The sequence below is a fragment of the Priestia sp. USM5 genome (assembly GCF_058323215.1).
On the sequence record NZ_JBSGKN010000001.1, the window covers coordinates 977,723 to 1,034,780 of the forward strand.

A 57,058-nucleotide genomic window follows, 5' to 3' on the forward strand; every position below is an offset into this window, starting at 1 on the left:
TTATAAGTGTAAACGAACTCGGATTTCCTGAAGGAAAAGGAAAGAATGAGTGAACAAGACGTGAGAGGCAAGCGTAAAAAATAGAAAAGAAAAAAGCAAGCACAGACATCAGAAGGAGAGTATCAAAATGAAAACACTGGTTATTTTAGCGCATCCAAATTTAGCATCTTCTCGTATTAATAAAGCGTGGGCAGAGCGAGTAAAAAAAGAGGAGGATGTGTACGTTCATGATTTATACGCAAACTATCCCGATTTCAAAATTGATGTAGAAAAAGAGCAGGAGTTAGCTGTTCAATTCGATCGTATTGTTTTTCAATTTCCATTTTACTGGTACAGCTCACCAGCACTTTTAAAAGAGTGGCAAGATGTTGTTTTAACATACGGATGGGCTTATGGAAGCAAAGGTACTAAACTTCAGGGAAAAGAGTTTGTCGTAGCTACTTCGACAGGAGGTCCTGCAGAAGCTTATCAAGAAGGGGGATACAACCGTTACCCAATGAATCATCTGCTTCTTCCTTTCCAAGCTATGGCAAATTTAACAGGTATGAAGTTCCAAACTCCATTTTTATTTCAAGGAGCAGGCGGTGACCTGAGTGACAAAGTTATTCAAGATAGCGCAGAAAGCTACGCTCAATTACTAAGATAATAAAAAAAGCCGCGTCAAAGCGGCTTTTTAATTTGCGTTTGTTCGTGAGAAAGAAGTAAGCAGCTTTTGAGGAGCAATATCTAATCCTTCAATCAGTAGTCCTGTCATAGCCGTTAGACTCCCGACTTCAAAAGATTCCCCAGCTCTCCAAAATGCTGATTCACCTTGTTTGATATAAATTTTCAGTCCGTTATCGCCAGCTACCCAGCCTTCCCCGTGAACGACTAAAAGAAGCTGTGGAATCGTAGCTTCTTGACGGGGGGTATAATCATTTTCTTGAAAAGATAAAAAGCTGATTTTGACATCTCCAGTATGAGAAAGCAATGGGTTTACTTTATAGGTAGAATGAAGAAAGGAACGCTCTTCTTCAGATTGAAAACCATATAATTTCATCATTTCATCTCCTTGACTAAAAAATATAAAAAAGAAGTCCTTCTCTTTTCATATACGCATACAGGAGAAAAAATAGAACTCCAAAGAAACAGCTGTTTTCTAGAAAACAACTCCATTTTATCTCCATTTTTTGTCGAAGCTGAAAATTTTTTGAAGGATAGGGAGGAAAAACAGAAGTTTTTTTGAATAGTATAAAAAAAGGTGTCCTCTAATGGACACCTTTTCCTAATTTAAAAATGACTGTAACGCTTGTTTGTTTTCTTCAAGGTCGATGCTTAAAACAGCACCAATACCGGATATTCGTTCATTTGAATAGGAACCTTCAACCGGTAAACGAAGAGATTTTAAATCTGGCTGATTTCCAACTAAAAAATCTTTTCCTATCACAATAAATGTTTTTGGCGGAATATTTGTATCCACATATGGATCAATGACACCCCATAGCTTAGGAGCTTTCGCCAGTGTCTTTACTTGAAGAGCTTCATCCATTAATTTACCAATCACTTCTTGTTGACGCTTCACGCGCCCGAAATCACTTTGGCTATCATGGCGGAATCGCACGTATCCTAGTAATTTATCTCCGTGAAGAGTTTGTTTTCCAGGTTTTAGCGTCATGCCAATTCCTGACGACATTTCGTGTGGCACGGTAACCGTAATTCCCTCAGGGGCAATCGTATCGGCAACTTTAGAAAAACCTTTAAAATCAACAACGGCATAATAGTTTACATCTACGCCGAAATTTTCTTTAATTGTCTTACGCATTAATTCGGGCCCGCCAAATGCATAGGCTGAATTTAATTTGTTTTTGCCATGTCCAGGAATATCCACATATGAATCACGCATCAAAGAAACAATTTTAGGCTGATTACTGTCTTTGTCATAATGAGCAATCATGATTGTATCGGCACGCGAATGTTCTTCACCGCGAGAGTCAATTCCGAGAAGCAGCACATTCATGCTATCTAAATTGGCACTTGCACCATTAAAATCAAACTGTCCATCTTTCCCAAAAGCTCCGTCTGCTTCTGCTAATCCTTGTTGGTATTGGTAATACACATATGCACCAGCGGCGATTACAAGAATGAGAAAGAAAAGAAGTAGCTTTCTAAAGCGTTTCTTTTTTCTTTGCTTTTTTCTTTTATGTTGTTTACGTTCTGTACGTTCTTCCAAATGTCTCACCATCGCATTCAAAAATATTAATACTTTTTTGTTTAAAACCAATTATGCAAAAAATTATAAAACGACATAATAAAATTAACACTAAGGAATTAGATTAGCAAGTACGTTCACTAGTAAATCTGCGAAGACAGCTAAAATAAGAGAAGTGTACAAATAGAAGAAAGAGGAAATAAAGGTTATTTTTTTCGAAGATATTTGTTATAATCTATCATAGTTAGGGAAAAAGTTCTGTCTTTTAAGAAGGGAATAAGAGAAAAGTCTCTATTTGTTGAGAATTAAATATAGGTCTAAGTGTAGAAAAAAGGAGTGAAGCGAATGAGTATATATGTGTCATCTTCGAACCTTGTGCTGATTCCAGAAGCGGCGTTAAGTCATTGGAAACCTTATGGCGCGGGGGAATTGACCGGAGCTATTATTTCAGGTAAGGATAGTGCTGAAATAATTAGAGAGCTTAATCAATCGTCTATTCTGCCTTTTACAAGTTTTTTCTATCGAAAGCATTTTGTTATTCTATTTGATAAAGAACAAGTGAAAAATCATTTTGAACAGCTGCTTTTATTATATAAATCTCAGGGCTATATTTTTTATTCTTCTACCTTATACGATGATCATTGGTCCCAGGTCCTTGAAGGAACCAAGCAGCTGCTAACGGTAAATGGACAGGTGGTACCGGTGCTTGAGCTTGAACAAAACGGTGAATTTGACGTTGTGCGTGATGAAGGTGGTCTTCACATTGTGATAGATGATGACGAAGACGAAGAGAAGCAGCTAGAAAAAAAAGTTCATGAGCTCCCGCTTGAAGAAGGTAACTATTTTATTGGCGATCCGGGATTTGTTGAAAACCGAGACATGCTGGTAAAAGAATATTTTCCTAAAGGTACGTACGAATTTATTTATAGATACGGAGAAAATGGCTGGCTGATGAAAGTAAGTATTCAGCGAAAAGCGATTAAAGAGCAGCTTACTACTCTTCACGCGGCTTTGTCTTAACCTCTATTCATTGTACAATATTGCTAAATAACTATGTTATAATAGTAATATTGCACAATGAAAGGGGTTTTTTTAATGGAAGCACGTTTGCAAAAAGTCGTATCATGGCTGAAGGAAAAGAATGTAGAAACGGCCTTTATTTCGTCAACTGAAAACGTATTTTATTTAACTGGATTTCACACGGATCCGCATGAGCGTCTGCTTGGTTTATTTTTATTTAATGAAGCGGAGCCGATGCTTGTTTGTCCATCAATGGAAGTGGGTCAAGCAAAAGAAGCCGGCTGGAAATTTGATGTGATCGGATATGAAGACCATCAAAATCCTTGGGAACTTATTAAAGAAGCTTTACATAAACGAAACGTAATGGATGTGAAAAAAGTTGCTGTAGAGAAAGAGCAGCTGCTGTATGCGAGAGCTGAAGAACTGCTTAATTTATATCCAAATGCTGAGCTAGTCGGAGCAGAAGAGAAATTAAATCAGCTGCGTTTAATTAAAGATGAGCGTGAAGTTGAGATTCTGCAAAAGGCAGCTGCATTAGCTGATTTTGGCGTGGAAGTAGGCGTAGCTGCCTTAAAAGAAGGCGTTACGGAAATGGATGTTCTGGCTAAAATTGAATACGAGCTAAAGCGAAAAGGAATTCGTGAGATGTCGTTTTCAACGATGGTGTTATTTGGTGAAAAAACGGGAGAAGCGCACGGGAACCCAGGTCTTCGCACGTTAAAGCCAGGAGATATGGTTCTCTTCGATTTAGGTGTAGTGCTAGATGGATACTGTTCAGATATTACGCGTACAGTCGCGTACAAGTCGATTAATGATAAGCAAAAAGAAATCTATGAAACGGTACAGCGCGCCGAGCAGGCAGCTCTTGAAGCTTCCAAGCCTGGCACTCGCATTGGCGACTTGGACATGGTAGCACGCAATATTATTACAGAAGCAGGGTATGGAGAGTATTTCTTGCATCGTCTTGGTCATGGCCTTGGTATCAGCGTGCATGAGTTTCCTTCAATGAGCCGCAACAATGATGATGTGCTTCAAGAAGGCATGGTGTATACGATTGAACCGGGTATCTATATTCCAGGACTCGGAGGCGTGCGTATTGAAGATGATGTAATCATCACAAAAGATGGATACGAAACGTTAACGAAGTACCCAAAAGAATTACAAATTATTTCATAATAATGTCATAAAAAATAGAGGCTGCCATGGTGCAGGCTCTATTTTTTTATGGGAAAAGAAAAAATTGGTTAAGGTTTCTTGTTTGCTTCTTGAGACAATTTCATAGTATGTTACGAAACGATAACATTTCTATCACATTTTCTAAAAACTATATCGTAAGCGAGTGCGGTAGTATATGCTGTACAGTAGGGGACTTTTTAAGGTCGCAAGCAAGGAGGTTTTTTATGAGTAATTTTACAAAAGATGAAGAATTAATTATACATAAAGCAATAGATGTATTTGGTCAAAAGGACCGAATTGAAGATTATTCAGATGAACGAAAAAAGCATGGTATTCACGTTGTGGCATGTGAAAATCATCCGCGTCAAGACGTAACCGCGTATGCAACGCTCGGTGGACATCAATGTCCGACAGGTTATACAGTTGGAGGGATCCCGCTTCGAATTGAAATTGTTGGGGCATGTCATGAGGAGTTCGGTATTTATTCTGCTATTTTAGCAAACTGTATTTTCCATATGATGAAATCTCATGTCTCCATTTTCCCAGGAGCTATTTATAAAGACGTTATTGCAGTCCTTGATGACAGCTTTCATATGCAGCACATTTTGCTGATTCCGCCGTTTTTATGGGATAATTTTTCAACGATTGAACTATCTGATAAAAAAGTAACGTTCCTGCAGGCCGTTCCGATTTCAGAAAATGAACGTGCTTTTGCACTTGAGTACGGAGTAGATTCGTTGCTAAGCCGCTTTGATGCTGAGCAGGTTAATGTCTTCAATTTAGAAAGAAGATCTGTTGTATAAACAAAAAGAGCGCCGACTGAGACGCTCTTTTTTGTTATTGATTAGTAGGTCAATTCTTTTTGAGGTATAGCTTTTTTATGACTCGTTTGGTAGCTGTGAAGCACCATGCCTGCTACGATAACTCCCATTCCAACCCAAGAAAGAATCGATGGCAAAGGACTTGATAGAAGGAAGACCTCTCCTAGCAGGGCAAATAAAACTTCCATCGATTGTGTAGCTTCAACTGCACCTAACTTGTGAGAATCTTTTTTCACAAGGTCAGTTGCCGCAAAAAATAAAATCGTTGCACACACTCCTGAAAGTAAAGCAACTAAACTGCTTTGATACATCTGAGTTGGTTTTGGTAGTCCATCGGTCAAGTAGGCATAGACAGAAAGAATAATCCAAAACGGCAGGCTTGAAAGCGTCATTCCAAGCACGCGCTGAAACGTATTAAGCGACGACAGCTCCATCATCTTACGGTTGCCAAGCGGATACGCAAAAGACGCAATTAAAATGGGAATCGTACAAAGCAAGGCAGTAGCCGCCGACAGTTCAGTCGCATGCTCAAGCTGCATGAGCACAACTCCTATTAAAATAATAAACGAAAAACCTAGCTGCTTGAAAGGAATGGCTCCTCGCTTTTTTCCTTCCTTGTAAAACAAAGGAGCTAGGAGAGACCCCGATAAAATCGTGATTTGCCAAGTTCCTGCAATAAGCCAGCCGGGACCGTAGGCGGAAGCAAAACAAAGAGGAGCGTAAAATAAGCCAAATCCGACCGTGCTCCATAGCAGCCATTTTTGCGGCTGGGCTTTTATTTCTGCCACCACAGGTTTGATGCCACCCCAAAAATAAACAAGCATAAGCAAAAGAGGTACCATAAAAAAATAGCGTAGAGATGCGCTCCACGCCCAGCTGCCTCCAGATAAATCCATCGCTCGATTTAAAACGAATGTAAAAGCAAAAAAGAATGATGCAGCAACGCCTAATAAAAGAGGCTTCACTTTGCTTCCTCCTCACTTGTCAGCGCTTCACCTAGTGTCAGCCAGTTTGTTTCGACAAGCTGTGATGTCAGTGCGGAATCTTTTTGACGGCAAGCATTTATGATTTCTTTGTGCTGATCAACGGAAGCAAGGCTAGCAAGAGAAGAAAAGCGAGCGATTTCCAGACGTTGAATTTTGGCGCTTGTTTGTTTTACAACACGTTCTAGCTCTAAATTATTCGCCCGGTTTAAAAAAACGGAATGAAATGCTTCATCCGCTTCGATCGCTTTCAGTACATTTCTTGTTTTGATTGCATGTTCTAGAGATTGATTATGTTTGATTAGTTCGCCCATATCTTCTTCTTGTAACGAAGTACAAGCCAGCTTAGCAGCAAGTGCATGAAGAGCTGCGACGACAATAAAGGATTGTTTTGCCTCCTCAAGGTTTAATGGAGCCACTTTTGTAGAAGAACCAGGTGTCGTTTGTACAAGGCCTTCATCTTCGAGCCTTTTTAATGCTTCTCGAACAGGAGTGCGGCTAACTCCAAATTGCTCAGCCAGTTCTTTATCCTGAAGCTTTTGTTCCGGCTGAAATTCAAGCATAACGATATTGTGTTTAAGTGTTTGATAGACTTCCTCCCGTAGGGAAAGTCGTTTGAGAGGTTGAATGTTATTTTTCATAAAACCAATATATCGCATATCACATTAAATAACAATGTGAAAATTAAAAAACTTCGTCTAAAAAGCAGACAGCTGCTTTTTAGATGAAGAGCTTAATTACTGCTGCGCAAAGATTTAGATAAGATGCGCGCAATTGCTTTGCTGTGCTCAACCTGCGTTTTTTTGGACTCTTTTCGTTCAAGAGCTACTTTTTGAAGGCTTTTTTCTTCTTCAGTTTGAGCAATAACTTGAGGAACGGGAGCAGGCTTCCCATTTTCTAATGCGACGAAGGTAAGAAAAGAAGTAGCAGCAATACGTTTAATGCCCGTTAACAAATTTTCGGCAATGACTTTAACAAAAATAATCATGGAACTTTTTCCTGTGACAACAACGAATGCCTCATATGAAATAAAATCTTCTTCTGTGACGGGCTCGATAAAGTCAACATGATCAATGGAAGCTGTAACACACGACTTTCTGGAATGTTTAGCTGCTGAAAGAGAAGCCGTCATGTCCATGTCAGCGACAATTTTGCCGCCAAAAAGGGTGTGGTGATTGTTTAGGTCATTTGGAAAAATATGCTGTGATTTGACTACTCGTGAGACGCTGCAAAGTACTGCTTTTTCACTCATTGAAAACACTCCTTCAAACTGTTTATATGGTTTAATGTATGTTGACTACTTGTTCTTATGTATACAAGTTATAGAAAGCCCTTTCGTAAAAAGCTCTTCAAAAGCTTCTATATGGTAAAATAGAACAAATATGAAAGAGAGGATGAGAGCATGAACTTAACGCAATTTTCTAGAAGAAAATATACGGATTCCCCTACACCTTTAGAAAAGCTATCGGTTTTATCGCAGCAGTTAAACGGACCTTCAATTTATATGAAGCGCGATGATATGCTTGGACTGACAGGGGGCGGAAATAAGACGCGTAAGCTTGAATATCTAGTAGCTGATGCAAAAGCACAAGGGGCAGACGTGCTTGTAACGTGCGGTGCGATACAATCCAATCACTGTCGTTTGACGCTTGCTGCTGCCGTAAAAGAGCAAATGAAATGCGTGCTCGTATTAGAAGAAGGGGAAAATAAAGCAAGTGATCAGCCGACGGGAAACTATTTTCTTTATCATTTATTAGGCGCTCATGACATGCGGTTTGTCGCTGAAGGTTCGGATTTGACAGCGGAAATGGAAAAAGTAGCGCGCGAGCTAAGTGAAAAAGGTCATAAGCCGTACCTAATCCCCGTAGGAGGTTCAAATGTTATCGGTGCAACAGGCTACGCTGCCTGCGCACAGGAGCTGCTTATGCAAAGCTATGAGCAACAAATAAAGCTTAGCCACGTAGTTTGCACAAGCGGAAGCGGAGGCATGCACGCAGGGCTAGTGGCAGGCTTTCAAGGCCTTCAAAGCGGGGTGTCTGTTATTGGAATGAATGTGAGTCGTGCTAAAGAAGAGCAAGAAATGAAAGTTGCCAAGCTGACGAGTGAACTTTATGATCATTTACATAGCAAAACGCCTTTTAAAAAAGAAGATATTGTTTGTATGGATGAATATGTCGGTCCAGGCTATGCTGTTCCAACAGAAGAGATGGTGGAAGCAGTCAAACTTGTGGCCGGTACGGAAGGAATTTTATTGGATCCTGTGTATACGGGAAAAGCGATGGCCGGCCTGATTGATTTAATTCGAAAAGGTTATTTTAAAAAAGATGAGAATGTGGTGTTCATTCACTCCGGGGGTTCACCAGCTCTTTATGCATATACATCGGTTTTTTCATAAAAAAGCAAGGGAGTCGACTCCCTTGCCTTTTTAGTTTATATAGGAATAGTAAGTGAAAACGTCACTCCGGCGTCTGTGTTTTCAGCCGTAATGGCTGCATCGTGCATCGTAACAATACGCTTTACGATACTTAGGCCAATACCGAATTCACCGTTTGCTCCTTTTTTAAACGGTTCAAACAAGTGTTGAAGCACGCTTTGATCAATCGGCGGACCATCGTTGCTGATGGTACATTGAACGTTCGTTTGGTGTTTAGCAAGTGAAAGTGAAACCTTCGTATCAGCATAGCGCAGCTGATTGTCGAGTACATTTTCAAGGACTTTTGTCCACAGCTCTTTGTCTCCTTTAATCGTTGCATTTACGTCGTCAAATTCCCACTGTATTTCAGGGCGCCTCCACCGCAAGCGATCCACTACTTCATGAAGAAGTGCAGTAAAATCAAAGTCGTCTTGTGCAAGCTGGTGAGTGGACATATAGTCAAGCTTGGTCAAGTAAAGCAAATCGCGGATTTTTTTCTCAAGATTTTTGGATTCATCTTCAATGACTTTTACCGTTTGGGATAAATCACCTTTTGGATAAATGCCGTCTTGAATCGACTGAGCGTAGCTTTGAATAACCATTACCGGTGTTTTTAAATCATGTGAAATATTTTGAAGCAGCGTTTGCTGTGCTTCATCTTTAGATACGAGCCTTTTGCGCATTTGCTCGATGGACGCGCCTAGCTTGCCGATTTCATCGGAACGGTTGACTGTAACAGGTTCATGCCAATTTTGTTCGGCGATTTTTTTTACATCTTTTTCAAGCGATACAAGCGGCTTGCTTAAGTATCTTGATAGCCAAATAGATGGAAGCCAGCTGAATAGAAATACAATTGAAATGACAAGAAGCAGCTGTTTAAAAAGAGTAGAAGTGAGCGCGTTGCGATACGTATCCCACGAAAATGAAAGTAAAAAAGCAGGCTGTCCGTTTACGCTTACTTTTCGAATCACATAAAAAAGCGTCCGGTTGCCGAGATCTTTTTCATAGCGAGCGACGATTTTCCGCTGACTGATTGCATCTTCCTGTGCTTTTCTCAAAAAGTCTTGAGGCAACACCCGTGATGAAAAATAAGAGATATCCGCATGTTCAGGCAATAAAATATGATCCACGGTTCGATTGCCAAGCGTTGGTTCACTGTCTTCATTGCTAAAGTAGTATTCACCTGAGCGGCTTGGCAGGCCGTATTCTTTTAAAATATGCTGTTCATTTTCAATAGTGGTATAAATTTCATTCGTGAAGAACTGCCTGAGCGTCGTTGGGAATAAAATAGCGAGCAAAATTGAAATGAGCAGTAAAATACCCGAGATGACGAGCCAAATTTGAAATGCAAGCGACTTGTTTTTCATGCTTTCATCATCCGGTATCCGTATCCGTAAATCGTTTCAATTCGTGCTTGCGGCATTTTTTTACGCACGCGCCTCACTAAATCATCCACCACTCGGTCTGTGCCGAAATAATCTTCTCCCCAAATGAGATTCAACAGCTGATCCCTTGAAAAAGCCTGTCCAAGGTCTTTTGAGATAGTGACAAGAAAATCAAATTCTTTAGACGTCAAATCAATCGGCTTTCCATTTTCACTGACTGTACGCGTATGTAAATCGATTTCATAAGGAGTCAGCGTAATGGTATCGGTTTTCTTTTGATTGGAGCCATATACGAGGTTTAGCAGTTTGTTTGCTCGAATAACTAGTTCACGAGGCAAAAAAGGCTTTGATAAATAGTCGTCGCTGCCCATTTCAAGTCCAAGAACCCGGTCAATATCGGCATCGCGTGCTGAAATGAAAATAACAGGCACATGTGGCGTTTGCTGCTTGATTTCGCGAATGAGCTGATACCCGTCAATATCAGGCAGCATAATATCTAAAATCCACAGGTGCGGAGGAGTTGCAATCATTTCTTTTGCGTCCGTGCCGTTAAAAAATGAGCGAACGTCCCAGCCTTCTTTTTGAAGGTAAAGGGTTAAAACTTCGTTTAAATTTTGTTCATCCTCTACTAAATATAGTGTAAAGCTCAAATTTGACACCTTCCTCTGAATATATGAAAATTAAGGTAAATAAAGCATATTGCGCCATCTATGCGCGTTTTTTTAAAGGTTTATGTACCCGCTATTATACTACGTGTTTGCTGTTATAAAGAAATTTTTCACAATTTCACACATTGTTTTGATACTTATCCCAAACTTTTATTTTATAGTATAGATAACATAAAATTTGCTACGTTAAAAGGAGTGTTTTTCATGGATCCACGTGATTATGAAAGAGAGCAAGAACGAAAAGAAGAATATGAAAACCGCCAGCAGCGCTACGATCAGTATCAGCCTGCGTCATCATCACAGCCTCCAAGAAGACGCTTATTTCCAGTGATCGCATCTTCCATCGCGGGAGCAGTGCTAGGGGGAGGAATTGTGCTATACGGCGCTCCGCAGCTAGGGTTAATGGATTCAGCGGATACGCAAACAGCGAATCAAACAACGCAGACTCAAACGGCAACAACAACGAGCACAACGCCTCGAACAGTAAGCACAACCGTGAATCAGTCAGATCTTGTTTCAGTTGTAAATAAAGTATCAGCTGCTGTTGTAGGCGTGAACAATATTCAACAGCAAACAAATCCATTTTCTGGAGATACCCAAACGCAAGAAGCAGGAACGGGTTCCGGTGTTATTTTCAAAAAAGAAAATGGAAAAGCCTACGTTGTGACTAATAACCACGTTATTGACGGCGCAAGCGAAGTAGAAGTGTCACTTTCAAACGGACAAAAAGAAAAAGCTAAAATTGTCGGAGCTGACGCGCTAACGGATTTAGCGGTGCTTGAAATGTCCGACAAAAATGTTGAACAAGTGGCGAAGTTTGGAAAATCATCAGATTTAGTGGCGGGTGAAACGGTTCTTGCAATCGGAAACCCTCTTGGTGAACAATTTTCTCGTACGGTCACACAAGGTATCGTGAGCGCAGCAAAACGCTCTGTCCCTATTTCAGAGAATTGGAACGTAGATGCAATTCAAACGGATGCGGCGATTAATCCAGGAAACAGCGGCGGTGCCTTGATCAATTCTTCCGGTGAAGTAGTTGGTATCAACAGTATGAAAATTTCAGAAGACAATGTAGAAGGAATCGGCTTTGCTCTTCCAAGTGATGAAGTGCAGCCAACAATTGAACAGCTGATGAAAAACGGAAAAATAACGCGTCCATATATGGGGGTAGGTCTTCAAGATGTAGGTCAGCTTTCAGCTGCAACAAAACAAGATCAGCTAGGCCTAACAAGCGATACGTCTGAAGGAGTTGTCGTAACGACGGTTGAACCATTCTCTTCTGCTTCTGATGCTGGTTTACAATCAAAAGACGTGATTGTTGCCATCGATGGAAATGAAGTCAAAACATCCAGTGATTTACGTCAATATCTATACACAAAACGCAAAGTAGGAGACACGGTAAAATTAGACGTGTACCGAAATGGAAAAAAACAAACTATTTCTCTGAAGCTTTCAGAGCAGCAGGATAACAATGGATGAGTTCAGCACCGTTAAAGCTGCTGCTAGCAGTATTAACAGCGTTAGGATTTTTAACAGGCTGCGGAGGGAAGCATTCAAACACGATGTTTCCTTCTGTAGAAATTAGTCAGCTATCTTCTGCCAAAGAAGTGGCAGCGTATGAAGGAGGAAAGGTGACAGGAGCAGAATTCAATCGTTTTTTAGCCGTTGAAGGGTTCTTAAATCCCGATGCTCCGCTAAATGATACAAGCTACCGCAAAGAGTTGTTGCGGCAGCTTGTCATGCAAAAAATCTTAATTTCGCATCTAAAGACAAGTGACAGGGTACAGAAAAAAGTCGAGGATATGTGGAAACAAATCAAACGTTCATATGACGAAGATACAAGAAAACAAGGCTATGAAGTCTTGCACATTCGTTCTAGCGATGTAACTAAACAGCTAATAAATCAGTTTAAATTAGAAGAATATTTCCGTAAACAAATTACGTCTGATGAACTAGACGCTTACTATACACGTATTGAGAATGATGTAACGCGCGTATCTTTTTCGCAGCTAACTTTTACAACTTTACATGATGCCGAGACCGTTGCGGCTGAGCTGCAAAAAGGAACATCGCTTCAAGACGTTCAAAAAAAATATGCTGATGTCCAGACCATCAGCAAAATAGAGAATGATGATAATCTAAAGCTTTCGAATCTATCTCCCTCTTTTATAGATGTTTTAAAAAAACAGCACATCGGAGAGTGTAGTAAGCCCATTAAAATGGGTAAAGTCTATTATATTCTTATTTTAAAACAAAAAGATAAAAAAACGGAATCAGAAGTCAAAGAAGAAATGATGAAAGAACTTGTTTTGAATCATATCAACCGGTATATCCAGGATCAACTGCCAAGGTTTCACGTGACTTTCAACCTTAGGTAGTTCCCTTTTATATAGATTGATTGTTTTCAAAAAACAAGCAGGTAAAAGAGCTTTCTATTAATAGAGAGCTCTTTTACATTTTTAAGTAGACAGAAATGTCGGTACCTGATAGAATGAAGTTGTAAAACTTTCATTATTCGGAAAATTTATACCCTCCAGCTTTGGAGGGTTATTTTTTATGCTTTTGGACGAATAAAAGAGGCTAGGACAGAAGTAGTTTAGTGGAAAGAAGATCCGAACGATGAATCGTTCGGATCTTTTTGTTAGTACGGTGAACGTATGTTTCAATCACTTTTCATCTTTTAAATGACTCAATAATGCAGAAGACATCTCCACGTGAGAAAGGGCGATGTGTGAAATCGTTTTGGCATAAGGTGTAATTTCGTTAATAAATTGCTCGAGTACGTGCAGGTGAGGAAGCTGAAGCTTTGTAATGAAGCAAGCCTGTCCGGCGATGCGTTCACAGAATAAAGCATAGGGATACTGAGAAATAAATCTTTTAAAACGCTCGTGCTCTCCGTTTTTCATGGTTACTTCAATAAAACACGAGACGGGCAACTGCAGCTTTTCATAATCAATATCGATTGTATATCTTTTTATAATACCAAAGCTCTCTAGCTGTCTTACTCGCTCTGCCACTGAAGGAGGAGACAGGTTAATTTGTTTTCCTAGCTCTCTTAAGGAAAGACGGCTGTTTTGCTGCAGTGCCTGCAAAATCGATAAATCAATTTCATCAATTTTCAATTGAAAACCTTCTTTCATATTAATGTTTCATTTGATTAGTAACAGCATATAATATGTTTTATTTGTTATCTGAAATCTCCATTTTTCTTACTATAATAATTAAAAAGGAGTGAGTAAAAAATGGCAAGAGTTTTGTTAACAAACGAAGAGGGAACAAATTTTGAAAAAGCACTGAATTTAATTCCAGATGTAAAAAGGTTGTATGATGAGCTATACGACAAGCTTTGGAACAGTGATATAGTAAAAAGAGAGACTAAGGAAAAAATCAGGCTTTATCTAGCAGGTGTTAACGGCTGTGAGACGTGTATGAGCATGTCATATGTAGGCGATAAGACGCTTAATCAAAAAGTGTTAAGAGAAAAAGAGCTGGAAGAAAAAGATCGACTGCTGTTTCGATTTATAGATGTATACCGAGTGCGTCCAAGGGATTTGACGGATGCTGATATGGATCAATTAAAGAAATTTTACAGTGATACGCAGCTATTAGAGCTTTTGGCCGTTATTAATTTGTTTGATCAATTTCACAAACTGATTGTCAGTTTAGATTTATATGATTTTTGCAGTTTGCAGCGCAAGTGATGTCTTCCCTAAAAATATCTTGACAGACAAAATCCACAGGAGTAAGATAGCTTTCGTGAAGTGAAACGTATCATGAATCGAATCGATTATTCTAAAAAATAGATCATAGACATTTGAATAAAAATCGCTTAATCCATTACGGAGCGGAGGACCCATTATTTACGCACATATTGTGCTCCGGGGTGAATCCTTAAAAAGGTAGGGTTACTCTTAAAACCCGAACCCGACAGCTAACTTCGCAAGCGTTTTGAGGGGGAAGAGTGTGAAAAAACACAGGAGCCTTCCTGTGTTTTTTTGCGCTTTTTTTAAGAAAAACATGTAATTTTTTAGAAAAAGTATAAGCTAAGAGAACACACAGCAGTTGAAGAAAGGAATAAATACATTATGAAAAAACAGTTTGCTGTATTGGGATTAGGTCGTTTTGGAGGCAGTTTGGTTGAAGAGTTTGCTAATTTGGATGTGGATGTGCTCGCTATTGACCGCAATCAGGAGGTAGTAAAGAAATATAGCAACTCAGCTACATATGTCGTGCAAGCGAACGCAATTGATGAAGCTAGCTTAAAAGGGCTAGGCATTCGTAACGTTGATCATGCTCTTATTTCGTTTGGAGACGATATTGAAGCAAGCGTGCTTGCAACGATGCTTTTAAAAGATATGGGCGTTAAGCAAGTATGGGTAAAAGCGGTGAATATGTATCATCAAAAAGTGCTGGAGAAAATAGGAGCGGACAAAGTCATTCATCCTGAGCGCGATATTGCGAAGCGGATTGCTCATCACGTGGTGTCAGAAAAGATCATTGATTACATTGAACTGTCAAAGGATTATAGTATTGTCGAAATTGTCGCTTCTAAAAAGCTTCATAATAAAACGCTGTTTGATTTGAACATTCGTGCCAAGTACGGCTGCAATATTATCGGCTTTCAGCGAAAAGACGGGGAAATGGTGATTTCGCCTACCGCGCATGAAATAATTGAACAAGGAGATATGCTGATTGTTATCGGACATAATCGCGATTTAAACCGTTTTGAAGAAGAAGGAGTTTAACTTATGAAAAAAAAAATTGTTAGGCTTACGCCGCCGCAGCTGCTTGTCTCCATTTTTGGCGGAGGAATTATTATTGGTGCTCTTTTATTAATGATGCCTTTTTCTACTACTGAGCCAATCCGGTGGGTAGACGCCCTTTTTACATCTACTTCCGCTATGACAGTGACCGGCTTAGCCGTCGTAGATACAGGTACGCGTTTTACCGTCATCGGTCAAACGATTATTATGCTGTTAATTCAAATAGGCGGTCTTGGCATTATGTCATTTGCCGTGCTAATTTTTATGATGCTAGGTAAAAAAATTGGATTTAAAGAGCGTATGCTCGTTCAGCAGGCATTAAATCAAACGAGCGTCGGCGGAGTTGTCCTGCTAGTTAAAAGGCTGTTTATCTTTTCATTTTTAATTGAGTTTGTTGCACTTATCTTTTTAGCGATACGCTGGGTTCCGGAATTCGGATGGTCTAAGGGGCTATTCTTTAGCTTGTTTCATTCAATTTCAGCTTTTAATAACGCAGGGTTCGGACTATTATCTGACAGCTTAGTTCAGTATGTAGGAGATCCCGTTATTAACATAACGATTTCCTTTTTGTTTATTATTGGTGGGTTAGGATTTACCGTTCTTGCTGATATGTGGGTAAAAAAATCGTATAAAAAACTAACGCTGCATTCAAAAATTATGATTATCAGCACGTTTGCCATTAACGTGATTGCCATGCTTTTTATTTTTTTCTTAGAGTACGGCAATTCACATACACTTGGAAGTTTGTCATTAGGAGACAAAGTGTGGGCGTCTTATTTTCAAGCGGTAACAACACGCACAGCAGGTTTTAATAGTATCGATATAGGAAGTCTACATGATTCCACCATATTTTTAATGGTTATGTTAATGTTCATAGGTGCAGGGAGTGCGTCAACAGGAGGAGGTATTAAACTAACAACGTTTGTGGTGATTGTCTTTTCTGTATGGGCATTTTTACGAAGCAGGGAAGATATTGTGCTGTTAAAGAGACGGCTTCTTCCTCTTCATGTGTTTAAGGCACTAGCCATTACGATGATTTCGATTATGTTTGTGTTTGGGGCCATTTTTCTATTAAATATCTCAGAAAACCTGCCGTTTATAAAAATTATGTTTGAAGTGGTTTCTGCGTTTGGAACAGTGGGGTTATCGATGGGAGCAACTCCTGAGCTTTCATACTTTGGACGCGTGATTATTATCTTTATCATGTTTTTAGGAAAAGTGGGGCCATTAACCCTTGCGTTTTCATTATCTAAGCAAAAGCGTGAAGCCGTTCGCTATCCAAACGAAGATATAATGCTAGGATAGAAAAATCGCCTTCGATGAGGCGATTTTTTTATATTATTTATACGTTCAAGACATATAAGAGGTTACGCACAAAACAGTTGCGATGAATAAAAAGAAGGCAAAAACAAGAACAATGGGCAATTTGGAATGTCGGCGCATTAAAGCCCCTCCTTTTTTATAGTAAAAAAATCTCTTACTATATATAACGAAAGAAACAAAAATATGATTCACTTTTTTTGGCGAAATTTGAAGGTTTTTCTCATTGGAAAAATCCGCACCCCTGTCCTAAACATTTTGCCAAGCTGTTGCATACACTAAAAGCAGATAACAGGAAGTGAGGGATGGTACGTGGGAAAACAAAATTTTGCGTTAATCGTTGTGTTATTTGTTTTACTTGTTATTGTAGGTGCGTCTGGCTTTCGCTTTTAAACGTTAACTTTATTTGCGCATAGTCCCCTTCAAAAAAGGCATACTAGGCGGAAGTAAAAACCAAAAATTTCTTCAATATTGCCGAACAATGAGTTCCTCTACTCATTCATCTAATCGGTATGTAGCCATGCGAAAGCATGGTTTTTTTGAAATAGGAGAGGATGAATGATGTTCATCCTCTCTAGAAATTAGTAGTAGCAAGAACACCCTACGATTACTAATAGGATAAATAAAACAACGATAAATGAAAAACCAAAACCGCCTTTTGCGCCCATATGTGTAACCTCCTTTAATAAAAGTCTCTATATCCTATGTACTAATTGGGTTAAGTGATTGAGAAATTTGCCTATTTTTTAATGGTAACGTTTTTTGTGAAGAATGAAGAACACTTACTTTTTTCATTTGCGCAGAAATCCTTTATGATAAAGAGGAAAAGGAGGGCAAACAGGTGGGAATACATGCACAATACGTCATGAATCAGCTAGAAGAGGGAAAGTGGAAAGAGATCAAGCGCGAAATTCAACAAGAAATGAAGAAAAAACCTCAAGCATCTGATTTGTACTGTTACTTAGCCGTTTGTTTAGCAAAGCAAATCGAAGAATCAATTATCTTTGAAAAAATGGTATTGAACTTAGAAATGGACCGGGCTCTTCATCAGGCATTAACATTAAATCCATCTTCAAGCTTGGCGCACTTCGTTCGAGGAATAAAATATCGGGAAACTCCGCTTATGTTTGGAGGGAATTACGAAAAATCGCTGTTTTATTTGCAGAAGGCGCAAGATCTTGGTTTTGAAGGGATTATGCTGCCGCTCGAACTCGCCAAAACCTATATTCAATTAAAAGAAATGGAAAAAGCGAAAGAACAAATCGCCTATGCTCGGGAAATCAATCCTACGCACGCGGACATTAAAAAAGTCGAAAACATGCTCCAAACAGGACGATGAATCTAAAGTCCTGTTTTATTTTTGATTTTCAGAAAACGTATGCTGATTTTCATAAAGGATTGCTGTTTATATAACAATAAGAATATTTATAAAAAATTTAAGAAGTGCATGTAAGTCGAACGACTTCTTAACTGCTAGATTTTCTACATTATTAGAGCGTTCAGTCTACATAGTTCCAAAAATAGTAAGAAACTATCAGCCTATGGATAAATTGTTAGAAAATATAGATAATTGTAAATGAATAGAGAGAAAAGTTAAACATGCGATTAACTAAAAAAGCAAAGGTATGATTTACTTTGCTTTTTATTTATACGCATATGTAAAAAATATCATAATAAACCAATTTATTCTTCGTGAAATCCATCGTCTCAGGCGATGTGAAATAATGTATTTGAAGGAGGAGACCCAGATGAAGGTTATGAAGATGTTGGCTATTGCGTTATTTAGTTTATGTTTAGTTGTCACACCAGCTGCTGCTGAAGTTCCGGGTGTCGACCATTCAATGAAACGGGGTGCTACACAAGGAATTGTAGCGGCATCTCACCCGCTGGCTGCTGAAGCGGGGAGGAAAGTGTTAGCTGAAGGCGGAAACGCTGTAGATGCGGCAGCGGCCATTCAACTATCTCTAAACGTTGTGGAACCGATGATGTCTGGTATCGGCGGCGGCGGTTTTATGATGATTTATGAAAAAAAGAAAGATAAAATTACGATGCTAGACAGCCGTGAAATGGCACCGGCTGATGTCACGCCTAAGCTGTTTTTAGATTCAAAAGGAAAAGTCATTCCTTTCAGTAAGCGTCACATAACAGGAAAAGCAGTTGGAGTTCCTGGTACGTTAAAAGGAGTAGAAACAGCCCTTGAAGATTATGGAACCATGGACTTATCAGATGTTATTAAACCTGCTATTACTCAAGCGGAACAAGGAATTAAAGTGAATTGGTCGATGGCTCAGTATATCGATGAAAATGCGGACAAGCTTGAAAGATACCAAACGGCCGGTAATGTATTTGTACCGAATGGCAAGCCGTTAAAAGAAGGAGATAAGCTTGTTCAGCCTGATCTTGCGAAAACATTAAAGCTTATTCAAAAAGAAGGGTCAGACGCTCTTTATAAAGGAGAAATTGGAAAAGCGCTTGTTAAAGAAGTTCAAAAACGCGATGGAAGCATGACCATGGATGATTTAAAAAATTACGTTGTAAAAGAACGCGAGCCGGTCAAAACAACTTACCGAGGCTACGATGTGGTTAGTGCGGCTCCTCCTAGCTCCGGCGGATTAACCGTGCAGCAAATTTTAAAGCTAATGGAAGGTTATGATGTAGAAAAAATGGGTTCCAATACGCCACAGTATTTGCAGCATTTAACGGAAGCGATGCACTTAGCTTTTGCGGACCGCGCGGCGTATATGGCAGATGAAGACTTTTACGAAGTGCCGAAAAAAGGCCTGTTAGATGAAGATTATATTAAAGAACGTCGTAAATTAATTAATCCAAATAAAGCAACGCCTAATGTTAAAGAAGGAGACCCTTGGAAATATGAAGGAAAAGAAAATCCAAATAAAGCAACGGTAACGGAAGAAAATCCAATCGGCCAAACGACTCATTTCTCTGTTGTAGACAAATGGGGAAACATGGTTTCTTACACGACTACGATTGAACAAGTTTTTGGTTCAGGAATTATGGTTCCTGACTACGGATTTATGCTCAACAATGAAATGACGGATTTTGATGCCACTCCGGGAGGCGTGAACCAGGTTGAGCCTAAAAAACGCCCTCGAAGCAGCATGTCTCCAACGATGCTGTTAAAAGACGGAAAGCCGTTCATGGCAATTGGTTCACCGGGAGGCCCAACCATTATTGCGTCTGTAGCAGAAACGATTATGAATGTTATTGACCATAAGATGCCGATTCAAAAAGCGATTTTAACGCCTCGTATTTATTCAAGCGGCTATCCAACCGTAAGATGGGAACCTGGCTTTAGCCAAGATACACTCCTTGAAATGATGGCTAAAGGACATGCGTTTGAAGAAAAGCCAGAGCATATTGGAAATGTCCAAGCGGTTATCTATGACTATGAAACGGGGAAAATGTACGGAGGTGCTGATAATACGCGCCAAGGCACGGTATTAGGAGTAGACGCAATTAAATATGTATCCAAACAGCCAAAACCAATTAAAGAAGAGAAAAAAGGAGAGTTTACGGTCGAAGTCAACCGTGCCGTGTATCCATTTACTGATAAGCAAGTAAAACTGATTGATGGAAAGCCTTACGTTCAGTCCGACCGCCTGCTGCTAGGATTAGGCGTCATTGATTCGAGTGATTTAAAGCTGTATAAGCCAAATCACCACTCCTATTTATCGGTTATCAAAGTAGCCAAATCACTTGGCTACAAAGTGAAATGGGATGAAGAAAAGAAAGTAGTCTCATTAGAAAAAGATCCTGGTGAAAACGATACCGGCGATGATGAAGACGGAGACGTTATTACAAATTAAATGGGATAAAAGTAGCTTAGTTGAAGGAAGATCCGAACGCGTTTGATTCTTGATAGAGAATCTAAAGCGTTCGGATTTTTTATTGCGATGGTAAACGTAGGTTTCATTTATATATTGGCTCACTCCTTTTTAAGAAAGCAAATAAAATTGGCGATTTTAAACCAAACGACAAAAAAATTTGCGTAGTTTGCCAAAAAGTTGTAGAAATCGACAGTTTTTTTGGCATGTGTAAGAAAAACTGTGATAAAAAGACTGATAGAATGCTACAAACAAAGTTGGCATCATTTTTGCATAAGAAATAGATGAGGGGCTGTATCAATGAAAAAATACATAGTTAAATAAACGCCTATGTTTACTTCACACAGACTAACATGCAACGGAGGTATAGAAAATGAAAAAAGACATTTCAATTATCGGTGTACCAATGGATTACGGGCAAACAAGAAGGGGCGTAGACATGGGGCCGAGCGCAATCCGCTATGCGGGCATGAATACACGCTTAGAAGCTCTTGGCTATACCGTACATGATGAAGGCGATATTAAAGTAGAGATTAAAGAACGGGCAGACGTGGATAAAAATACGAATTTGAAAAACTTAGCGGCTGTAGCCAGCGGAAATGAACAGCTTGCTGCAAGAGTTGAAGAAGTGAAAGAGCAAGACCGCTTTCCGTTAATATTAGGCGGAGATCACAGTATTGCAATTGGAACGCTTGCAGGAGTGGCAAAAGGTTCAGAAAATTTAGGCGTTATTTGGTATGATGCTCATGGTGATTTAAATACCGCTGAAACATCTCCATCGGGCAACATTCACGGCATGCCGTTAGCGGTGAGCCTGGGTATAGGACATCCTGTACTTTTAAATATTGGAGGGTATACACCAAAAATTAAACCTGAAAATCTAGTTATTATCGGTGCACGCTCACTAGATGATGGTGAAAAAGAGTTAATTAAAGAAAAAGGAATTAAAGTGTATACGATGCATGAAATTGATCGTTTAGGTATGACGCAAGTGATGAAAGAAACGATTGATTATTTAAGCGGTACAGACGGTGTGCACCTGTCGCTGGACTTAGACGGCTTAGATCCAGATGATGCACCAGGCGTAGGTACACCTGTAAAAGGCGGCATCAGCTACCGAGAAAGTCATTTAGCAATGGAAATGCTAGCGGAAGCAGACATGGTGACATCTGCTGAATTTGTAGAAGTGAACCCCATTTTAGATCAGCATAACAAAACTGCAGAAGTAGCGGTTGCGTTAATGAGTTCATTGTTTGGCGATAAGCTTTTATAGGAAAAAGCTACTTACAGGTATCGTGTGGAGAAAATCTGTTGTGATCCAAGAAACGGTCATGCAGGACTAAGCGGCTGCCATCTTCGTTACGGGGGTGGCGCCATTTGAAAATCATCCGGCACCAATTGACTTCAGTCAGGAAGAGCTGCCTAATAAGCGGCTATAAAAACAAAATAAACCTAAAAAAATGAAAGCGATTTCATTTTTGTGCAGCAAAGGGAGGAAATGGGATGAATATTCCACAGGGACAGCCAGGAGAATTAAAAAGAACGATGAAAACAAGGCATCTTTTTATGATATCACTAGGAGGATGTATTGGTACCGGTTTTTTTCTTGGTTCAGGTTATACCATCAATGAAGCAGGTCCGATGGGAGCAATGATTTCCTACTTAGTAGGAGGGATCATTATGTATCTAACGATGCTGTGTCTTGGAGAATTATCCGTTGCTATGCCAGTTGCAGGATCGTTTCAAACGTACTCCACTAAATTTATCGGCCCTGCAACAGGTTTTGCGATTGGATGGCTGTACTGGCTAGGATGGGCAGTAACGGTGGCACTTGAGTTTTTAGCTGCCGGACAATTAATGCAAAGATGGTTCCCAGGCTCGCCCGTTTGGTTATGGTGCGCCATTTTTGGAGCGTTAATTTTTTCACTAAATGCACTTTCAGCCAAAGCATTTGGTGAAACAGAATTTTGGTTTTCAAGCGTTAAAATTTTCGCCATCATTATGTTTATTGTGGTAGGCGGAGCGGCAATGTTTGGACTTATTGATATGAAAAGCGGACAGGAAGCACCGCTTCTATCAAACTTCTTTGCCGAAGGGCTGTTTCCAAACGGTGTAACGGCTTTACTGATTACAATGATTACGGTGAACTTTTCGTTTCAAGGAACAGAATTGATTGGAATTGCGGCGGGAGAAAGTGAAAATCCGGAAAAAACAATTCCAAAAGCGATCAAGCAAACGGTTTGGCGTACGCTTTTCTTTTTCGTCTTATCCGTGTTTGTCTTAGCAAGCATGATTCCTCGTGAAAAAGCAGGCGTTGTAGAAAGCCCGTTTGTTGTTGTGTTAGATAGTGTAGGTGTACCTTACGCGGCGGATATTATGAACTTTATCATTTTAACAGCTCTTCTTTCAGTCGCAAACTCTGGGTTTTACGCGGCTACACGTATGCTTTATTCTCTTTCAAGAGAAGGAATGGCAAGTCCTGCGCTTGGAAAAGTCAACAAAAGAGGTGTACCGTTTAATGCACTATTAATTACGCTTGTGATTTCATGCTTTTCGCTGCTTTCAAGCGTAGTGGCAGCTAAAACCGTTTTCGTATGGCTGATTTCACTCGCTGGACTTGGCGCTCAAATTGGCTGGATTGCGATTACAGCTTCACTGCTTGCATTCCGTCGTGCTTACGTGGCTAAAGGTGGAAAAGTAGAAGATCTGAAATTTAGAACACCTCTTTATCCGGTTCTGCCTATCGTAGCGCTTATTACGAACTGTATTGTTATGATCAGTCTTGCGTTTGATCCTGAGCAGCGAATGGCGTTATACTGCGGAGGTATCTTCTTTATAGGCTGTTATGTTTATTATTATTTGAAAATTCGAAAACAAAATCAGTCAAAACAGGAGCAAGAAGTTCAGCTTGCGGAAAATAAACGAATGATTATTTAACATAAAAACCCGAAAAATCATGATTTTTCGGGTTTTTTATGTACTTGTCTTTAGCTATCTAGTGTTGTATCTTCATTTTTACGGCGGCGAAGTCTCCATAGCGTGATAAGGGCAAGCAGTGTAAGAACGATACCGCTGCCGAGCAGGATATGACTCACTGTTTTATCCTGCTTTTTTTGGCCTTGTTCAAAATATTTCTTGTACATCGCCACCGCAGCTTTATTTTGCTTGTATTTTTTCGGAACGCTCATTTCTTTTCCTAGTTTCCAGCCGTCTTTATAAGCTTTTTGCTGTAAAGATTTCACATCTTTATTCGAATAAAAACCTGCTTTGTACCATTTTTCTAGTTGAGGCTTGTCCTGAAGACTTTTAGGCGCTCTATAGGTCTGATAAGTGAAAGCTGAGTCGTATCCATCTGCTTTTACGTCTTTTTGTTTTTGTTTCTGTCCTTTTTCATATCCTTGTTCAAAGGCTGTTTGCAATTCGCCCTCTGCTTCTGCAGGTACTTCGAGTGGAAGGTCGTGATAGCCTTGTACGTAGCCTTGCTTTTCAAACTGCTTTTTTTGCTGATTCAGTACTTCGGCTTGAGCGGTTTCAAAGCCTTCTGTAAAAGCCTGACGTGTGACATCCTCATCATCATACATGCTGGGAACACTCATCGAATCATTTTCAAGACCTTGTTCATAGCCTTCTTTTTTTGCTTTAACAGATAGGTCCATTAAAGAAATAGCTTTTTTGTAGCCTTGAACATAACCTTTATTCCAGTCGGATGACTTAGAAGGGAAAGGGTCGATTTCCGATTGAATAGTAGCATGTTTGTAATCAAGGACGCCTTGCTGATAGCCTTCCTCTTCGCCGGCAGCCATTTCATTTTCTTGTTCAGTCTTGAGTTCTTCCTCTTTTTGCTGCTGTCCTTTTTTATATCCTACCGTATACCCCATCATAAACCACGTGAATTCTTCAGAAGATTTGTCCAGTCCTGTTGTTTGATCGAACTGCTCGAATTTTTTCTGTGCGTATCCATCTTCTTCTCCGAGCGAATAGCCTTCTTGATAGAGAGAGTCAAAAATAGCTTTTACATCTTCAGTTGTACCCACGTCCGTTGACTGGTCCAAAACATCGGAAGAGGAATCCGGGGAATCAGGAGTAGCATAAGAAGAGATGGGGTCACTTGCAAGAATAAGTAAGCAAGCTGTACTAATAACGGCTAATTTTTTTTTCATCATTTCTTCACCTTTTAGTTCAAAGTTAATATTTATTTTGTAGTTTAAGCGTACAGCTTTCCATGAAGAAAGGCGTGTAAAAGTTTCTCCAATTATGAAAATTATAACATTTAAATGGAAAGGAGAATAGGTGGTAAAAAGGAGAAATATGTGTTTTTTACGGAGTTTTATTTTTGCTGCTGTTTTGCTTTTTTTACTTTAAATGAGCGGTAAAATACTTCAACTACAAAACAGAACAAAAGGAAAAAAAGGACAAATAATTCAGCAAACTCCATAACACGAAACGGACTGTAGGCATTTTGCAAGGCCATGGAAAAACTAAATCCTTGCATCATATCCACACCGATAGAAAATCCCATTAAGCATCCTAACAGCAAAGCTGATATCCAAACGATTTTCATATGTCTCACTCTCCGTTTTTATTTTTTTCTTAAAAACATTCTACTGATAGTTTTTGTTATTTTTTTGGTCTTACGCTTTGATTGTTCTATTAAAAATTGCATACAAAGCATTTATTTGGAAAAAGCTAAAAAAAAGAAAAGAAAGGTGTTTTTAATCGTGCCTTCTTTATTTAAAAATAAAAAAAGCAAAGACAATAAAAAGGAAACAGAAGGTTCGCTACCAGAGGAACAAGAACTGCTGATGCAGTCGCTTGAAGGTAATATAGCTAACATAAAAAAGCGAACGGAGAACAGCTCGGATATGGTGATCCGCTATATAAAAATTGGGGAAAGGGCAGCCATTCAAGCCGCTGTTATCTATATAGACGGAATTGTAGACAATCAGTCTATCCAAGAGCTTTTAGTAGACACCATGATGAAAGATGACGTGTTTTCTGAACCAATAACACCTCAAAATGCTTTTACGTTATTAAAAGAAGATGTAGTAGGAATTGGAGACATTGCGATTTTACATACGTGGAGTGAAGTGTTTCCCGCCTTGATGTCAGGAGACACGCTTATCTTGATAGATGGAAACAACCATGCGATGAGTGCAGGTACGAAAGGCGGGGAGTGGCGTTCCATTCAAGAACCGACTACACAGCTTGTCGTTCGGGGTTCTAAGGAAGGGTTCACGGAATCGATTGCTAAAAACATGCCCATGGTCAGGCGAATTATCAAATCGCCTGACTTATGGGTAGAAACGATGAAGATTGGGAAAGTAACGCAGACAGACGTTTCAATGATGTACATTAATGGGATTGCCAATGACAAAATCGTAAAAGAAGTAAAGAAGCGTCTTAACCAAATTAATATCGATAGCATTTTAGAATCAGGCTATGTAGAGCAGCTTATTGAAGACCAAACGTACACTACTTTTCCTACAATGTATCACACGGAGCGTCCCGATATCGTTGCAGGAAATCTCTTAGAAGGGCGTATTGCGATTTTTGTAGACGGAACGCCATTCGTGCTGATTGCACCTGCTGTCTTCATTCAGTTTTTTCAGTCTCCTGAAGATTATTATTCGCGCTTTGATATTGCCACGTCGATTCGTTTTTTACGCATTCTTATTTTTTTTATTTCACTGATTGCACCGGCTACGTATGTAGCGATCACAACTTTTCATCAAGAAATGGTTCCGACGAAGCTGCTCATCGCCATTGCTGCACAGCGGGAAGATGTTCCGTTTCCTTCCTTGGTTGAAGCGCTCATTATGGAAGTCACATTTGAAATTTTGCGAGAAGCTGGTATTCGACTTCCAAGGGCGATCGGTTCTGCAGTTTCAATTGTAGGAGCGCTCGTGATTGGGCAAGCATCGGTTCAAGCAGGGATTGTATCTCCAGCGATGGTTATTGTTGTAGCGATGACGGCGATTGCAAGCTTTGCGACGCCTTCATTTGCCATTGCGATTTCTGCTCGGCTCATTCGCTTTGTTTTTATGATTGCAGCAGCTACTTTCGGGTTTTATGGCATTATCCTGTGCTTTTTAATGATGATTGTTCATCTCTGCAGTCTTCGTTCATTCGGTGTTCCATACATGACGCCTCTTGCTCCATTTATTCCGAGCAATTCAGGTGATACCATTGTTCGCATGCCGTGGTGGACGCTTAGACAAAGACCAAGGCTCATCAGTAGTGGAAATATGGTGAGAGAAGGAGACAACCAGCGCCCAATGCCTCCTAAAAGCCGGGGAATGGCAAACACTACGGTGAAAGAAGGCGATCAAAGTGATGCGTAAAGGGCTTTTATGTACAGTTATGGCATTTTCGATTTGCATCCTTTCAAGCTGCTGGAGCAGTAAGGAATTAACCGATTTAGCGATTGTCGCAGCGATGGGAATTGATAAAACAAAAGATGGTCAGTATCAAATCACGCTACAAATTATTAATCCAGGTAACGTAGCCGGCGGTCTTCAAGGCGGCGGGGGTGGTACCCAAAGTCCGTCTGTTTCCGTATACGGAGCAAAAGGCGCAAACTTAGTAGAAGCAAGCAGAAGAGCATCGAGCACGGTATCAAGAAGACTGTACTACGCTCATACAAACTTAATTGTGATCGGAGAAAGCCTAGCGAGAACGGAGGGCATTGATGTTATTATTGATGGCATTGACCGAGATCCGGAATTTCGAATTACATCTGATATGGTCATTGCAAACGGCGTAAAAGCTTCCAGTTTTGTAAAATCTCTTACGCCAATTGATAAAATTCCAGCTAATAAAGTCCTTAAAACGCTGGAACTCACCGAACAAAAGTGGGGAGAACATATGAAAGTATCGGCTCAAGAAGTTATGAAAAACCTTGAATCCCCGGGAAGTCAAGCGCTGATGTCAGGGTTTGGAATAAGAGGTAGCGCTCAAAAAGCCCAAACGCTGCAAAATCTTCAGCAAACTGCTCCTGAATCGACTCTTCGTGCAGAAGGACTCGGCATGTTTAAAGATGGGAAGTTGATTACATTTTTATATGGAAAAAAAGCGCGAGGCGTGATGTGGCTGCGGGATAAAGTGCAGGGAACAGATGTGAATATTTCATGGAAAGATAAAAAGAAAGCCATTGCTTATCAAGTCGTCCGTCAGCGAACAAACGTGAGTGCAAATATGGTAAACGGCAAACCAAAGATGATTGTACGAACTAGAGTAGAAGGAGATATTGGTGAAATGGAAGTACCTATAGATATTAAAAATCCATTTGTGATTCTTGATATTGAAAAAAAAATAGAAGCAGCGATTGAAAACGAAATAAAAGAAGCGTTTGCTTTTGCTCAAAAAAAACAGACGGATGTTGTGGGATTTGGAGAAGTCGTGCACGAAAATTATCCGAGGCAGTGGAAAAGGCTTCAGCATGAGTGGAGCGATGTGTATTTTCCTGAAGTGGAGATGGATGTGAAAGTAGAAGCGTATGTAAGACGAGCAGGTTTGCGAAACAAGTCGTTTATGTCTGATGCGGTAAAACAACGCCAGTAAACAGGAGGGAGCAATGAGTGGAAAAAGTGAAAATTAGCTCTGTGCAGTTTTTTATTTTAATCGTCCTTTTTGAACATGGAAGCGCATTGCTCATTCCGCTTGCAATGGATGCAAAACAAGACGCCTGGCTTGCTATTTTACTCGGTATGTTTGGGAGCTTATTGCTTTACCTCATTTACTACCGGCTGTATAGGTACTATCCTAACATGCTGCCGACAGAATACATGCAAAAGCTGCTAGGGAAAGTCTTGGGATCTGCACTTGCTTTTTTATATTTGCTTCATTTTTCATATGCTGCCGCTCGCGTACTTCGTGATTTTGGAGAAATGCTGCTGACATTTGGCTACCCCGACAGTCCTTTGTTTGTCGTGAACGCGATGTTGATGCTGTTGATTATTTATACTGTGCACAAAGGACTTGAAGTAGTGGCTCGGGCAGGAGAGCTCATGTTTATTTTGATGTATATCTTGGCTGTAGCAGGATTTGTGCTTATTTTTGTTTCAGGATTAATTGATTTTACTTCTTTAAAACCAATACTTGGAGATGGGATTTGGCCGGTTTTAAAAACAGTCGCCACTCAGACTCTGTATATTCCGTATGGAGAAGCTGTTGTGTTTACGATGATTTTTCCATATGTAAAAGATCCTAAAAAAGTAAAGCTTGTAGGCCTTTGCGGTATTGTACTAAGCGGCATTAACTTAGCAATCACCATGGCGATTAACGTGAGTGTATTAGGGATAGGGTTGACTAACAGGTCGGTCTTTCCGCTTTTAAGTACGGTAGAGAGCATTAGAGTAGCTGATTTTTTAGAGCGGCTAGACGTGTTTTTTATGATTGCGTTAGTTATTGGAGGATTTGTTAAAATCAGCGTCTTTTTTTACGCGGTAATTGTGGGGCTTTCCACGCTGTTTAAGGTAAAACGACCTTCTGCGCTGACATATCCTGTTGGCACGGTGATTTTATTTTTTTCTTTGACGATTGCAAGTAATTTTCAAGAGCATTTAAAAGAAGGCTTAACGATTATGCCGGTGCTACTTTTTATCCCTTTTCACGTAGTGATTCCGCTTACGCTGCTCTGTATAGCCTTTATTAAACATCGCATAAAAAAAACAAAAGCGCTGCAGCCATCCTAATGGCTGCAGCGCATTCGTCTGCGATCCTCTACTGCAAGTGCAGCTGTTCCCGCTCTTTTTTTACTTGTTCTAGCTGTGAAATCGTAACAAGCTGATATCCTTGTGCGTGAAGCTGCTTCATAATTTCAACCGCTGCTTCGGCACTTGTTTGATAAATATCATGCATTAAAATAACTTTTCCGTCTCCGACTTGGCTCATAACTGCTTGAACGGAGTGAGGAACGTTTCGATATTTCCAGTCTTCAGGATCGATATCCCATAGAGTCACGCCAACATTTCCGACATAACGTCTTACATTTGCATTCACAGCTCCATAAGGAGGACGTACATGCAGTGGTTCATAGCCGCTCACTTGTTTAATAAGCGCTTGGGTATCGCCTATTTGGTGTTTGACCTGCGCTTCATTTAAACGTGTGAGCTGAGGGTGGTCCCAAGAGTGATTTCCGACTTCGTTGCCTTCCTTCACCATACGTTCGATTGTTTCAGGATAATATTGAACGCGGCTTCCTAACACAAAAAAGGTAGCGTGTCCGTTCACTTCTTTTAATCCATCTAAAATCACATTGGTAGATGCAGGGTTAGGTCCATCATCGAAGGTCATCGCAACGACTTTTTTAGTTGGATCAATAGGCGCTCCTTGCTGCGGTATTTCGTTAACGATATGTTTTGGAGGCGTTTCTTTGACTTTATTTTTATTTGCTGCTTCGTCTTTGTAAGCATCACTCAGCATGTCTTTAAATAAATCTTTTTGGATAGCGATCGTTTTGGTTTTCGTTTGTTCAGCACCTAGCTGATAAGGCTTAAAGTAGATCACAATACTGTTTTCAAGCAGCGCAAACTGACTGAAATTTTGATTGGCTGCCTGAGTTCCTTTTTGAAGGCCCGGGTCAAAATCAGCTTTTTTCATTTGTTTTTTTAATTCAGCATATGAAATAGCCGAAAGGCGATCTAAATAGTTTGCATTCTCGTTAAATAAATCTTTTAACGTCATTTGTTTTTGAGCAGGCAGGTCAAATGTAAAGGTTTTGAGAGAAGACGTTCCTTTCTCTCCATTTACAGATTCATATTCATCAAAGACAACGCTTAGCGTTTGCTTGCTGTAATGGACGATTTTATATGTAATCGTTAATTCAGATTTTTTCTTTTTTGACTGCTTCTTCAGCTTTTTTTCATAGTGTGCCACTTGATCTGTTACGTAAGCTTGAATGGATTGATCAATTTCTTTTTTACCAAAGGAAGGGTAGCTAATGGCATAGCCTCCGTCGGTAAGGTCCTTAACTAGCGTTTGAATTTCAACGTCTGGATAGGTTTGATCTGTTTGAATACTTGCCGTTTTTTTCTCTGTACTGTTTGCTTTGACGATATACCCTGCTGTACCAAGAAACAAAATACAGCATCCAAGCAGTGTCAAAATACGTTTGTAGCCCATGGTTTTCATGTAGTAATATTCCCCTTTTTGTATATATCTACCTAATAGACGCATGAGACCATCATTTAGTTTTACTTTTTTTAAAAAAAAACCAAACTATTTTTCTACTCATTCCGTCTACCTTATAGATGTACTTCAGCAAGAGAAAATAGAAGGGGTATGAAAGACAATGAAAAAACACGATGCACATCAGATGCTCGTAGCATGCATAACCGAGCATAAAGCAGATTTTTACCGGCTTGCTTTTAGCTATGTAAAAAATCAAGAAGATGCGCTTGATATTGTGCAAGAATCGATTAAAAAAGCACTCATTTCAATAGACAGTATCAAAGATATTCAATCGATTAACAGCTGGCTTTATAAAATTGTTGTACGAACAGCAATCGATTTCCTGCGTAAGCATAAACGTTTAACGCTTATGGGCGATGAAGAGCTTGAGTATCTGAGCAGCGGACGTGAAGATCAGTATGAAGATATTGATTTAAAGCAAGCAATGGATCAGCTGCCGATTAAATATAAGACCATTATTATTCTGCGGTTTTTCGAAGATTTAAAAATGGACGAAATTGCGGAAATCATTGAGGAAAATGTAAATACAGTAAAGACAAGGCTATACAGAGCGTTGAACCTGTTGCGGATTACGATGACGGAGGAGGACTTAGAACAATGAATGAAAAAATAGAAAAGTTAAAGAAGCAGTATCATGACATTCCTATTCCAGACGAATTAGATGGTGTTGTTGCACAGGCACTTTCTTCACACCCTCGTAAAAAGAAATTCTATATTTGGCCGAGCTCGATTGCGGCAGCAGCGATGATTTTTATCACAACGGTGAATGTAAGTCCAGATGCGGCAAATGCAATGGCAAAAATTCCTGTACTGGGAAAAGTAGTAGAAGTAATTACATTTGAGGAACTAAAACAAGAAGAAAAGCATTCTCGTATTGACGTGAAAACACCATCGATTTCAGGCTTGGAAAACAAAGGTCTTCAAACAAACTTAAATGAAAAGTATATAAAAGAAAATGAACAGCTGTATGAACAGTTTAAAAAAGAGATGAAAACATTACGAAAAGAAGAGAAAGGAAACGTGGCTGTCAGCAGCGGCTATGATATTATGACGGATACCGATGATTTGCTTGTGGTTCATCGATATGTGGAAGAATCGAGAGCTTCAACGTCGAGCGTTAATCAGTACGACACGATTGATAAAAAACACGAAGTGCTCGTTACGCTTCCAAGTTTGTTCAAAGATAAAAGCTATATAAAGGTCATTAGTGAAAATATTAAACAGCAAATGAAAGATCAAATGAAGCATGAAGAAGGCAAAATCTATTGGCTGACTGAAGAAGATATGGATCCTTTTAAAGAGATTGCTGAAAATCAAAGCTTCTACATTACAAAAGATCACAAGCTTAGAATTGTATTTGATAAATACAAAGTCGCTCCAGGATATATGGGAAACATTGAGTTTGAAATTCCAACGGACGTTATTTCAAACCTTCTAGTTGGTAAACGGTATATTCATTAAAAACCAGGCGTGAACACTGAACGTTCACGCCTGGTTTTTACATAAAGAAACGTTTAAATTTATTTTTATGCAAAATAAGTTGAAATATATAAGCAATCATGTATAATATTCTGTATATATTTTCATTCTTTTTATTTATAAAGTCTTAGGGACAAATGATGTGAACGGTTGCATTTCTAGAGAGGAAGTGAAGAGGTGAAACGCACGTTAAATCAAGATACGATTAAAGATGCCATGCTGTTTAATCAGCTTGTGATGCAAGTAAGCAAAGCTCTTTGGAAGTCTACTGAAAAGGATTGGGAACAGTGGGTTAAGCCGTACGATCTGAGCATTAATGAGCATCACATTTTAGGGATTGCTTATCAGCTGGAAATTGCGTCGATGACCGACATTTCAAAGCTAGGCGTCATGCATTTATCCACAGCTTTTAACTTTGCAAAAAAATTGCACCTGCGGGGCTATCTTACCCTTTCTAAAAATGAGAAAGATAAGCGGAATACATACGTGCAGCTCACAGAAGAAGGAAAAAAGATGTTTTTAAAAACGATCGAGGATTATAACCCTCTTGAAAATCCTTTGTTTCAAGGAGCGATGCCGCTGCGAGATGTTTATGGAGAGCTGCCTGACTTTGTTGAGCTGACGGCTCTGATTCGAAGCATATACGGAGATGATTTTGCCCAGTTCATCGAACGTTCTTCTCAAGAGCCCGCTAGCTTGAAAAAATAAAAAAGCCTTCTTGTGCAAGCTGAGAAGGCTTTTTTGCATATCAACTTTTTTCAGTTAACCGTTCAAGTTCTTCTGAGGAATGGGCCATCTTCTCAATCCGCAGAGATAGCTGCTTCATTGCGTCAGCGATTTTATCAAGCTCTTTTTTTGTTAGAACGGTTTGCTGTTTGTTCTCGGTTGTTATGCTAAGGACGTTCGTGAAAAAAGAAGTAATGTTGTTCATATTGTCAGCTGTATCTTTTGTTAATGTAGCGACTTCTCCACCTAACGCCGAAACGCTTTCGATTTGTTTTTGAATGTCTCCGATAAAAGTAGAAATATTAGAAATCGATTTCTTCGTTTCTTCTGCAAGCTTCCGTACTTCCTGTGCCACCACTGCAAATCCTTTTCCATGCTCACCTGCTCGAGCAGACTCAATCGAAGCGTTTAATGCCAATAAATTCGTTTGCTCCGCAATAGAAGTAACAATGGAAACAATTTGATGAATTTGCTGTGATGTATGTTCGAGCGTTTTCATTTTGTTTTGAATGAGCGACGTATTTTTTTGTATGCTTCCAAGCATGTTTTGTTCTTCTTTTAATTTTGCTTGACTCGTAACGGATTCCTTCTCAATGACTTCTGCTAGTTCAGAGCTTTTGTTTGCATAAGAAACGACGTCAGAAGACTGACTGTGCATTTGATTCATAAATTTCTTCGTTTCTTCAGATAACGAAGAAAGGATAAATGATGTACGAGAGATTTCTAGCTGAATTTTCTCTTTTTGAGTCTGAAGTCCAGTGCGCTGCTCGTCATATTCAAGCTCATAGGCTTTTAACACGATTTGCTGTTCTAGACTAATAAGTTTTGTCATACTTGCGATAAAAGCTAGACATTCTTCTTTTGATTCCATCGTACGTTCACATACTGAAAGAAGCGACGTAAATAAATTTTGGAATGCGCACAAATACCAGTTTGGCTCAAGTCCAATTTTAACGTGCATCTTGGAAATTTTTTGACGTTTTACCACAAAAGCGTCGTCTATTTGTCCATCAAACATTTCTAAGATGTGCTGTTTTAACGTTTGTTTTAATGCATGGACGCTGCTGTGCTTTTCGATAATCGCAACCAAATGAGCCTGTTCGCCAATAGCTTTATAAAAATCATTCACGATTTCTTCGATGGCGTTCAGCGCGTGAACTTGAAATCTGGCAATGCGTTCGAGATCCTCTGCCGTTAAGGAAATCATGTTAATCTGCTTTTTTATCATCGGGTCCGATACATGAAGCTTTACAGTGATGGATTCGACAGCCGCGGCTTCGGGGTGCACGTTGTTTCGTTTAAACCAATTCATGTTTATCACCTTTATTTGCTAGAATAGTTGTTTTTCTCTTCTTCTTATATTTCGGCGTTTTACGTCCAAGAGTTGAGGCTGTTTAAAAAGATTGTTATCAAATTGTTATCTTCTATTAATTGAATTGTTATCCGCAGATGGTATGGTTGTACGGTGCTTAAAACATGATTCGGGGAGGAAACGAAATGAAAAAAATGCTATCGGCGCTTCTTGTAGGAGGAGCTTTATTTGCAAGTCCGGCAATGGGACATGCTGCGTTTGGCGACACGGTTTTAAAACAAGGGATGACAAATGATGATGTTGAACAAGTTAAAACGGTGTTAAAAGATAAAGGATTTTTAAAAGGCGAAGTATCGCGTTATTTTAATTATGAAACAAAAAAAGCGGTTATGGCTTTTCAAGAGAAACATAACCTAGAAGCAGATGGAATTGTTGGAGAGAATACATACAATGCATTAGGTAAAGGCGGCGTTGTAGAAGGCGAATCAGAAGTGAATACGGATAAAGTAATCAGCAAAGCAAAATCCTTAATGGGCACCCCGTACAAATGGGGCGGCACTACACCTTCGGGATTTGACTGCAGCGGATATCTTCAGTATGTATATAAAGAAAGCGTAGGCGTTGATATTCCAAGAACGGTTGAAGATATCTATAAAGCAGGTGAAAATGTAAGTGAACCGCAGGTAGGAGATCTTGTTTTCTTTGAAACGTACAAAGAAGGTCCTTCTCATGCAGGCATTTATCTTGGAGACGGGCAGTTTATTAACGCATCGTCTTCTAAAGGCGTTACAATTAGCGATAAAAATTCAAGCTATTGGAAAGAGCGCTATATAGGAGCAAAGCGTATTGCAGTCAACTGATTCTTCATTTAATAGATAAGAAAAGACAAAGCTTAGGAGCTTTGTCTTTTTTTGTTTGGGTTTCAGTAGGTAGGAGGAAGTAGGAAATAATCCTATGCAAAACGGGCTGGTCATGTGCGTATTTGTATAAAAACGTGATAAAAGTTCTGTCACCTTTCTGATAAAGCTTGTATATATTGGTAAAGTAATCTCTTAAGTTACGTCAATGGTTATAGGTAATTTGAAGGGATAGCAGCATAAAAAGGAGGAACAAAATTTATGTTTTTTTGTTGTTACCGTCGCTATGTAGAAAAGATAAAACACCTGTTGTTTTCAAATCGATTTGCTGAATTTATTCAGGAAAACACAAAAAAAGCAGTAGAAGACGTTGTTTATTCCGACACGTTTAAAGAATATGTGATCAGTATTATTAAAGAAGCTCAAGAATCACCTTTTAAAGAAATTGCCAAGCAGTATATCGGACAAGAAGTTGTAATTGAAACAACGGCTGGTCCGCTTGAGGGCGTCGTGACGTTTGTTGGGGATAACTATTTAGAATTGATAGAGTCTTCCACATCAACGGTATTACTGCCATTTACAAGCATCGTCACCATTCAAAGTGCTTAAACGAAAGGAGAGAAAAGTATGTTTCAAGATGCATTAAGAGAAAATGTGGGTTCATTTGTGCAAATCATCACAGCTATTGACGTTATTAATGGAACACTGCTTGCTGTTACGGACGCAGCTGCTGTTGTACGTACATCAAGCTCATATGGTGAGCCAACGGATGTAACCATTCCACTAGTATCCATTACGTATGTTCGAATTTTTAGCGGAGTTGAGTGAGTTTGAAAGTATCAGTGATTATTCCAGCCTGTAACGAGGCCGATTCTTTGTTACCTGTCATTAAAGAAGTTCAAAAAATGAAGCCGTTTGAGATTATTGTCGTAGTAAATGGATCCAGTGATACAACAAAGGAAATAGCTGAGGATGCAGGATGCCGCGTTGTTTATTATGAAGAAGCTCTTGGTATTAATATTGGAAGAGCCATTGGGGCTAAGAAAGCAAAAGGAGATATTTTGCTTTTTTTGGACGGAGATATAGCGGTTCCTCATGAGGAGCTGATGAAATATACGCAAGCTATAGAAACCGGTCATGATATCGCTTTAAATAATCTTACATGGATTATGAAACGAAAGGTGCGTCCTCATCCTGTTTCTGTTGCCAAATATATGCTGAACTTGTGCTTACAGCGTGAAGATTTATCCGTTCAAGCCTTAACAGCTATTCCTCATGCCATCAAAAAAACATCAGCAGCTAAAATCGGATACGAGAATTTAGCTCATCCGCCCCTCGCTCATACGATTGCTCTTTTAAAAGGAATGTCAATTGTTGCACCGTGTTCTTCAGACGTTATTTATACAAACAAGATTCGAAACACTCATAAAACCATTCCTACCAATTCCCCTTTTCCTATTTCCACTAACTATATCATTGGAGATCACATTAAAGCGTTAGCTCATCTTATTGAAGAAAAAGGAATAAGAGGCGGACTAACAGACGGCGATCGAAACCGGGAAGTTGTTTCGGCTTATACACCGAATGTGAAACGGAAAACAGGCGTTAAGTACAGCGCCGTTATTCCAGTAGGTGAAGAAAAAGAAACGATTGCAAGCGTGATCCAAGAAGTGAAAAAAGCAGGAGTGGAAGAAATCATCGTGGTTGCCAACGGAGCCGATGAAGTGACGGTTAAACGAGCAATTGAAGCGGGTGCTACTGTTCTTCATTACAAACAGCGGCTTGGGCATAACGTCCCTCGAGCAATTGGTGCGATGTACAGCAGCGGTGAGATTTGCTTGTTCATAGATGGAGACATTGTGATTTCCGCGGAAGATTTACGACGGTATTTAGAAGCAGCTGACCAAGGCATTGATGTAGCGCTTAATAATTTAGAGTGTTTGCTGGATGAAGTGCATCCTATTCACTCTGTAAGTGCGGCGAAATATTTTCTTAATATCATTTGTAAACGTCCTGATTTGACAATCAATACAACGACGGCGATTCCGCATGCAATTAAACGGGATGTAATGGAGAAGGTTGGCTACGAATCTCTTATTATTCCGCCTTTATTTCAATTAAAAAGTATTATGTACGGCTTTATGGTTCAGCCCGTTCATTTTGTTGATGTGGCGCGAACGAACCGGATTCGAAAGGAGCACATGAAAGTCAAAGGTTTGGCGGCATCAACGCAGCGTATTCTAGGAGATTATGTTGAGGCCCTTGCATACTATATTAGTCAAACAAGTGAAAGAGGCGAGTTTCTTCCGGACATACGAAGACATGATATCTTGTTTGAGGTGTTGAAGAATGAATAAAAAAGTTGCTGTTATTGGTCTAGGGTATGTGGGATTGCCGCTTGCTCTTTTATTTGCAAAGAAAAACTATAGCGTCGTTGGTCTTGATATTGACGCACGAAAAATTGACGCGCTAAAACAAGGGAAAAGCTATATTCCAGATGTACGTAATGATGTGATTCAAACCCAGAAAAATTTTCAAGCATATGAATTAAAAAAAGGTATTTCCGCATTTCAAGCATGCGATTATGTAGTTGTGACCGTGCCAACTCCTATTACAGAAAATCATAACCCCGATCTAGGACCAGTCATTAGCGCATCTAAATTTTTGAAAGAACATATGGTAAAAGGGCAAACCGTTATTTATGAAAGCTCTACTTACCCAGGCACGCTTGAAGAAGTCGTTTTGCCTATTTTGAAAGATTCCAACTTACAGGCAGGTAAAGATTTTTATCTAGCTTATTCTCCAGAACGAGTTGATCCGGCAAACAAATCATACGATATTGAGCATATTCCAAAAGTGATTAGCGGCTACAGCAAAGACTGCCTTTATCACGTGCAGACGTTTTATGAAAGTATTTTTCAGCAGGTGGTGCCTGTTTCTTCTCCAAAAGTAGCGGAAATGTGCAAGCTGTTTGAAAACATTCAGCGCCTTGTTAATATTTCGTTGGTGAATGAAACAAATGAATTGTGCGAGGAATTAGGGATTGATTTTCATGAGGTATTACAGGCGGCATCTACTAAGCCGTTTGGGTTCACACCGTATTATCCAGGACCCGGAATTGGAGGGCACTGCATACCCGTTGATCCGCTTTATTTTTTATGGAAACTAAAGCAAAATGGGTTAACGAGCGAACTTATTGAAGCTGCTCATCATATTAATGAAGAAATGCCAAATAAAGTAATTAGACGTGTTGAAAAGCAGCTCGCAGCAAATGAGAAACGCGTGTTTGTTGTAGGCATCGCGTATAAAAAAGACGTAAATGATATGCGTGAATCGCCGGCGCTGACGGTATGTGAAGGTCTTTTAGCCAAAGGATATGAGCTGACGTATCATGACCCTTACATTGACTCCGCTATATTAAATAAGCAAACGTATTTCTCTGTCCCGCTGACAAAAGAAGAAGTTAAAAAAAGCGATGTTGTACTTGTGTTAACCGATCACAGTCAAATCGATTGGTCGATTGTAAAATACGCAAAAAAAGTTGTCGATACAAGAGGTATTTTAAACAAATGAAGCCGCTGAATTGTTCAGTGGTTCTTTTTTTAGGGGTGATATCAATGAAAACTCTTTCTGTCGTGCTGCCCGTTTACAATGAAGAAGAAACGCTAAAAAGCGTGCTTAAACAAATTAAAAAAGTGAACGTGCTTGAGATTATCATAGTTGCAAACGGCTGTACCGATGCTTCAGTTAAAATAGCGAAAGAAGAAGGGTGCACGGTAAAAGTAATAGAAAAGCGTATGTCTCCACATGAAGCGAGAATGGAAGGGGCAAAGGCTGCTAAAGGAGATGCCGTCTTATTTGTAGACGGAGACATTATCCTTTCGTCTTCTGAGATTGAGCGTTTTGTGCAGGCGCTGTTATTTGGGCATAGCGATGTGGTGCTAAACAAGTGGGAAAAAACAAAGATGAATACTTTTAACCGCAGCGAGCTTACGTGGAGTACGGTTTTGCATCATGCACTTGGAAAGCCTCATCGTGCCAACGCTTGTTTAAAAGCGCCTTACGGTGTGCTAGTAAGCGTATTAAAGAACCACTGGGAGTTGCCGCCTCTTTCTTTATTTGTGACGTTCTTAACACAGTATCGTGTAAGCTCGCATATTACGATTGAAACGCAGGGAAAGGGAAGCTTTCGTCCGTTTGATCGCCCGCTGCGTAGCAGAGAACGAATTCAATCCTACCAGCAGCTTCTTCAAACATACTATACGCTTGCATCAAATCGTAAAAGGCGAGTGGATATGCTCGCACAGCCTCTTCCAGTTGTGGAGCACGGCTGGGGGAAATTATCTTCTTTTTATGGAGGCAAACAGCTGTCTGTTATTGTTCCGGTTTGCAACGAAGAAGGAACAATCAAACAAGTGATTGCAGAAGCAAGAAAACTCGAGCCATTAGAAATTATTGTCGTAATTAACGGTTCTACTGATCAGTCCGAGGCGTATGCCAAAGAACAGGGTGTTAAAACCATTGTTTACGATGAGCGGTTAGGGCATGATTGCGGAAGAGCTGCGGGGGCCCTTGCAGCAACGGGAGATATTCTTCTCTTTATAGACGGGGATTTTGTTCTTTCAGCTCAAGAGTTGTATCCATTTGCTTCAGCGGTAGCGAGCGGTGTTGATGTAGCTTTAAACATATGTGAAGATGAAGCCAAGCTCACGCATGTTGTGCAGGGGTGGAAGTACGTGTTAAATGAGACAGTAGGAAGAAAGGATTTATTAATGAGCTCGATGACAGCTGTTCCTCATGCCATAAGCAGAGAGTGCCTGCAAAAAATTGGAGCTGAATCTCTTGTGATGCCGCCTTTTGCTCAAGTAAAAGCAATAATAGAAAATTTTCATGTGCAGGCCGTTCATCATGTTGACGTAAATAAATTTAATCGGTTTCGATATTCTGAACACCTATCATTGAAGAGCCATTCTCCTACGGCAGAACTCATTGTTCACGATCATATTTTTGCTTTTCTCTCTTATCTTCAGCGTGACTGATCAGAGAGTATGGCCTTATTTTCAAAAAAACGTTTTAAAATGAGATAAGAAAATTTGCTGATATCTTGTTTTTCTGTTCTAACCCCTTGAATTTGTTCACAGTTGTAACTAAAATTGTTACATGTGCAGACAAAAGTAAAAAAGGAGGAAAAGAAATGAAAAGCTATCAGCTTGGAACGTTTTTACTTCGTCTTATGTTAGGGCTAACGTTTTTTATTCATGGTCTTGGCAAATTCCAAAGCGGTATTGATAATACGGTCGGTTTTTTCCACAGCATGGGCATTCCTGCGTTTTTCGCTTATGCGGTTGCGGTTATTGAATTCGTAGGGGGAGCCGCTATGATTCTTGGGTTTCAAACGCGTTTAATAGGTGTTCTGTTTGCGATTGTGATGATTGGCGCTATTTTTACAGCGAAAAGCGGTGCTGGTTTTACAGGTGGCTATGAGCTTGAGGTTGCCCTTTTTGTCGTTTCGCTTCATATGATTCTAGCAGGAAGCGGCGCGTACGCGTTAGACAACCGATTACAAAAACCAGAAGAACATTATTCTTAAAAAGGTAGGCGCTATGCGCCTACCCTTTTTTGTAAAATATATCCTTCTATCGATTCATTTTTACTAAAATATACAGCTATCTTTTTAAGAAAATTCGTATATATGGTACTATTTGGTCATAGATGACTATACAGTCATTCTATTTGAACGATACGGGGAGGTTTTAACATGAAAACCGAAAGAGAAAACGGAATCGTCCGTCAAGTGAATACGATTCAAACAAAAGAAGAGCGCTTTAATCCTTTTTCATGGTATGAAGAGATGAGAAACAGCGCGCCTGTGCGATGGGATGAAGAAAGGCAGGTATGGGATGTTTTTCACTACGATGGGGTCAAAGAAGTGCTGGAACAAAAAAATATTTTTTCTTCTGATCGAAGACCTCCACAAAACCAAAGACAAACTGCTCTAGGAACGAGCCTAATTAATATTGATCCGCCTAAGCATGCTGAAATGAGAGCGCTTGTTAATAAAGCTTTTACGCCTAAAGCAATGAAAGCATGGGAGCCTAAAATTGCGCGCATTACCGCTGAATTATTACAAGAAGTTGAGCATCTTGAAGATATTGATATAGTCGAGCATCTTTCCTATCCGCTTCCGGTTATGGTAATTGCCGATATTTTAGGCGTCCCGATAGAAGATCAGCGTCAGTTTAAAGACTGGTCGGATATTATCGTAGCGGGTCCATCGAATAATGAACGTGAAACGCTCGAAAAATTGCAGCAAGAGAAAATGAAAGCAAACGATGAGTTAGAAACTTACTTTTATCGAATCATTGAAGAAAAGCGCACGCAGCCAGGAGATGATATTATTTCCGTGCTTCTTCAAGCAAAAGAAGAAGGGAAGCAGCTAACGGATGAAGAAATCGTCGGGTTTTCCATTTTGCTGCTGATTGCAGGAAACGAAACAACTACGAACTTAATTTCAAATACAATTTATTGTTTAATGGAAGATAAGGCTTCTTTTGAACACCTCAAACGTGAGAAAGAGCTTTTGCCTTCTGCGATCGAAGAAGTTCTTCGCTATCGTTCACCCGTTCAGGCTCTTCACCGAATCGTAAAAAAAGATGTGACTCTTGCAGGTCAAAAACTAAAAGCGGGCGAACACGTTATTCCATGGATGGGATCCGCGCACCGAGACGCGCAGTACTTTGAAGACCCGGATGTATTTAAAATCGACCGAAAGCCAAATATGCATATGGCATTTGGAAGAGGGATTCATTTTTGCTTAGGAGCACCGCTTGCTCGAATCGAAGCAAAGATTATGCTGGCTGAGCTGATTGACCGCTATCCGCATATGGACTGGAGCCCGGCATTTGAGTTAAAGCCGATTGAAAGCACGTTTGTATACGGGTTAGAAGAATTATTGATTCGTAAACATGTATAAAAAAAGCACGCTTTGCGTGCTTTTTACTCTTTCTCTGCCTGAATTCTCGCTTCAGCAATTTTATCCGTATGATCATATCCCCATTTAAACATCAGCTCGATAATAGGAATGAGAGTTTCTCCAAAAGGCGTTAAATAATATTCTACTTTAGGCGGAACTTGTTTGTAGACTTCGCGGTGGATAATTCCGTCGCGCTCAAGTTCGCGAAGCTGCAGCGTGAGCATTCGCTGCGTCACGCCTGGAATGAGTCTGCGCAGTTCATTAAAGCGCCGGCGTTCCTTCGATAATTGATATAAAATGACGCTTTTCCATTTGCCTCCGACTACATCAACGGCTGCTTCCACAGGGCAAGAATAGCCGTGAGGCTCCCATTTTGTTAAGTCGTATTTCATAGTGATTACTCCTTTTATCCGTGAGTTCAGCTGAATTTGTGCTGTTTATACTATAGCACGTCTTATTTGATAAAAACATGGAAATGATTCATGGAATTATTGACGGAAAATTAAAAAAGTAATGGAAATAATTATGAGTTTGTTGTATGATGAAACTATGAAAATAACTTTTCTATTAAAAAGCGAAATATTTTGAAAGCGCTTTATTTATAAAGAACGACAGGGGAAAGGGCGGAGGAACGATGAAAAGATTTATCAAAATAGAAAAAAGAAATCACGTGGCGGTTGTACGAATGAATCAGTCGATGCTTAATCGTTTGAACAGTGAAGTTATGTATGAGCTGCAAGAAACGATGAATGAGCTGCAGCACGATGCGTCGGTTGGATCTATTGTATTTATGGGAGAGTACTATAAAATGAACGGCGATCATAGAACAACTTCTTTCCTGCGTGAAGAAACAGGAAGGCTTTATCAGCCGATTCATGCAGTAACAGCTCGAGCGATTTTTCAGCGCATTTCATGCAGCTCCAAACAAACGATTGCGCTTCTTACAAACTTTACGTTTGGCGGAGGGTATGAGTTAGCTTTAGCATGCGACGTACGAATTGCAGAAGAACCTGTGCAGCTCAAGTTAACAAACGGCATGACTGTTAGTGCGCAAGAAGCATGCAACATGGGAAAAGTGCAGCACGTTGTGCAAAAAGGGAAAGGATTAGAATATTCACTTGCGCTCAATGCATTAGAAAAGGAAGCTTAAAAAGCGCTTTCACTTTATTCCCTATAAAGTGAAAGCGCTTTTATTTTATTTTATTGGCAAAATAGTATTGAAAATTCTGAAAAAAGGAGTAGAATGATAACAAATCTACTTATTTTAAATAAGCAAAGGAGCTGGTATCAATGCCATTCATTTTTAAAGAAGCGGTAGTCGGATTGTTTACAGCGGCAGCAGCAGGTTTACTGGCGTTTCAAGGAGTAGAAGTGGTGACAGCCATCATTCATATGCTAACTTTTTGGAAACAGTAATAGCTAATAAGTAGAGAAACAACTTATAAAGATAAGGGGCTTGAGAGTTTCTCAGCCCTTTTTGTTGTGGAGCTCATTATTTTTCAGTATACTAACGGTGGAAATTAAGACATAATATGGTTACATAGCAGGGATTTACGAACTTAGTAGGGAAGTATGTAGACTCTGAAAAAATAAACAATGATCGCTTTTACCCGGTAACAAGTCTTGTTATCGGGTAACGTGTGTAAGGGGTGTGGATAAGTGAAAGATAAAAATTTAACAGAAGAACAGCAGCGAGTTGATTGGGTAGTCGAAGAAATCAGCCAAAAAGCTGAAAAAATAGGCGAAAGCGTAGGAAGCGTAAAAGGAGAAATTGTCGATTTGCGAAGAACGTTTTGGGACGATGTCACGGTTAATATGGATGAGCCGGATGACGTGATTGAGACATTTACGAGCATTAAGCAGCAGGCAGAACTTTTAGCTGAACGTGAAATTACCCATAGACAAGCGTATGATCAATTAAAAACATTAAAAAAGCTAACGCAATCCCCTTATTTTGGACGTTTTGATTTTATAGAGAATGGTGAAAAAGAAGCGGAAGCTATTTATGTGGGCGTAGGCTCTTTAATGGATCAAAAAGATGAAGAGTTTTTAATTTATGATTGGCGTGCGCCTATTTCGAGTCTTTATTATGATTATTCACCGGGAAAAGCGCAGTACGAAACGCCAGGTGAAGCGATAAAAGGCGAGATGAAGCTAAAGCGTCAGTTTATTATCGAAAATAGCGTAATTAAAAGCATGTTTGATACAGGAATTACCATTCGAGACGAGCTGCTTCAAGAAGTGCTCGGACATAACGCAAGCAGTCAAATGAAAAGTATTGTAGCGACCATTCAAAAAGAACAAAACCAAATTATTCGAAATGAAAAAAATAAAGTGCTGATCGTCCAAGGAGTAGCAGGGAGCGGTAAAACGTCTGCAGCTCTTCAGCGGGTGGCTTATCTTCTCTATCATCACCGAAAGCAGCTGACTGCAGAAAACATGATGCTGTTTTCGCCAAATCCGCTTTTTAACAGCTACGTCTCAACTGTTCTTCCGGAGCTTGGAGAAGACAATATGAAACAAACAACGTTTCAGCAATATGCCGACGGACGGTTAGGAAACGAGTTTGACGTGGAGGATTTGTTCGTTCAAATTGAATATTTATTAACGGAAAAAGATGCTGCGGTAAAAAAACAAAAAATGCAGGAAATCCGCTACAAAGCAAGCCGTGAATTTAAAAAGCAGGTAGATGCGTATATCGAAGAGCTGTCTACTAAAGACATCATTTTTAAAAATATTAAGTTTCGCGGCGAAATCGTGTTATCTGCTCGGCGTTTGTTATCTTATTTCTATTCGCTTGATACGGGAATTTCCATTCCTAACAGAATGCAGCTCGTAGCCGAGTGGGCGCTTAAGCTCATCAACCAGCTTGAAAAACTTGAACGTAAAAAAGATTGGGTTCAAGAAGAAATTCAGCTTTTAGAAAAAGAAGATTATGTCGAGGCCTATCAGCATCTGCAGAAAAAGGAAGGCTATACGGAAAGTTCATTTGATGACTTTGACCGGGAACAAGCGTATTTAGCCAAAGCCGTTGTAGCTAAGAAAATGAAATTTATTAAGCAGGCCATCAAACAGCTTAAATTTATCGATATTCGCCGTATCTATATGCAGCTGTTTGAAAGACATCACCTTTTTTCCCACGTAGAAGGGTGGGACGAAACAGCTAAAAACACGGTGGAAAGAGTTATGAACATGAAGCTGTCTTATGAAGATGTAACGCCTTACTTGTATATAAAAGATCAAATTGAAGGGCGAAAAGCCAATCCTGTCATTCGCTATTTGTTTATTGATGAAGCACAAGATTATTCACCGTTTCAGCTAGCGTTTTTAAAAGAGCTGTTTCCGCATGCTAGAATGACGCTGCTTGGAGACTTGAATCAAGCGATTTATGCGCACGCCTTGAACGCACCGACCATTCTTTCAAGCGAACTGTACGAAGAGAAGGAAGCAGAAACGCTGACTCTTACAAGAAGCTATCGATCAACGCGTCAAATTGTCGAGTTTTCAAGGGATATGGTGGCAAACGGCCATTTAATCGATCCGTTTAATCGAGACGGAGCGAAGCCGACCGTGACGGCTGCAGGTAACGTCAAAGATCTGCATGAGGCAATTATACACAAAATTAATGAATTGAAGCAGCAAAACTATAAAACAATTGCTGTTATTGCCAAAACTGCTGAAGAAAGCCGAGAAGCATTCCAAGCACTGCCTGATTCGATGTCTGCAAGGCTGCTGACAAAAGAAACAAGTTCATTTGAAAAAGGCATGCTTGTCCTGCCAGCCTACTTAGCAAAAGGAATTGAGTTTGATGCAGTCATCATTTACAATGCCTCGAGTGAATGTTATCAGGATGAATATGAGAGAAATTTATTTTATACAGCATGCACAAGAGCGATGCATGAGCTCCACCTGTTCTCACTTGGTGAAATTAGCCCGTTTATATCAAATAAAGAAACTTATGAATACCACGGTAAATAAACAGAGAACGGTCAGTGTCTTGAGTGTCTGAAATAGTAGTACGAAAAATCGAGGGTGAAATCGCAAAGGTTTTACCCTCGATTTTTTATTTTTATGGATGGATTCAGTTTATTTACATTGCTTGAATAAAATTTCTTTGGTTAAAGTCCAACTACCATAAAGCGAATCAGAAGGACAGTGAAAGGAGGAGTTTTATATCCAATATTTACGAATAAATGTATTACTCATCTTTATAATAAGTTTATTTTTCTCGGGTATTATTCTTTTTTCTTATAAGTTATTTGCTGCGGGACTGTTGCCTATCATAGGCTTGCTTTTTATCTATGCTTTAACCTTTAAATATCGTTCAACGGTTTCTCTGTTTCTATTCTTTTTAGTAGGGACATGTATGTTTCAAGTAGGAAGCAATTATTTCATTGAATGGGATCTATCTAAAGAGATGAAAATCATTGTAAACAGAGTTTTACTTTTGTTTATCATAGGTGGACTATTGCTTTCAATTTTATTGTCCAAGCAAAAGGTATTTCTTTTTGCATCATTACCAGACTGGCAGAAACGTATAGTGATGCCACATCATTCAATTAAACTAACGTATTTTTTACTGTTTGGTCTAATTGGTTCGGCTACAATTTTTGTACCTTTACTATTCGCTGAAGATATAAGCTATACAAAATCATTCGTCATATACGGTATAGTATTCTCAATCATAAACGCTATTTTAGAAGAGGTGCTTTGGAGAGGGATCATGTTATCTCAATTAAAAAGTAATCTATCGACTTTTTACGCTGTTTTTATTACGAGTATTGGATTTGGTCTCTTGCACATATCAATAGGAATTCCTGTGGTAACAAGTTTACTTTTTTCTTTTGGTGGACTTTTCTATGCATTTGTCGTTTTAAAGACGAAAAGCATATACCCAGCCGTAGTTTTTCATTTTATTATTAATTTAGGCATGGTCTTTAACGGATGGATATTTTAGTATCTTGCACCAAAAAGCTCAGAGCGATATATCGCTCTGAGCTTTTTATGAGTTATTAGTGTTGTATATTACCTGAACTGTCTACAGTAGGTCGTCTTTTTTTATTGACTTTCAAAATGCAGCAAATACTTCACTAAATAAAGGCCTGAGTTTGTTTTTTCTTGAAGAGGAATGGTCAGGCACGTAACGTAATAATATCCTTTTGGAATATCATAGCTTAAAGTTTCAGATAGGACGCTTTTGATTTCAATCCCATCGCTTTCGACGTGAAAAGGAAGGCGAGTGGTCTTTTCAGCCTTTGATGCGTCTGGAGTTTCGTTTACCCACACTTCGACAATGGCTTTTGTGTTCGACACGGCTTCAAATGAAATAGCTTTATCGTCTGCGACATATCCTTTTTGAATATCTTCATCACTCCAGTCGTGATGGGGCTTTGGCTGTCCTTTTTGAAACAGCGTAAACTGATGATATGACATTGTTAGCTCTTGTTCTTTCCATTTTGTTTTCATCTTTTCACCTCTTCAAAGTAAAGCTTGTTCAGCTATTATTGCACGATAAATTGTACGCGTGTACCATCTGGGTACTGTTCTAACTGATTTCCAACCCATGAGCCGGCTCCGCGGTTATCAGAAGGTGAAATATAGCGAATATCAGCTCCTGCTCCGCCTTCTTCGCACATAGCCATTGGCCATTCATCACGGTCATATCCTGTTTTTGTTGGGTATCCTTTCAGCGATTCTTCTCGGTTTGCTTCAGCACCATCGCGATCAATTGTGCAAACGGAAGAGTGACCAGCAGTAATTGCGTCGCGAATATGATCGCCGGTTTCAGGATATCGGTCCAGTGGAAAATAAAGCGTTGCATCATAGTTTGCTTCGGCTTCCGTTTTTTCAGGAGCTAAAAACGCCGCATGTCCTATAAACCCTAAAACGCATGCAATGATAATGAATAGACTTGCCATTAATTTTTTCCCGTATGTACTCATCTCAAACCTCCAGTGTAGTCGTTTTTACAGCTTAACTATACTCTCAGATTGCTAAGTTTAGATTACAGGACAATAAATACGGTGTAAACAAGTATTAACAATTATGTAAAAATGATCATTTTGTCTTATCTGTAAGATGTAAAAAGCCCCCATAATATTCTGAGAGTTATACTTTCTGATGTTTATCTACTTACGATTCAGATTAAATGGAGTGTGAAGTGTCTATTTGCATGTGGGTGAGTCCTAGGTGAAAAAAAAGAGTCAATTTCCTTTACTTGACATCATACCCTAATAGGTATAAAGTTGTGTATACATTTACTTCTTGCGTATAGCTTAAAAGCAAGAAACGCAATCATGCATGAGCGGAGGTAGTAGTATGATGGAATATGATAAGCAAGTTAAAAATCGCTTGAAACGAATTGAAGGTCAGTTAAAAGGCGTCTTGAATATGATGGAACAAGGAAAAGACTGCCGCGACATCGTGACACAGCTCTCAGCAGCCAGAAGCGCAATTGATCGCACGATGGGTGTTATTGTCAGTACAAACCTTGAACAATGCGTAAGAGAAAGCATTGAAAAAGGCGAGAATACGGAAAACTTAGTAAAAGAAGCAGTAGAGCTGTTAGTAAAAAGCAGATGAGACATTCGTTTCATCTGCTTTTTGTTTTTTCTGTACGCTGCTTAAAAGGATAAAAAGCGCTGTTCCTAAACACAATACGGATAGGAACAGCGGTTTTTTAGGTTTATCTCGTTTTAAGAACAGGAAAGATATATGAAGAGAAAGGAGGAGGGCAAGGTGAATGATGACAAAAAGTCACCAACATATAATCATACGGAAATTCATCATAAAATTGAAGCTTCTCCAAAAGCGCCGGGAATCAAAGCTGCTTTTCGCTTTAACCACGCTTCTTCTCCGTGGGTAAGAGGAATCAGCTCGGGCTTGTCTTCAAGTTTGCCGATTTTAATAGGCATTTTGTTTGGTCATTTGCAGTACGGACTCATTGCAAGTATTGGCGGCTTTACATATTTGTATACAAAAGATGAACCTTACGCGCAGCGTGCCGTTAAGTTATTTTTAGCTTTGCTTGGCGTTACGCTTTGCTTTACACTCGGCTCTTTATTTGCTGACGTGGAGTGGATGAAAACTATTTTATTTGGTGTGATTGGAGCCGTATCGGTTTATATCTTCGGAGCTTTAAAAATTCCGGGACCTTCCGCGATGTTTTTTGTCCTTTCATTTGCAGTGAGTACAAGCATTCCAGCTCCGAATTTACAGGCAGTTTTTTTGCATGCAGGCCTCGTTTTTTTAGGAGGAGCACTATCTTGGTGTATTAGCATGAGCGGCTGGCTTATTAATCCGCGCGGGCCTGAAACGGCCGCTGTGGCGAAAGCTTATAGGCAGCTAGCTTCATTTGTTGGATCACTTGGCACGGAATCGTTTCACGCTGAGCAGCACAAAACGGTTGTAGAGCTTCGGGCAGCGGAAACAGCGATGAAGCAAGCGAAAATTAATCGAAAAAAATCATCGTTTTCTCACCGGCTGTTTTTATTAAACCAAAAAGCTGAAGGGCTGTTTATTTTTGTGATGGCCGCTGCGAATGATTTTAATCCGGCTGTTTCGAAAAAAGCACAAGCGGTAATTGAAACGTTCGCATCCGAAATGGCCACGTTAAAAAAACATAAAAAAATTCGAGACGTGCGAGAAGAAATTGAAGAGCTGTCCATCAAAGAAGAGCTGCGCACATTATTACTAGATGTAAACGACGTTCTTCAAATGAAGGAATTAAAAGAAACGGAGTATATTCAATTTTCACAAGGCAGCGTAAAAGCACGGTTAAAAGCTGCTTTTCACAAACGTTCGTATGTACTTAAAAACGCTTTGCGCTACGGAATTATTATGATTATCGCCGCAGCTGTTGCCTACACGACAGACATTCCAAGGTCTTACTGGATTCCTCTCACGTGTGCAGGAGTGATGCTTGGGGCAACCGTTCGTGCAACGGTTCAGCGAGGTATTCAACGCTCTGTCGGAACCATTTTAGGTATTTTAATTGGAACCGGGATTCTCATGCTTGAACCAACGGGAATTGTCATTGCGCTCATTGTCTTTGTGCTTCAGTCAACGATTGAAATTGTGATTGTTAAAAACTACGCGCTCGGTACGCTTTTTATCACACCGAATGCTCTTTTAATTGCTGAAAGTGGTCATCCGGACAAAGCGATTAGCTATTTTACGTCCGCTCGAGTGATTGATATTGTTATTGGTTCTGTTATTGGAGTGGTCGGTACGGTATTAGTTTTTAAACGAGCTTCTTCGCTTCGTCTGCCGTATTTACTTGGAGATGTCATTCGAAAAGAAGGACAATTTTTAGAAATGCTAAGCACTGAACAAGATGAAGAAAGAATTAAACAAGAAAGAAATAAGCTTCAAGGGGAACTAGTTAATCTTCGGGCGCTTTATGATAATGTGATTGGAGAATATTCTAAAACGGCCGTCAAGCTTGAAGGACTGTGGCCGGCAGTTGTCGCTACGCAGCAGTTAGGTTATATGCTTCTTGCGTCGTATGAAGGATATGAGCTGTCAGAAACGGAAAAGCGAGAGCTTCAAGAAACGTTTGCTCAGCTAGCCGCAGCAGCAGAGCAAAAGCGAGCGCCAAAGCTTTCAAGTGTTCCGACCCTGAAACGCTACCCCATTATTCAAGGGGAAATCACTGCTTTATATGAAAGTCTGCAGGTAGAAATATAAAAAGCACGGAACCAATGGGCTCCGTGCTTTTGCTTTTACATATCCACAACTTCACTTACCGTTTTATTTACATCGTCACGCGTCATTTTTTCTTTTCCTTTCATTAAGGCGTTTAACGTTCCATCGGCAAGCGCTAACGGAATTTTACAGAAATGAAGAATCGGAAGCGATTTGACATCTTCTAAATATTTCTTTCCTAGTGACAGATTGCGGCGAGCATAGGCAAACATATCTTCTCTGCTCCAGTTGTTAGGGAAGAAGCTGACTCCACGCTCTGAATCTTCCGAGGTATTGCGCAGAATATTTACAGACTGCAAGCCGCGTCCAAATGCAATGGCTAATTCTTTGTCTGTATCCGTGCCGTCATACCATTTCCAAATGTCGTTAAGCATCACGCCTACTAGACCAGCTACATAGAACGTATAGTCATCTAAATCCGCTTCATTTTGAATATGCCAGTCTTTTTCTACCCAATCGGCCATTCCTTTGGCCATAATAGAAGTTGCATCTAATACTTGATCTGCAACTCCAGTCGGACAAAGCGCAATCCAGTTGCCGAGCTGAAGCGTTACGTCAGGTAAATCAGCTTGATAAGGACCTACTAATGCCATGTAGTCGTCTTCGTTAAAAGACTTTTTTAACAGGTCACTAATGGCGTAAAGCAAGCGGCTTTTTACACCGGCTTCTAGCTCAGGGTGATCTTCAATTTCATCAATTGCCCTCATACATAAGTAAGCAGATCCTACTGCATCTTGCAATTCTGCCGGCAAGTGGCTAATTGGAATAAAAAATGTTCGGCTTGTCTCTTTTAACATCACCATTGCGTTGTCGCGTAATTTGTTGGGTACACTCATTGATAACTAGCTCCTTTTTACATATCCACATGTCAAATTAGTTTAAGTTTTCATCTTATATACTATAGTAACAAAAAATGAGCATTTAATGGAGTTTAAAGATTACTTATTAACGATATTGTCATTATTTTGTAGTATTTAAACAGAGATACTTGTATCATGCACAAGTTTACACTACGATAATACTCGTTCATTCTTCATTTTACAGACATAAAAAGTTTATTTTTAAGAAAATTGCCGTCATGCTAATGGGTTAGATGAACTTTTAAGAAAACCCTCAACAGTCGGGTATACATAATACATAGGAGAATACAGAGGTGAAGGTATGAAAATTTTAATTGTAGAAGACGATAGCAAAATATATGAATTAGTGAAAGAAAAATTCGAACAGTGGTCATTTGAAGTGGCTGGAGTAGAAGATTTTCAAAAGGTAATGGAAGTATTTATTGGGGAAAGCCCAGAATTGGTCATTTTAGACGTGAATTTACCTGTATATGACGGGTTTTACTGGTGTCAGCAAATACGTACAGTTTCAAAAACTCCTATCGTATTTCTGTCGTCTCGTGAACATCCAATGGACATTGTTATGGCAATGAATGTTGGGGCGGATGACTATATCCAAAAGCCGTTTAACTTGGATGTTCTTATTGCTAAAGTGCAGGCACTTCTGCGCAGAACGTATTCGTATGGAGACACGATTTCAGACGTTATCGAGTGGAACGGCGCGGTGCTAGACTTAAAAAAAGGAAGTTTGCATTATAACGATCGAGAAGTTCATTTAACGAAAAATGAATTTTTTATTTTACGGCTTCTTTTGGAAGAGCGAGGCAAGATTGTATCGCGAGAAGAGCTTATGCGAAGATTATGGGAAGATGAGAAATTTGTAAGTGACAATACGCTTTCAGTCAACATCACACGCATTCGTACCAAGCTGGAAGAAATCGGGCTGAATGATCAAATCGTGACCAAAAAAGGTCAAGGATATCTGGTGAATTAAAATGTGGAAAAGTTTTTTAAGAGAAAGGCTAAGCTGGATTCTATTCGTTCTTCTATGGCTGAGTGTAATCGATGCTCTGCTGCTTCTCGAGTATGATATTAAGGTATCGTCTACTTCGTTTTGGTACTTGAATCTTTTAACGCTGTGTATGCTAATTCTGTTTCTTTTATGGAGAGGAGTAAAAGAAAGAAGATTTATAAAAAGATTAAGTTTAATGCTGCAGAATGACGCGTACGATTTACAAGAAATGCATTCATACGTGCGAACGAAAGCAGATGAAGACATGCTGAGTCTGCTGCAGCGTATAGATCGTGTCTATCGCAGACAAACTCACTCTCTTCACGTACAGCAGCGAGAACAGCAGGAATATATAACGACGTGGGTTCATGAAATCAAAACGCCGCTTACTGCTATGAAGCTGCTTATTAACGCTCGTCGTACAGAGCTTTATAAATGGCCTTGGCTTAAGGATATTGAAGATGAATGGATGAAAATTGATGGGTTAGTAGATCAGAATTTATATGCCGCACGTCTGCGTCACTTAGAAAAAGATTACCAGGTGCAGGCAGTGTCGCTAAGCGAACTTGTTTTTCCAAACGTTGCGTATTTCTCGAAATGGTGTATTGAGAAAAGACTGCATATTGATGAAAAGAATCTAGATACGTTAGTGCACACTGACCCAAAGTGGATGCAGTTTGTTGTGAAGCAAGTGTTATCCAATGCAATTAAATATAGCCCTCTAGAAGGAAAGCTTTCTTTTTTTAGTGAAGAAACGCCGAAGTATGTGAAGTTATTTATCGTTGACCAAGGGGAGGGCATTCCACCACAAGACCTTCCGCGCATATTTGAAAAAGGATTTACAGGAAATGTCGGAAGAAAATCGAAAGGAGCTACGGGGCTAGGGCTGTATTTTTCAAAAAAAATTACAGATGCTCTTGGCCATCGAATAGAGGTACATTCACTTTTACACGAAGGAACCACGGTAATTTTGACCTTCTACAAACCGAATTCTTTCGATAACCTTTCAAAAATGTAAGGTTGAAAGCCGAGATTGTCATCTGCTTCAAACGAATCTTTCCTTGTTAAGAAGTAAGATAGAGCTATACACAAGGAGGGAACGTACATGAAGCGAAAGTGGATTAGCCTTTTAGCCCTGATTTTTATTGTGGGAGCATGTATAGGAGGAGTAAAGATTTATCAAAACGCCGCAACGGAGCATCAATACGGGATCATCCCAAAAGAAGCAAAAAAAGTGGACGACTATGGACGAGTTCAATATACCATTTCAGTAATAAACGAAAAAGGACAAACAACGTTTCAAACGTTTACGACGATTAAACAGTTAAAAGAAGGAACGGTTATTGACCTTTTTGTTCGAGGTAACGAAGTTCGGAAATATGACATTATAACAAAAAATGAGCTGCCGCAGCGGGTGAAAAGCGTGTGGCCTACAAAAGAACGAAAGGAGGAAGGGAAATGAGTATTGTCCTTGAAGGGAAAAATGTAACCAAAACGTTTGGATCAAGAGGAAACGTATACGAAGCGCTACAAGGAATTGATTTTACAATCGAAGAAGGAGAGTTTGTCGGTATTATGGGACCATCTGGAGCGGGAAAAACGACGCTGATGAACATTCTTTCAACGATTGACCGTCCCACAGATGGCGAGGTATGGATTCAAGGAGAAAACGTAGCGCTCATGAAAGATAAGAAGCTGTCTGCTTTCAGACGCAATCATCTAGGATTTATTTTTCAAGATTATAATTTACTGGATACGTTAACAGTAAAAGAAAATATTCTTCTGCCGCTTACGGTTACAAAAATGTCTAAGAAAGAAATGGAAGCGAAGCTGAAAGACACCGCAACGCGACTAGGCATCTATGAGCTGGCGGGTAAGTACCCGTATGAGATTTCTGGTGGACAAAAACAGCGCGTTGCAGCAGCGAGAGCAATGATTACGAATCCAGCCGTTATTTTCGCCGATGAACCTACCGGAGCTCTTGATTCCAAGGCCGCTTCAAGCCTGCTTGAAAAGATGTCCCAGTTAAATCAAGAAGACCGTGCCACCATTATTATGGTGACGCATGATCCGCTGGCTTCAAGCTACTGCAGCCGCGTGCTGTTTATTAAAGACGGACAAATTTACACGGAGCTGTTTAAAGGCGAACAAACGAGACAAGAATTTTTCAAACGAATTATGAACATTCAAGGCGCATTAGGCGGTGAAGGCTATGACCGTATTTGATCTTGTTAAAAAGAATATGCGCAAAAATATTAGTCGGTACAGCCTTTATTTCTTTTCAATGATTTTTAGTATTGTTGTGTACTATGTGTTTGCTACGCTTCAGTACGACCAATCGATTTCAAAAGTGATTGGAGAAGAGATGAGGCTGCAGGGCATTTTTAATTCTTCAAATTACGTTTTGCTTACTTTTATTGTTGTCTTTATTTGGTACACAAACTCATTTTTTATCAGACAGCGTAAGAGAGAGCTCGGACTGTATCATTTAGTCGGTATTGAAAAACGTACGATTGGGAAAATGATTTTCTACGAGAATATGCTGCTGGGGATTTTTTCTTTGGTGGTCGGTATTTTACTAGGTACCGTGTTTTCAAGGCTGTTTGTGCTGTTTTTACTAAAGCTTATGGGACTGTCGTTTTCTATTACGCTCACATTTTCTCTTCAAGCGGTTTTGAAAACAGCCGTAGTGTTTTTGATTGTTACCATTTTTATCTCGTTTCAAGGCTATTTTATTATGTACCGCTATACGCTATTAGATTTGTTTCAAGCAGAAAGCAAAAGTGAACGCGTAAATAAAATGAATTCGAAACGCTCAATTGCAGTGGGAGGACTGGGTATCTTACTCGTTGGCTATGGGTACTACCTTTCATCGGGAAACATTGTGACGCCTAATTTTTTTCTAATTGTAGCCGTTGTACTGTTCTCGGTCATTTTCGGGACATTTTTACTTTTTAAAGCCACAATTGAGTGGCTGATGGGACTTTACCGAGAGCATGCAAGCCGATATTATTCGTTTGCAAATATGCTAAGCGTTTCTACGATGATGTATCGCATTAAAGCAAATGCACGAGTGTTAACCCTAATTACGATTTTGTCGGCTACTACACTTGTAGCAGTTGGTGTGACGTATTCCTCGTACTATAACACAAAAGCCGATGCCAGAAGCATGCAGCCTTATGACTATACGCTGCACAGTAAAAACGCAGCGCAAGGCTTTATGGATGTACTGCGTGAGTTAGATATCCAATCAAATCAGTATGTCTATCATATCGTGAAGCATTCCGCTGATTTATCGGATTTTCGATTTATTACATCGGGCTACTATAAAGATAGGGAACAAATCAGCTTTTTAGATGAAGAAGAAGTGCGGAAAAATGGCGTTTCGGTTCCTGCGCTAAGCGCAAATGAAACCGTTATTTTTGATTCAATGGCAAAAGGAAAAGTGTTTAAGCCTAGTACAGGTAAAACCGCAGCTGTGCAGCTGAACAAATCAGAAGAGCTTGCTTTAAAAGTCGTTAAATCCGAGCCTTTGCTCATTCTTGATTCTGACAGTGCCGGCTATCAGTTTGTAGTCAATCACGACACGTTTATCAAACTTTCAAAGGCTGGAAAAAAGCAAGCGGTGTACGTATTTAATACCGATGATGGAAACAAACAAAACGAACTTACTAAGAACTATCATCAAATCGCAAAAGAAGCTGGAGAAAGCCGTACTTCATACTATGATGTGTTTCAGGCAGGCTTAATGAGTAAAGGATTGTTTATTTTTATTGGAGGATTTTTAGGGCTCGTCTTTTTGATGGCAACGGGCAGTATTATTTATTTTAAGCAAATCTCCGAAGCCGAACAAGAGCGCAAAAGATTTGAAGTACTGCGCAAGCTTGGGTTTTCAGTGTCTCAAATGATGAGCGCCGTTCGAAAGCAGCAGCTGTTTACGTTTGGTTTGCCTTTAGTAATTGGCATCTTGCACAGTCTATTTGCGCTGAAGGTCATTACGAATCTAACCGGTGAAAGTCTGATCGTCCCTGTTTTAATAGCGGATGCAGTATACGGGGTTATTTATTTCATTTTCTACTGGCTGACAATGAATTACTATCGAATGGTAATAAAGCGACTGTAAAGAAAAGACTGTTTCGATCAAAGAAACAGTCTTTTTTTGTTGAAAAAATAAAAGGTATGGAGTAGCGAAAACCTGAATATAAAAAAGGGTATATAAAAACTAGAGAGTTGTATAGGAGGGGAAAGATGTGAAAGCAGATGCTGTGTTTGAAGGGGGAGGAGTTCGAGGAATCGCATTCACCGGTGCGATTGAAGCGATGGAAGAAAGCAATGTAGAATGGCAGCGTCTAGCAGGTACGTCAGCCGGAGCGTTGATTGC

At 39.7% G+C, this 57,058-nt stretch carries 58 protein-coding genes and 1 riboswitch (1 of these 59 only partly in view); of the genes, 41 read left to right on the forward strand and 17 right to left on the reverse strand.

The genetic code is table 11. The annotated features are described in order from the left end of the window. The first annotated feature begins 127 nt into the window (after positions 1 to 127). The gene (locus tag ACWATA_RS05020; RefSeq protein WP_033579910.1) at positions 128 to 646 is read left to right on the forward strand and encodes an NAD(P)H-dependent oxidoreductase; all 519 of its coding nucleotides are present in this window, start codon (positions 128 to 130) and stop codon (positions 644 to 646) included. 27 nt (positions 647 to 673) lie between these two features. Here ACWATA_RS05020 and ACWATA_RS05025 read toward each other — a convergent pair whose 3' ends face one another. After that, positions 674 to 1,039 (reverse strand): hypothetical protein, encoded by a 366-nt coding sequence (locus ACWATA_RS05025; RefSeq protein WP_028415028.1) that lies wholly within the window; start codon positions 1,037 to 1,039, stop codon positions 674 to 676. Positions 1,040 to 1,264: 225 nt separating this feature from the next. Beyond that, complete coding sequence (locus ACWATA_RS05030) at positions 1,265 to 2,221, reverse strand: LCP family protein (protein WP_372454540.1); 957 nt, start codon at positions 2,219 to 2,221, stop codon at positions 1,265 to 1,267. A gap of 312 nt (positions 2,222 to 2,533) precedes the next feature. On the opposite strand from ACWATA_RS05030, the gene ACWATA_RS05035 reads away from it, so the two are divergent. From ACWATA_RS05035 to ACWATA_RS05045, 3 genes are all read left to right on the forward strand, one after another. Further along, positions 2,534 to 3,208, forward strand: coding sequence for a hypothetical protein (locus tag ACWATA_RS05035; RefSeq protein ID WP_033579911.1), 675 nt, complete (start codon positions 2,534 to 2,536; stop codon positions 3,206 to 3,208). Positions 3,209 to 3,283: 75 nt separating this feature from the next. Then, on the forward strand, positions 3,284 to 4,384 hold the full coding sequence (locus ACWATA_RS05040) for a M24 family metallopeptidase (RefSeq protein WP_033579912.1): 1,101 nt from the start codon (positions 3,284 to 3,286) through the stop codon (positions 4,382 to 4,384). A 224-nt stretch (positions 4,385 to 4,608) separates the two neighbouring features. Continuing rightward, the gene (locus ACWATA_RS05045; RefSeq protein WP_013084584.1) at positions 4,609 to 5,187 is read left to right on the forward strand and encodes a suppressor of fused domain protein; all 579 of its coding nucleotides are present in this window, start codon (positions 4,609 to 4,611) and stop codon (positions 5,185 to 5,187) included. A gap of 41 nt (positions 5,188 to 5,228) precedes the next feature. On the opposite strand, the gene ACWATA_RS05050 is transcribed toward ACWATA_RS05045, so the two are convergent. The 3 genes from ACWATA_RS05050 to ACWATA_RS05060 form a co-directional block, all read right to left on the reverse strand. Beyond that, positions 5,229 to 6,170, reverse strand: coding sequence for a DMT family transporter (locus tag ACWATA_RS05050; RefSeq protein WP_028415024.1), 942 nt, complete (start codon positions 6,168 to 6,170; stop codon positions 5,229 to 5,231). Continuing rightward, a complete protein-coding gene (locus ACWATA_RS05055; protein ID WP_028415023.1) occupies positions 6,167 to 6,847 on the reverse strand; it encodes a GntR family transcriptional regulator in 681 nt (226 codons plus the stop codon). The genes ACWATA_RS05050 and ACWATA_RS05055 overlap by 4 nt, the downstream gene beginning before the upstream one ends. Before the next feature lie 74 nt (positions 6,848 to 6,921). Continuing rightward, a complete protein-coding gene (locus ACWATA_RS05060) occupies positions 6,922 to 7,440 on the reverse strand; it encodes an acyl-CoA thioesterase (protein ID WP_028415022.1) in 519 nt (172 codons plus the stop codon). Positions 7,441 to 7,590: 150 nt separating this feature from the next. Between ACWATA_RS05060 and cuyA the strand changes: the two genes are divergently transcribed. Further along, positions 7,591 to 8,583, forward strand: a complete 993-nt coding sequence (gene cuyA, locus ACWATA_RS05065) for a D-cysteate sulfo-lyase (protein WP_028415021.1) — start codon at positions 7,591 to 7,593, stop codon at positions 8,581 to 8,583. A 35-nt stretch (positions 8,584 to 8,618) separates the two neighbouring features. On the opposite strand, the gene ACWATA_RS05070 is transcribed toward cuyA, so the two are convergent. Both ACWATA_RS05070 and ACWATA_RS05075 read right to left on the reverse strand, forming a co-directional pair. After that, the gene (locus ACWATA_RS05070) at positions 8,619 to 9,968 is read right to left on the reverse strand and encodes a sensor histidine kinase (protein ID WP_033579914.1); all 1,350 of its coding nucleotides are present in this window, start codon (positions 9,966 to 9,968) and stop codon (positions 8,619 to 8,621) included. Next, positions 9,965 to 10,636 carry a response regulator transcription factor gene (locus tag ACWATA_RS05075; protein ID WP_224980491.1) on the reverse strand — a complete coding sequence of 224 codons (672 nt, stop codon included), beginning with the start codon at positions 10,634 to 10,636 and terminating at the stop codon, positions 9,965 to 9,967. The genes ACWATA_RS05070 and ACWATA_RS05075 overlap by 4 nt, the downstream gene beginning before the upstream one ends. A gap of 222 nt (positions 10,637 to 10,858) precedes the next feature. On the opposite strand from ACWATA_RS05075, the gene ACWATA_RS05080 reads away from it, so the two are divergent. Next, positions 10,859 to 12,133, forward strand: coding sequence for a S1C family serine protease (locus ACWATA_RS05080; protein ID WP_033579915.1), 1,275 nt, complete (start codon positions 10,859 to 10,861; stop codon positions 12,131 to 12,133). Next, positions 12,130 to 13,032 carry a peptidyl-prolyl cis-trans isomerase gene (locus tag ACWATA_RS05085; RefSeq protein ID WP_028415017.1) on the forward strand — a complete coding sequence of 301 codons (903 nt, stop codon included), beginning with the start codon at positions 12,130 to 12,132 and terminating at the stop codon, positions 13,030 to 13,032. The genes ACWATA_RS05080 and ACWATA_RS05085 overlap by 4 nt, the downstream gene beginning before the upstream one ends. A 288-nt stretch (positions 13,033 to 13,320) precedes the next feature. On the opposite strand, the gene ACWATA_RS05090 is transcribed toward ACWATA_RS05085, so the two are convergent. Beyond that, complete coding sequence (locus ACWATA_RS05090; RefSeq protein WP_033580329.1) at positions 13,321 to 13,776, reverse strand: Lrp/AsnC family transcriptional regulator; 456 nt, start codon at positions 13,774 to 13,776, stop codon at positions 13,321 to 13,323. A gap of 120 nt (positions 13,777 to 13,896) precedes the next feature. Here ACWATA_RS05090 and ACWATA_RS05095 point away from each other — a divergent pair, with 120 nt between their 5' ends. The 4 genes from ACWATA_RS05095 to ACWATA_RS05110 all read left to right on the forward strand — a co-directional run bounded on the left by ACWATA_RS05095 (position 13,897) and on the right by ACWATA_RS05110 (position 17,130). Continuing rightward, the gene (locus ACWATA_RS05095; protein ID WP_028415015.1) at positions 13,897 to 14,355 is read left to right on the forward strand and encodes a carboxymuconolactone decarboxylase family protein; all 459 of its coding nucleotides are present in this window, start codon (positions 13,897 to 13,899) and stop codon (positions 14,353 to 14,355) included. Positions 14,356 to 14,470: 115 nt separating this feature from the next. Then, positions 14,471 to 14,615, forward strand: a riboswitch (cyclic di-AMP (ydaO/yuaA leader). A gap of 124 nt (positions 14,616 to 14,739) precedes the next feature. Then, a complete protein-coding gene (locus ACWATA_RS05100) occupies positions 14,740 to 15,399 on the forward strand; it encodes a potassium channel family protein (protein ID WP_028415014.1) in 660 nt (219 codons plus the stop codon). 3 nt (positions 15,400 to 15,402) lie between these two features. Then, positions 15,403 to 16,722 (forward strand): TrkH family potassium uptake protein, encoded by a 1,320-nt coding sequence (locus tag ACWATA_RS05105; RefSeq protein WP_028415013.1) that lies wholly within the window; start codon positions 15,403 to 15,405, stop codon positions 16,720 to 16,722. Between the two features lie 327 nt (positions 16,723 to 17,049). Beyond that, a complete protein-coding gene (locus tag ACWATA_RS05110; protein ID WP_016765202.1) occupies positions 17,050 to 17,130 on the forward strand; it encodes a YjcZ family sporulation protein in 81 nt (26 codons plus the stop codon). 188 nt (positions 17,131 to 17,318) lie between these two features. Here ACWATA_RS05110 and ACWATA_RS05115 read toward each other — a convergent pair whose 3' ends face one another. After that, the gene (locus ACWATA_RS05115; RefSeq protein WP_016765201.1) at positions 17,319 to 17,405 is read right to left on the reverse strand and encodes a YjcZ family sporulation protein; all 87 of its coding nucleotides are present in this window, start codon (positions 17,403 to 17,405) and stop codon (positions 17,319 to 17,321) included. 173 nt (positions 17,406 to 17,578) lie between these two features. On the opposite strand from ACWATA_RS05115, the gene ACWATA_RS05120 reads away from it, so the two are divergent. The 4 genes from ACWATA_RS05120 (at position 17,579) to ACWATA_RS05135 (ending at position 23,519) form a co-directional block, all read left to right on the forward strand. Then, positions 17,579 to 18,076 (forward strand): tetratricopeptide repeat protein, encoded by a 498-nt coding sequence (locus ACWATA_RS05120; RefSeq protein ID WP_028415012.1) that lies wholly within the window; start codon positions 17,579 to 17,581, stop codon positions 18,074 to 18,076. Positions 18,077 to 18,485: 409 nt separating this feature from the next. Then, positions 18,486 to 20,564 (forward strand): gamma-glutamyltransferase, encoded by a 2,079-nt coding sequence (gene ggt, locus ACWATA_RS05125; RefSeq protein WP_328171959.1) that lies wholly within the window; start codon positions 18,486 to 18,488, stop codon positions 20,562 to 20,564. Between the two features lie 391 nt (positions 20,565 to 20,955). Beyond that, positions 20,956 to 21,855: an arginase gene (gene rocF, locus ACWATA_RS05130; protein ID WP_098113590.1), complete on the forward strand. Its 900-nt coding sequence runs from the start codon at positions 20,956 to 20,958 to the stop codon at positions 21,853 to 21,855. A gap of 230 nt (positions 21,856 to 22,085) precedes the next feature. Next, entirely contained in the window at positions 22,086 to 23,519 is a 1,434-nt protein-coding gene (locus ACWATA_RS05135) for an amino acid permease (protein ID WP_028415010.1), read from the forward strand. A 50-nt stretch (positions 23,520 to 23,569) separates the two neighbouring features. On the opposite strand, the gene ACWATA_RS05140 is transcribed toward ACWATA_RS05135, so the two are convergent. Both ACWATA_RS05140 and ACWATA_RS05145 read right to left on the reverse strand, forming a co-directional pair. Beyond that, positions 23,570 to 24,742 carry a hypothetical protein gene (locus tag ACWATA_RS05140; RefSeq protein ID WP_473049605.1) on the reverse strand — a complete coding sequence of 391 codons (1,173 nt, stop codon included), beginning with the start codon at positions 24,740 to 24,742 and terminating at the stop codon, positions 23,570 to 23,572. Between the two features lie 167 nt (positions 24,743 to 24,909). Beyond that, positions 24,910 to 25,143 (reverse strand): YczF family membrane protein, encoded by a 234-nt coding sequence (locus ACWATA_RS05145; protein ID WP_028415008.1) that lies wholly within the window; start codon positions 25,141 to 25,143, stop codon positions 24,910 to 24,912. A gap of 157 nt (positions 25,144 to 25,300) precedes the next feature. On the opposite strand from ACWATA_RS05145, the gene ACWATA_RS05150 reads away from it, so the two are divergent. From ACWATA_RS05150 to ACWATA_RS05160, 3 genes are read left to right on the forward strand one after another with little or no spacing between them, the layout of a single operon-like run. Further along, complete coding sequence (locus ACWATA_RS05150) at positions 25,301 to 26,923, forward strand: spore germination protein (RefSeq protein WP_473049606.1); 1,623 nt, start codon at positions 25,301 to 25,303, stop codon at positions 26,921 to 26,923. Next, the gene (locus ACWATA_RS05155; protein WP_028415006.1) at positions 26,913 to 28,142 is read left to right on the forward strand and encodes a Ger(x)C family spore germination protein; all 1,230 of its coding nucleotides are present in this window, start codon (positions 26,913 to 26,915) and stop codon (positions 28,140 to 28,142) included. Before ACWATA_RS05150 ends, ACWATA_RS05155 begins: the two co-directional genes overlap by 11 nt. 17 nt (positions 28,143 to 28,159) lie before the next feature. After that, positions 28,160 to 29,275, forward strand: coding sequence for a GerAB/ArcD/ProY family transporter (locus ACWATA_RS05160; protein ID WP_028415005.1), 1,116 nt, complete (start codon positions 28,160 to 28,162; stop codon positions 29,273 to 29,275). A gap of 28 nt (positions 29,276 to 29,303) precedes the next feature. Here the strand turns inward: ACWATA_RS05160 and ACWATA_RS05165 are convergent, their stop codons facing one another. Beyond that, positions 29,304 to 30,713: a polysaccharide deacetylase family protein gene (locus ACWATA_RS05165; RefSeq protein WP_473049607.1), complete on the reverse strand. Its 1,410-nt coding sequence runs from the start codon at positions 30,711 to 30,713 to the stop codon at positions 29,304 to 29,306. Positions 30,714 to 30,873: 160 nt separating this feature from the next. Here ACWATA_RS05165 and sigV point away from each other — a divergent pair, with 160 nt between their 5' ends. From sigV to ACWATA_RS05180, 3 genes are all read left to right on the forward strand, one after another. Next, complete coding sequence (gene sigV / locus ACWATA_RS05170; protein WP_028415003.1) at positions 30,874 to 31,374, forward strand: RNA polymerase sigma factor SigV; 501 nt, start codon at positions 30,874 to 30,876, stop codon at positions 31,372 to 31,374. Next, positions 31,371 to 32,234, forward strand: coding sequence for an anti-sigma-V factor RsiV (gene rsiV / locus ACWATA_RS05175; RefSeq protein ID WP_028415002.1), 864 nt, complete (start codon positions 31,371 to 31,373; stop codon positions 32,232 to 32,234). Before sigV ends, rsiV begins: the two co-directional genes overlap by 4 nt. Positions 32,235 to 32,429: 195 nt before the next feature. Further along, on the forward strand, positions 32,430 to 32,960 hold the full coding sequence (locus ACWATA_RS05180; protein WP_473049608.1) for an HTH-type transcriptional regulator Hpr: 531 nt from the start codon (positions 32,430 to 32,432) through the stop codon (positions 32,958 to 32,960). 40 nt (positions 32,961 to 33,000) lie between these two features. Here the strand turns inward: ACWATA_RS05180 and ACWATA_RS05185 are convergent, their stop codons facing one another. Further along, positions 33,001 to 34,290, reverse strand: a complete 1,290-nt coding sequence (locus ACWATA_RS05185; RefSeq protein ID WP_473049609.1) for a protoglobin domain-containing protein — start codon at positions 34,288 to 34,290, stop codon at positions 33,001 to 33,003. Between the two features lie 185 nt (positions 34,291 to 34,475). Between ACWATA_RS05185 and ACWATA_RS05190 the strand changes: the two genes are divergently transcribed. The 8 genes from ACWATA_RS05190 (at position 34,476) to ACWATA_RS05225 (ending at position 42,120) form a co-directional block, all read left to right on the forward strand. Continuing rightward, complete coding sequence (locus ACWATA_RS05190) at positions 34,476 to 35,150, forward strand: C40 family peptidase (RefSeq protein WP_033579928.1); 675 nt, start codon at positions 34,476 to 34,478, stop codon at positions 35,148 to 35,150. 258 nt (positions 35,151 to 35,408) lie between these two features. After that, positions 35,409 to 35,756: a hypothetical protein gene (locus ACWATA_RS05195; protein WP_033579929.1), complete on the forward strand. Its 348-nt coding sequence runs from the start codon at positions 35,409 to 35,411 to the stop codon at positions 35,754 to 35,756. An 18-nt stretch (positions 35,757 to 35,774) separates the two neighbouring features. Further along, on the forward strand, positions 35,775 to 35,975 hold the full coding sequence (locus ACWATA_RS05200; RefSeq protein WP_033579930.1) for a hypothetical protein: 201 nt from the start codon (positions 35,775 to 35,777) through the stop codon (positions 35,973 to 35,975). Between the two features lie 2 nt (positions 35,976 to 35,977). Continuing rightward, a complete protein-coding gene (locus tag ACWATA_RS05205) occupies positions 35,978 to 37,504 on the forward strand; it encodes a glycosyltransferase family 2 protein (RefSeq protein ID WP_049166022.1) in 1,527 nt (508 codons plus the stop codon). Beyond that, positions 37,497 to 38,720, forward strand: coding sequence for a nucleotide sugar dehydrogenase (locus ACWATA_RS05210; protein WP_033579932.1), 1,224 nt, complete (start codon positions 37,497 to 37,499; stop codon positions 38,718 to 38,720). The genes ACWATA_RS05205 and ACWATA_RS05210 overlap by 8 nt, the downstream gene beginning before the upstream one ends. Positions 38,721 to 38,764: 44 nt before the next feature. Continuing rightward, a complete protein-coding gene (locus ACWATA_RS05215) occupies positions 38,765 to 40,186 on the forward strand; it encodes a glycosyltransferase family 2 protein (RefSeq protein WP_176343513.1) in 1,422 nt (473 codons plus the stop codon). Between the two features lie 155 nt (positions 40,187 to 40,341). Further along, entirely contained in the window at positions 40,342 to 40,737 is a 396-nt protein-coding gene (locus ACWATA_RS05220; RefSeq protein ID WP_013058570.1) for a DoxX family protein, read from the forward strand. Positions 40,738 to 40,905: 168 nt separating this feature from the next. Next, positions 40,906 to 42,120: a cytochrome P450 gene (locus tag ACWATA_RS05225; RefSeq protein WP_049166020.1), complete on the forward strand. Its 1,215-nt coding sequence runs from the start codon at positions 40,906 to 40,908 to the stop codon at positions 42,118 to 42,120. Between the two features lie 23 nt (positions 42,121 to 42,143). On the opposite strand, the gene ACWATA_RS05230 is transcribed toward ACWATA_RS05225, so the two are convergent. Further along, positions 42,144 to 42,512, reverse strand: a complete 369-nt coding sequence (locus tag ACWATA_RS05230; protein WP_013084552.1) for a winged helix-turn-helix transcriptional regulator — start codon at positions 42,510 to 42,512, stop codon at positions 42,144 to 42,146. Positions 42,513 to 42,754: 242 nt separating this feature from the next. Between ACWATA_RS05230 and ACWATA_RS05235 the strand changes: the two genes are divergently transcribed. The 4 genes from ACWATA_RS05235 (at position 42,755) to ACWATA_RS05250 (ending at position 47,077) form a co-directional block, all read left to right on the forward strand. Next, positions 42,755 to 43,270 (forward strand): enoyl-CoA hydratase/isomerase family protein, encoded by a 516-nt coding sequence (locus ACWATA_RS05235; RefSeq protein WP_473049610.1) that lies wholly within the window; start codon positions 42,755 to 42,757, stop codon positions 43,268 to 43,270. 140 nt (positions 43,271 to 43,410) lie between these two features. Further along, positions 43,411 to 43,536: a hypothetical protein gene (locus ACWATA_RS05240; RefSeq protein ID WP_014458690.1), complete on the forward strand. Its 126-nt coding sequence runs from the start codon at positions 43,411 to 43,413 to the stop codon at positions 43,534 to 43,536. A gap of 243 nt (positions 43,537 to 43,779) precedes the next feature. Next, complete coding sequence (gene helD, locus ACWATA_RS05245; protein WP_473049611.1) at positions 43,780 to 46,098, forward strand: RNA polymerase recycling motor HelD; 2,319 nt, start codon at positions 43,780 to 43,782, stop codon at positions 46,096 to 46,098. Positions 46,099 to 46,486: 388 nt separating this feature from the next. Beyond that, positions 46,487 to 47,077 (forward strand): CPBP family intramembrane glutamic endopeptidase, encoded by a 591-nt coding sequence (locus ACWATA_RS05250; RefSeq protein ID WP_028414990.1) that lies wholly within the window; start codon positions 46,487 to 46,489, stop codon positions 47,075 to 47,077. Positions 47,078 to 47,178: 101 nt separating this feature from the next. On the opposite strand, the gene comJ is transcribed toward ACWATA_RS05250, so the two are convergent. Both comJ and ACWATA_RS05260 read right to left on the reverse strand, forming a co-directional pair. Beyond that, positions 47,179 to 47,586: a competence protein ComJ gene (gene comJ, locus ACWATA_RS05255; protein ID WP_098113593.1), complete on the reverse strand. Its 408-nt coding sequence runs from the start codon at positions 47,584 to 47,586 to the stop codon at positions 47,179 to 47,181. Between the two features lie 35 nt (positions 47,587 to 47,621). Then, positions 47,622 to 48,062, reverse strand: a complete 441-nt coding sequence (locus ACWATA_RS05260; RefSeq protein WP_028414988.1) for a NucA/NucB deoxyribonuclease domain-containing protein — start codon at positions 48,060 to 48,062, stop codon at positions 47,622 to 47,624. Positions 48,063 to 48,441: 379 nt separating this feature from the next. On the opposite strand from ACWATA_RS05260, the gene ACWATA_RS05265 reads away from it, so the two are divergent. Together ACWATA_RS05265 and ACWATA_RS05270 are read left to right on the forward strand one after the other, a co-directional pair. Then, positions 48,442 to 48,702 carry a metal-sensitive transcriptional regulator gene (locus ACWATA_RS05265; RefSeq protein ID WP_013058561.1) on the forward strand — a complete coding sequence of 87 codons (261 nt, stop codon included), beginning with the start codon at positions 48,442 to 48,444 and terminating at the stop codon, positions 48,700 to 48,702. 156 nt (positions 48,703 to 48,858) lie between these two features. Continuing rightward, entirely contained in the window at positions 48,859 to 50,808 is a 1,950-nt protein-coding gene (locus ACWATA_RS05270; RefSeq protein ID WP_028414987.1) for an FUSC family protein, read from the forward strand. Between the two features lie 35 nt (positions 50,809 to 50,843). Here the strand turns inward: ACWATA_RS05270 and ACWATA_RS05275 are convergent, their stop codons facing one another. After that, positions 50,844 to 51,662 carry a squalene/phytoene synthase family protein gene (locus tag ACWATA_RS05275; RefSeq protein WP_028414986.1) on the reverse strand — a complete coding sequence of 273 codons (819 nt, stop codon included), beginning with the start codon at positions 51,660 to 51,662 and terminating at the stop codon, positions 50,844 to 50,846. A gap of 325 nt (positions 51,663 to 51,987) precedes the next feature. Between ACWATA_RS05275 and ACWATA_RS05280 the strand changes: the two genes are divergently transcribed. From ACWATA_RS05280 to ACWATA_RS05305, 6 genes are all read left to right on the forward strand, one after another. Beyond that, positions 51,988 to 52,659 (forward strand): response regulator transcription factor, encoded by a 672-nt coding sequence (locus ACWATA_RS05280; RefSeq protein ID WP_047750006.1) that lies wholly within the window; start codon positions 51,988 to 51,990, stop codon positions 52,657 to 52,659. A gap of 1 nt (position 52,660) precedes the next feature. Beyond that, entirely contained in the window at positions 52,661 to 53,695 is a 1,035-nt protein-coding gene (locus tag ACWATA_RS05285; RefSeq protein WP_473049613.1) for a sensor histidine kinase, read from the forward strand. Positions 53,696 to 53,782: 87 nt separating this feature from the next. Beyond that, complete coding sequence (locus tag ACWATA_RS05290) at positions 53,783 to 54,139, forward strand: YxeA family protein (RefSeq protein ID WP_028414983.1); 357 nt, start codon at positions 53,783 to 53,785, stop codon at positions 54,137 to 54,139. Then, positions 54,136 to 54,903 (forward strand): ABC transporter ATP-binding protein, encoded by a 768-nt coding sequence (locus ACWATA_RS05295; RefSeq protein ID WP_223546221.1) that lies wholly within the window; start codon positions 54,136 to 54,138, stop codon positions 54,901 to 54,903. Before ACWATA_RS05290 ends, ACWATA_RS05295 begins: the two co-directional genes overlap by 4 nt. Then, positions 54,890 to 56,800 carry an ABC transporter permease gene (locus ACWATA_RS05300; protein WP_473049614.1) on the forward strand — a complete coding sequence of 637 codons (1,911 nt, stop codon included), beginning with the start codon at positions 54,890 to 54,892 and terminating at the stop codon, positions 56,798 to 56,800. The genes ACWATA_RS05295 and ACWATA_RS05300 overlap by 14 nt, the downstream gene beginning before the upstream one ends. 127 nt (positions 56,801 to 56,927) lie before the next feature. Then, positions 56,928 to 57,058, forward strand: partial view of a patatin-like phospholipase family protein gene (locus ACWATA_RS05305; protein WP_473049615.1) — the beginning only. The gene runs 802 nt beyond the window's last position; only the first 131 of its 933 coding nucleotides appear in the window; it begins with the start codon at positions 56,928 to 56,930; its stop codon lies beyond the right edge, outside the window.

Excerpts from the sequence above, each read along its gene's own strand:
- ACWATA_RS05080 (WP_033579915.1), top strand. The coding sequence starts at position 10,859 with ATGGATCCACGTGATTATGAAAGAGAGCAAGAACGAAAAGAAGAATAT.
- ACWATA_RS05200 (WP_033579930.1), top strand. The coding sequence starts at position 35,775 with ATGTTTCAAGATGCATTAAGAGAAAATGTGGGTTCATTTGTGCAAATC.
- ACWATA_RS05210 (WP_033579932.1), top strand. The coding sequence starts at position 37,497 with ATGAATAAAAAAGTTGCTGTTATTGGTCTAGGGTATGTGGGATTGCCG.
- ggt (WP_328171959.1), top strand. The coding sequence starts at position 18,486 with ATGAAGGTTATGAAGATGTTGGCTATTGCGTTATTTAGTTTATGTTTA.
- ACWATA_RS05085 (WP_028415017.1), top strand. The coding sequence starts at position 12,130 with ATGAGTTCAGCACCGTTAAAGCTGCTGCTAGCAGTATTAACAGCGTTA.
- ACWATA_RS05225 (WP_049166020.1), top strand. The coding sequence starts at position 40,906 with ATGAAAACCGAAAGAGAAAACGGAATCGTCCGTCAAGTGAATACGATT.
- ACWATA_RS05140 (WP_473049605.1), bottom strand. The coding sequence starts at position 24,742 with ATGAAAAAAAAATTAGCCGTTATTAGTACAGCTTGCTTACTTATTCTT.
- ACWATA_RS05280 (WP_047750006.1), top strand. The coding sequence starts at position 51,988 with ATGAAAATTTTAATTGTAGAAGACGATAGCAAAATATATGAATTAGTG.
- ACWATA_RS05025 (WP_028415028.1), bottom strand. The coding sequence starts at position 1,039 with ATGAAATTATATGGTTTTCAATCTGAAGAAGAGCGTTCCTTTCTTCAT.
- ACWATA_RS05195 (WP_033579929.1), top strand. The coding sequence starts at position 35,409 with ATGTTTTTTTGTTGTTACCGTCGCTATGTAGAAAAGATAAAACACCTG.
- ACWATA_RS05260 (WP_028414988.1), bottom strand. The coding sequence starts at position 48,062 with ATGAGTACATACGGGAAAAAATTAATGGCAAGTCTATTCATTATCATT.
- ACWATA_RS05300 (WP_473049614.1), top strand. The coding sequence starts at position 54,890 with ATGACCGTATTTGATCTTGTTAAAAAGAATATGCGCAAAAATATTAGT.
- ACWATA_RS05285 (WP_473049613.1), top strand. The coding sequence starts at position 52,661 with ATGTGGAAAAGTTTTTTAAGAGAAAGGCTAAGCTGGATTCTATTCGTT.
- rsiV (WP_028415002.1), top strand. The coding sequence starts at position 31,371 with ATGAATGAAAAAATAGAAAAGTTAAAGAAGCAGTATCATGACATTCCT.
- ACWATA_RS05240 (WP_014458690.1), top strand. The coding sequence starts at position 43,411 with ATGCCATTCATTTTTAAAGAAGCGGTAGTCGGATTGTTTACAGCGGCA.
- ACWATA_RS05115 (WP_016765201.1), bottom strand. The coding sequence starts at position 17,405 with ATGGGCGCAAAAGGCGGTTTTGGTTTTTCATTTATCGTTGTTTTATTT.
- ACWATA_RS05145 (WP_028415008.1), bottom strand. The coding sequence starts at position 25,143 with ATGAAAATCGTTTGGATATCAGCTTTGCTGTTAGGATGCTTAATGGGA.
- ACWATA_RS05105 (WP_028415013.1), top strand. The coding sequence starts at position 15,403 with ATGAAAAAAAAAATTGTTAGGCTTACGCCGCCGCAGCTGCTTGTCTCC.
- cuyA (WP_028415021.1), top strand. The coding sequence starts at position 7,591 with ATGAACTTAACGCAATTTTCTAGAAGAAAATATACGGATTCCCCTACA.
- ACWATA_RS05220 (WP_013058570.1), top strand. The coding sequence starts at position 40,342 with ATGAAAAGCTATCAGCTTGGAACGTTTTTACTTCGTCTTATGTTAGGG.
- ACWATA_RS05035 (WP_033579911.1), top strand. The coding sequence starts at position 2,534 with ATGAGTATATATGTGTCATCTTCGAACCTTGTGCTGATTCCAGAAGCG.
- ACWATA_RS05190 (WP_033579928.1), top strand. The coding sequence starts at position 34,476 with ATGAAAAAAATGCTATCGGCGCTTCTTGTAGGAGGAGCTTTATTTGCA.
- ACWATA_RS05100 (WP_028415014.1), top strand. The coding sequence starts at position 14,740 with ATGAAAAAACAGTTTGCTGTATTGGGATTAGGTCGTTTTGGAGGCAGT.
- ACWATA_RS05290 (WP_028414983.1), top strand. The coding sequence starts at position 53,783 with ATGAAGCGAAAGTGGATTAGCCTTTTAGCCCTGATTTTTATTGTGGGA.
- ACWATA_RS05045 (WP_013084584.1), top strand. The coding sequence starts at position 4,609 with ATGAGTAATTTTACAAAAGATGAAGAATTAATTATACATAAAGCAATA.
- ACWATA_RS05185 (WP_473049609.1), bottom strand. The coding sequence starts at position 34,290 with ATGAATTGGTTTAAACGAAACAACGTGCACCCCGAAGCCGCGGCTGTC.
- ACWATA_RS05250 (WP_028414990.1), top strand. The coding sequence starts at position 46,487 with ATGTTTCAAGTAGGAAGCAATTATTTCATTGAATGGGATCTATCTAAA.
- ACWATA_RS05215 (WP_176343513.1), top strand. The coding sequence starts at position 38,765 with ATGAAAACTCTTTCTGTCGTGCTGCCCGTTTACAATGAAGAAGAAACG.
- ACWATA_RS05295 (WP_223546221.1), top strand. The coding sequence starts at position 54,136 with ATGAGTATTGTCCTTGAAGGGAAAAATGTAACCAAAACGTTTGGATCA.
- ACWATA_RS05070 (WP_033579914.1), bottom strand. The coding sequence starts at position 9,968 with ATGAAAAACAAGTCGCTTGCATTTCAAATTTGGCTCGTCATCTCGGGT.
- ACWATA_RS05095 (WP_028415015.1), top strand. The coding sequence starts at position 13,897 with ATGGCAAGAGTTTTGTTAACAAACGAAGAGGGAACAAATTTTGAAAAA.
- ACWATA_RS05275 (WP_028414986.1), bottom strand. The coding sequence starts at position 51,662 with ATGAGTGTACCCAACAAATTACGCGACAACGCAATGGTGATGTTAAAA.
- ACWATA_RS05060 (WP_028415022.1), bottom strand. The coding sequence starts at position 7,440 with ATGAGTGAAAAAGCAGTACTTTGCAGCGTCTCACGAGTAGTCAAATCA.
- ACWATA_RS05135 (WP_028415010.1), top strand. The coding sequence starts at position 22,086 with ATGAATATTCCACAGGGACAGCCAGGAGAATTAAAAAGAACGATGAAA.
- ACWATA_RS05020 (WP_033579910.1), top strand. The coding sequence starts at position 128 with ATGAAAACACTGGTTATTTTAGCGCATCCAAATTTAGCATCTTCTCGT.
- ACWATA_RS05235 (WP_473049610.1), top strand. The coding sequence starts at position 42,755 with ATGAAAAGATTTATCAAAATAGAAAAAAGAAATCACGTGGCGGTTGTA.
- rocF (WP_098113590.1), top strand. The coding sequence starts at position 20,956 with ATGAAAAAAGACATTTCAATTATCGGTGTACCAATGGATTACGGGCAA.
- ACWATA_RS05265 (WP_013058561.1), top strand. The coding sequence starts at position 48,442 with ATGGAATATGATAAGCAAGTTAAAAATCGCTTGAAACGAATTGAAGGT.
- comJ (WP_098113593.1), bottom strand. The coding sequence starts at position 47,586 with ATGAAAACAAAATGGAAAGAACAAGAGCTAACAATGTCATATCATCAG.
- ACWATA_RS05040 (WP_033579912.1), top strand. The coding sequence starts at position 3,284 with ATGGAAGCACGTTTGCAAAAAGTCGTATCATGGCTGAAGGAAAAGAAT.
- ACWATA_RS05030 (WP_372454540.1), bottom strand. The coding sequence starts at position 2,221 with ATGGTGAGACATTTGGAAGAACGTACAGAACGTAAACAACATAAAAGA.
- ACWATA_RS05165 (WP_473049607.1), bottom strand. The coding sequence starts at position 30,713 with ATGAAAACCATGGGCTACAAACGTATTTTGACACTGCTTGGATGCTGT.
- ACWATA_RS05230 (WP_013084552.1), bottom strand. The coding sequence starts at position 42,512 with ATGAAATACGACTTAACAAAATGGGAGCCTCACGGCTATTCTTGCCCT.
- ACWATA_RS05055 (WP_028415023.1), bottom strand. The coding sequence starts at position 6,847 with ATGCGATATATTGGTTTTATGAAAAATAACATTCAACCTCTCAAACGA.
- sigV (WP_028415003.1), top strand. The coding sequence starts at position 30,874 with ATGAAAAAACACGATGCACATCAGATGCTCGTAGCATGCATAACCGAG.